Raw genomic sequence first — 56,259 nt, 5'->3', positions numbered from 1 at the left:
TCCAACCCGTGCTTCGAGCTGTGGCTGCTGCTCCACTTCGCCTCGCAGACGGCACACATGCCGACGTACAAGAAGTTACTTCCGCTCCTGCAGAAACACGTGCCGGGATACGACAAGACGCGCCTCGACTTCGCCGTCTACCGCGACGGCCGCACCGCTGCCGTGGAACGGGCTCGGAAGCTGGACCCGACAGGTGAGGACCACGCACACAATCCGTCGACCGGCGTATGGCGGCTCATCGAGCGGATGGAAGAGCGATGAGACGACCGGATCGAGTCAGCCGAGGGCTGACAGACCCGGCTGGGGTTGCCACCCCCCTCCCCGCATGGGGGAGGATGGCGGGATCCGTACGAAGGGAAATTCACGGTGACCATCGACCCGTCCTCGATTCCGAACTTCGGGGGCCAGCCCGAGCCGCAGCCCCAAGGACCGGCGGGCCCCGTCGTCCCGGATCAGGACCTCGTGAAGCAGCTCCTCGACCAGATGGAGCTCAAGTACGTCGTCGACGACGAGGGTGACCTCGCGGCGCCGTGGGAGCAGTTCCGTACGTATTTCATGTTCCGTGGCGAGGGTGACCAGCAGGTCTTCTCGGTGCGGACGTTCTACGACCGCCCCCACAAGATCGACGAGAAGCCGCTGCTGCTGGAGTCCATCGACGACTGGAACCGGCGGACCCTGTGGCCCAAGGTCTACAGCCACACCCACGACGACGGCACGGTCCGCCTGATCGGCGAGGCGCAGATGCTGATCGGCACCGGCGTGAGCCTTGAGCACTTCGTCTCCTCGACGGTCAGCTGGGTGCGTGCCGCGATCGAGTTCGACAAGTGGCTCGTCGAGCAGCTCGGCCTCGAGCAGGAGATCAACGACGCGGAGAAGCCCGAGGACGAGGAGTAGGCCTTCTCTTAAAGCTCTTGAAGAGGCGCGTCCGGGATCACGACCAGGCACGCGCCGTAGGTGAACCAGAGCCCGGCCAGGGCACCGGCCAGCACGGCCGCGTGTCTGGGCCGGGCTCTGGCTGTTCGGGCCGGGCGGGCGGCCGGTGGGGGCGCGGTGCTTGTCCACAGCCTGTGGAAACCTTTCCGCGCCTGGGGATGACCTCGTACGCCGCCGCTGCGGGCACGGCCGCAGCGACCGCGAACCCGTTGGGCCGGGCCCGCCGCCGCAGCCGGGGCGCGCGCCGTACGAAGACTCAACGTCGTGCAGGGCGGTCACCAGACCTTCGTGACCTGCGAGAACAGCAGGTCATGGGCGGGCCCCGGCAGCCAGGGTCGCACTCGGCGCCGTCCCACCGCGTGCGATATCTCCCGTCACCCCCGCCCACCGGGTGCGACTGCCCATGGGGCCGCAGGCGGACCGGGCGGTCAGCTGTGGGTGGGGGCGGTCCGGAGGTGTCAGTCGATGTAGACGCTGTTGCCGAACTCGGAGACCGTCGACTCGCCGGGATGGACAGCCTCGGTGACCGCGCCGCCACAGCCCGGCTCCGAGAAGACGTACGCGATGGCGTCCGTGTGGTTGGAGACGCTCAAGGGCCAGCGGTCCGAGTCGTAGCAGCCGCTGGGTTGTTCGTACGCCGTTTCGTTGATGACGAGCACTCCCTCGGCCGCGACGGCGGAGCCCGAGACCGCGAAGGCCAGCATTCCCGCCGCCACTAGGGAGCCGACCGTGAGCGCGATACGACGCATGGGCATTCCTCCTGCCTGCCGGGGCCGCCGTCCGCGACCCTCGTGAGCACTGAACGTACGGGATCACGCACCGAGCGTCACCGGGCGTATGGGGCTCAAGATCCGCCGCTCACTACGCCGTTCACGCCGCCGCCGCTGCCTCGGTCGCCGCGTGGCGGCCGCCCCTCGGTCCGCGTTGCTCTTGCCCCGGCGGCTGAGCTGTGGATGACTGGCTGCGCGGCGCCGAGGGGGAGTGAGCATGGGCAACTGGGCCGTGATCGCGCAGTACCAGAATCAAGCATTCAGAGGCCAGATCAGCCGCTCAGCCACAGCCCTAATGGCGCTGGACTCCAGTGGCTTCCCAATGGGGGAGTCAAGCTGTGTCGACGGGCAGCATCCAGCTCCGTGATCAGTTGAACCAGACCTGTCGCCCGCCCCACGCTGAGGTGCGCCACGACGTACGGGACTATCGCCGGCGTCTTGCCCCAGGTCCCGGTGACCTTGCCGTTCGGGCAGGGGACGCTGCGGTGGGTTTCAGGATTCAGGTGTGTTTCAGGATTCAGGGGACTCGGACGGTAGCCCGGGGACGAGGTTGCGGAGGGACTGCCAGCGGGGCGAGCGGGACGGCCGTCGAGCGGAGGTAGTCGAGTTCGGTGTCCCGCATGATGAAGTGCAGGCGGCCCCTGGTGTCCTTCCAGCCGTGCAGGGAGAGGTGGAGGAGGAGCAGGTCGTCGCGGCCGGCCTTGGTGAAGAAGGACTCCAGGGCTCGCATCGCGGGGCGTTGGGGTACGTCGACGAGCGTCTCGACCTCGAAGCCGCCGATGTCGGGCGCGCCCAGCACCTCTGCGAGGGCGGCCGCGTCCGCGGTGGCCGCCGGGAGCGTGGCGAAGTGGTCGTCGTCGTACGTGCTGTTGGCGATGATCAGGGCGCGGCTCGCCACGGCGGGTCACTCCCCGTGGCGGCGGAGGAACTCCTCCAGGGCGCGCTGCTGCACCTCGTCGCTCACCCCGGTCAGCTCGATCTCGTCCTCGCCGATCTTGAGGCGGACGTTGCCCGAGCGGCGCCGGTTCAGCCAGTCCTGGACCAGGGCGGCGAGCACCGGGAGCAGGGCGCCGCTGCCGCCGAGGCCGAGGAGGAGCGCGCCCAGTTGTACGGCTTCGGTGGAGCGGCTGCCCGGTGGTGGCGGGCCCTGAGTCACCCGGTCGATGCTGTCGAGGTCCAGCTCGCTCAACTCGGCGATCAGATGTTGGAGTTGTTCCTCGGCGAACTCTTCGTCGTCGTCTCCGGTGTCGAGTACGAGCACGACCGGAATCGTCCTGGTCCCCATGACGCCACCCCCGTTCACTCGCGTCGAGGGAACTGTAGCGACGCGGGGCCTAGTGGGGGAACGGTCCGGGAAGATCCGGTGGTCAGAGTTTGCGGAGGGGCGGGCTCTGCACCTTGCGAAGCCAATAGCCGAACAGCAGGCCGCGCTCGCCGGGCGGGGTGCCGGTGCGGTCGTGTCGGCGCGTCTCCATCTCGCCGTGGTAGAAGTCGGCCGCTACCTCCACCGTGTACTCAAGAGAGCGGTGCAGCGTGGCGAGCGTGGTGCGGGGTGAGTGGTCGTTACGCGACGCCCTCCGGTTCGGTCTGCTCCCGGCACTCGCGGCACAGGGCGGCGACCGAGCCCTCGACCTCGGCCTCGAGTCGATTACCTGCCAGGTCATCGCCCCCGGCGCAGCCGGATGCCACGATCATCCGCGTACGGAGCCCGACCGACCGGAAGGACGCCATGCCCGCCTACGTCATAGCTCACCTGCAAGAGGCCGCCCCGCACCCGGAGATCGCCGAGTACATCGAGCGTATCCCCGCCACCTTCGAGCCGTACGGCGGCCGCTTCCTCGTGCACGCCACGCAGCACGAGGTGAAGGAGGGCGACTGGCCCGGGCACGTCGTGATGATCGGCTTTCCCGGGGTCGCCGAGGCGCGGGCCTGGTGGGACTCGCCCGCCTACCAGGAGATAGCGCCGCTGCGCTCGCGGCACATCGAGGGCGACATCATCCTGGTCGAAGGCGTCCCCGAGGACTACGACCCGACTGCCACCGCGAAGGCGATACGGGAGGCCCTGCCTGCCGGCGCGACGTCGACCTCGGCTCGGTCGAGGTGCACGAGTGAGCCCGAAGAAAGGCGATCGGTCAGTGTCCCCCCACGTTGAGCGGCTGGAATGTCCTGGCCCCAGCCCGCCCGGATCCGCTGAAGGGCGGGGTCCAGGACCGGCTTCTCTGGACTCACTGAGCGCTCGCGGTCTCGTCCGGGTGGAGGGCGTCGAGGATGAGGGTGAGGCCGAAGGCGAACTCGTCGGCGTAGTCGTAGCCGGGCTTGAGGACGTGCTCGGTGGCCAGCTCGGTGAGGTGGGGGTAGGCGTCGGTGGGCATCTCGCGCAGGATGGCGCCCGCGACCTCGTCCAGCTCCGCCGCGCCTCTGAACGGCAGACTCAGCTCCTGGAGCACGAAGCCGTACAGGTAGCTGTCGATCAGTGAGACGGCGTGCGCTGCCATCGGGACGGAGAACCCTCCGGCGCGCAAAGCTCCGATGACGGCGTCATGGTGGCGCAGGGTCGCAGGGCCGGGCTGGGAGCGGGAGTCCATCAGGCCGATGGCCCACGGGTGGCGCCGTAGGACGGCACGGGCGGAGACCGCTCGGTGGCGCACGGCACTTTTCCAGTCCGTGTCGCGCGGCGGCAGGTCGATCTCGCCGAACACCGCGTCCACCATGCCGTCGAGGATGTCCTCCCTGCCCGCCACGTGGTGATAGAGCGACATCGCCTCGACCCCCAGCGGTTCGGCGATGGCCCGCATGGTGAGCGCGGCCGACCCCTTCTCGTCCGCCACCGTCACCGCCGTACGAATCACGCGCTCGCGACTGAGCGGGGTGCGCGCCGACGCCCCGCGCCGGCCCTTGCCTCCCTCGGGCATCCGCCTCTCCTTCTTCGCTCTCCTTGACCGCCTTACAGCATAAGGCTACCTTGCCTTACAACATAAGGTCAGCAGGTCGGCGAAGGGGGCTGCGTCATGGGCACGGATCGTGTGAAGAAGGTCTGCATCGTCGGAGCTTCGGGGAAGCTCGGGCAGTACATGGTCGGGCACGCATTGGAGCGCGGCTATGAGGTGGTCGGCGTGTGCCGGGAGGGCAGCGTGCCGAAGCTGGCCGCGTTCGAAGGCCGGATGACCGTCGTCCCTGGACCCACGAACGACCCGGAGGTGATCCGGCGGGCGGTTGCCGGGTGCGACGGAGTGTTGACGGTGCTGGCGCCCTGGGGTGTGCGGCAGTACGCGTCGGGCACGGCCCAGGCGGTGCTCGACCACGCACGGCCGGGCGCGCGCCTGGTCTTCTCCTGCGGCTGGCACATCACGCGCGACGGCAAGGACAAGTACTCGCGGATGTTCAAAATGGGCGTCCGGATCGCCACCGTGCTGGCCAAGCTCGTCCGCGCCGTCGAGCTCGACGACCAGGTGGAGGCGTGCCGGCGGGTGTTCGCCAGCGACACCCGGTGGACCGTGGTGCGCGGCAGCAACCTGGAGGAGGGCGAAAGCCAGGGCCTGCCCGTGTGGAGCAGGCACGTGGGCGACCCGGTACTGGCCGGCAATCTGACGCGCCGGGTGGATTTCGCGCTGTTCATGGTGGAAGCGCTCACCAACGACACGCTCGTCCAGGAGGCCCCGGCGATCGTCGGCTGCCGAACCCCCAGCGCCCTCGCCCACACCGGCGGCCCCCACGACCACGCCTAGCTGGGCCGTGCGGACGTCACGACTGCCCTGTCGCGTCGGCACGTGCGGCTCACGGGGCGGGCCGTCCGGCTCGGTCTCTCAGGACGTGAGCCGCTTGAGGCGGGCCACCGCCTCGTCCAAGACGTTCAGCTGCTTGCAGAACGCGAACCGTACGAAGGGGGCGCCCGCCTCCCGATGGTCGTAGAAGACGGCGTTGGGAATGGCGACCACCCCGGCCCGTTCCGGCAGGGCGCGGCAGAAGGCGAAGCCGTCCGTCTCGCCGAGGGGGCGGATGTCGGTGGTGATGAAGTACGTGCCCGCCGGGCGGAAGACCTTGAAACCCGCCTCCTCCAGCCCCGCCGTCAGCAGGTCCCGCTGGGCCAGCATGTCCTCGCGGAAGGAGGCGAAGTAGCTGTCGGGGAGCGCGAGCGCTTCGGCTACGGCGTACTGGAACGGGCCCGACGACACGTACGTCAGGTACTGCTTCGCCGAGCGCACGGCCGCGATCAGCCCGGGAGCCGCCGTCGCCCAGCCCACCTTCCAGCCGGTGAACGAGAACGTCTTGCCGGCCGAGCCGATCGAGACCGTCCGGTCGCGCATTCCCGGGAAGGTCGCCAGGGGGAGGTGTTCGGCCTCGTCGAAGACCAGGTGCTCGTACACCTCGTCCGTGACCACGAGCAGATCGCGTTCGACGGCCAGCTCGGCGATCGTCGTGAGTTCCTCGCGGGTGAGGACGGTGCCGGTCGGGTTGTGCGGGGTGTTGATCAGTAGCAGCCGGGTGCGGTCGGTGACGGCGGCGCGCAGTTCGTCCAGGTCGAGGCGGAAGCTGCCCTCGTGCGGGCGCAGGGTGACCGGCACCCGGGTGCCGCCCGCCATCGCGATGCAGGCCGCGTACGAGTCGTAGTACGGCTCGAAGGCGACGACCTCGTCACCGGGCTCCACGAGCGCGAGCAGCGCCGCGGCGATGGCCTCCGTGGCGCCGGCCGTGACCAGCACCTCGGTGTCGGGGTCGTACGACAGCCCGTACCGCCGCTGCTGGTGTGCGGCGATCGCTGTGCGCACCTCGGGGATGCCGGGACCCGGCGGGTACTGGTTGCCGCGGCCGTCGCGCAGCGCCCGTACGGCCGCCTCCCTGATCTCCTCGGGCCCGTCCGTGTCGGGGAAGCCCTGGCCCAGGTTGATCGATCCGGTCCGCAGGGCCAGGGCGGACATCTCGGCGAAGATCGTCGTCCCGAACTCGGCGAGCCGGCGGTTGAGGAGGGGGCGTGCGCTGGAGGTCATGCCGGTCATCCTGCGCCCAAGCTCTGGAGTTCCTCAACTCTGCTTTGGCCCATGAGCCGGAGGGGCATCTCCACCGCACGCACCAAGCGAGGCGCCCACGGGGGGCCGCTTCGGGGGAACTGGAAGGAGGGTGAAGCCATGGTCATCGGCATCATCCTGGCGGTTGTCGTCTTCATCTTTGTCGGAGCGGCCCTGGCCGCCCGCCGAAGCCGTCGGCGGAACGTGGTGACGGGGGCCCGCCGCGGCGGCGGGACGCGCCGCGCGGCTGGCAGCGGCAGCTCCAGCAGCCACAACAGCAGTGGCAGCGACAGCAGTTGGTGGGTCGCCGGAGGGCTGGCGGGCGCGGGTGACAGCGGTTCGGGATCGTCCGGATCGTCCGACGGCGGGTCCTCCTCGTCGTCCTGCGGCAGCAGCGGCTCGTCCGGCGGTGGCCACTCCTGCGGCGGTGGCTCGTCCTGTGGGGGCGGCGGAGGCGGATGCGGCGGCGGAGGCAGCTGACACGGGGCAGCTGAGCTCCAGCGCCGCATCGGTACGGCGGGGACCGTGGGGCCCATACGGGGGGTGGGCCGCACGGTTCCCGCACTTGCGCCGCGGCGGCCCAGCTGTATTGATCCGCACCGCGGCGGCCCCAGCTGTAATTCCCCGCACCGCGGCGGCCCCCGCTGTATTGCCCCGCACCGCGGCGGCCCCGCACCCGCAACGCGCGTCCGCCGGGTACCGCTTCCGGCGGGCGCAACCGCGCCCCGGCGCACGCTCCGGCCGCCCCGGCGCACAACGGGGGTTGAACAGTTGAGCTGTGGAGCCCTCTCAAGTATGGAAACCCCACGAAGTTGGGTAAAAACCCTGTGGCGGCGCCACAGTTCATGATTCCCTCTAAATCACCAACGCGGCCCCCCGGACGCCCCGCGGACACCCTCCTTGACCCTCCGACTGGGCCGACCGGGCCGAATCCCCTGGTGCCGACCAGGGTGCGCCGGACCACACCTCCCTTTCTTTGCGTGCTAGCGGAGCCGACCCATGCTCACGACCCTGAACACCGCCTACACCGACACGCGCGCGGCCGACCTCGCCTGGGCCCTGGGGCGCGAGCCGCTCCCCGCACTGGCCACGCTCGACCTCGAACTGAACGGAGCGAAGCTCCAGTTGAGACTCCTCGGCGCGTCCCACCAGGTGCTGCTCGAGGAGGAGCAGGGCAAGTGTTCGGAGACGGTGGCGTGCATCGCCGGCAGCAGCACGCCCCTGCCGCTGGGCGTCGCCAAGCGCGTCGGCGACTGGGAGTACGAGTTCGCGGCCCGGGTCGAGGTCCTCTCGCCCGGCTCCTTCGCGGGCCGCGCCCAGGAGTTGCTCGCGCTGGTGTCCGACCACCCGAACGGCTTGGCGGGCGTCTTCCCCGGCAGCCCGCACGCCTTCACGGCGATGCTGGCCCAGCGTCATGAAGGGCAGGTGCACTGGCGGACCTGGCACGCCTACCCGCAGGACGGGCAGTTGGTGGCGACACGGACACGCGTGGGGGCGAGAGCGCGGACCAAGCAGCAGGCCGAAAAGCAGGCCGAAAAGCAGGCCGAACGGCAGGCCGAACGGCAGGCCGAACGGCAGGTCGAACGGCAGGCCGAATGGCAGGCCGCACAGCAGACCGAACGGCAGGCCGCACAGCAGACCAAACACAGGGTGCTCAACTGACCGTCAGTTCCACACGTGTGGGTGACGAAGCGTGCCCCAGCAGTGACGTAACGTCTCAGCGTGATCGAACCGCACGCGCCCGCCCCGCCCGGCACCCCGCCGCCCTGGGCGGGCCCCGCGCGGCTGCCCGTCCGCCCCGGCACGGGCCGGTTCTTCGTCCTCGCCTGCGTCTTCGTCTGCGCCGCCTGCGGACTGGTGTACGAACTCGAACTCGTCGCCCTCGCCACGTACTTGATCGGCGATTCGGTCACCCAGGCCTCCGTCGTCCTGTCGGTCATGGTCTTCGCGATGGGCATCGGCTCGCTCGTCGCCAAACGGCTGTGCTGGCGCGCGGCGGCCGCCTTCGGCGCGGTGGAGGCGGCGCTCGCCCTGGTCGGTGGATGCAGCGCGATGGCGCTGTACGCCGTCTTCGCCTGGACCGGCGACTGGGGCGGCCTGTGGGCCAGCGGCCCCCGCTGCCTCCTGGTCGCCGCGTCCCTGGCCATCGGCCTGCTGATCGGCGCCGAAGTCCCCCTGTTGATGGAGCTGATCCAGCGCATCCGCAGACAGGACGCGGGCGGTGCGGTGGCCGACCTGTTCGCGGCGGACTACGTCGGCGCACTGGTCGGCGGCCTCGCCTTCCCCTTCCTGCTCCTGCCCTTCCTGGGCCAGCTGACCGGCGCGCTGCTCACCGGCGCGGTCAACCTGATCGCCGGCGGGGCGCTCATCCTCGGTCTGTTCGGCCGCGACCTGACCCGCCGCGCCCGCTGGCTCCTGCTGCTGGCCAACGTGACCGTCCTGGCCGTCCTCGCCACGGCCGCCGTACTCGTCGAAGACTTCGAACGGGCCGCCCGGCACGTGGTGTACGGCCAGGACGTACGGGTGGCGCTGCGGACCGACATCCAGGAGATCGTCCTCACCGGCGGCACGCACGGCCGTCCCCTCGCCCTCTTCCTCGACGGCCGGCTGCGGGTCAGCGGCCGCGACGAGTACCGCTACCACGAGGCACTGGTCCACCCCGCGATGACCGGCCCCCACGCCCGCGTGCTCGTCCTCGGCGGCGGCGACGGACTGGCCGCCCGCGAGGTACTGCGGCACACCGGCGTGCACCGGGTCGACGTCGTCGAACTCGACGAGGCGGTGCTACGACTGGCCCGCCAGGACCCGGCACTCGCCCGGCTGAACGGCCACGTCTACGGCGACCCGCGCGTCCACGTGACCACGGCGGACGCCTTCCACTGGCTGCGGGGGGCGCCCCCGGCGGCGTACGACGTGGTGATCGCGGACCTGCCCGACCCCGGCATCACGGCGAGCACGAAGCTGTACTCGCAGGAGTTCTACGGCCTCGCACGACGGGCGCTCGCCGACCACGGCCGCCTGGTGGTGCACGCCGGCCCGGTCTCCTCGCGCCCCCGCGTCTTCTGGACGGTGGACACGACACTGCACGCGGCCGGTCTGCGCACGGCCCCGTACCGCGTGGGAGGCCGCCACTCCGGTTTCGCGGCCGGCCCCGACCGCTCGGTCGGCAGGTCGCGGGGACCGCACGACTGGGGGTTCGTCCTCGCCTCCCCGGACCCGCGACCACCCCTGCGCCTCGACCCGCACGGCCCGCGCCCGCGGACGCTGACCCAGACGTCTCTGACGGCGGACGCGCGGGCGGCGGCGGGGACGCGGATGGAGGGGTTGCCGGTGTCGACGTTGGTGCATCCGCGGTACTGACGGGTGTCGCGGGAGGCGAGCTCTTCTCGGTAGTTCGACGCCCAAGTTTGTTCGACGCCCAGGTTTGTTCGACGCCCAAGGTTTGAAGGACGCGGGCGCCCAGGTTCTCCCCAGGCCGAACGATCAGGCATTGGCGTCATGACATCGGGGCGGCCATCATCGCTCCATGGCCGAGCTGATCCGACGAAGCCGGACCAGCGGTAGGAAAGGAGTCGCGAGCCATGTCACTCGCCCGCGTCCACAACTTCTCCATCTCGCTCGACGGCTTCGGCACCGGTGAGGGACTGAGCCATGACGCGCCGTTCGGCCACGCCGGCGAAAGGCTGCACGAGTGGATGTTCGCCACCCGGTGGTGGCACGAGAGGATCGGCCGGACCGGCGGGACCGGCGGTCTCGACGACGCCTTCGTGCGGCAGTTCACGCCCGGGATCGGCGCCGAGATCATGGGCGCCGGGAAGTTCGGCCCGCCCGGGTGGCACGAGGACCCGGAGTGGAAGGGGTGGTGGGGGCCCAACCCGCCGTTCCACACACCGACCTTCATCCTCACCCATCATCCGCGCCCGTCGATCGAGATGGAGGGCGGCACGACGTTCCACTTCCTCGACGCGTCGCCCGCCGAGGCGCTCGAGACGGCCCGCGAGGCCGCGGGCGGCCAGGACGTACGCATCGGCGGGGGGCCCACCGTGATCCGCGACTTCTTTGCCGCCGGGCTCATCGACCACATGCACATCGTGGTGGTCCCGCTCCTGCTCGGCCGAGGCGTACGCCTCTGGGACGGACTGGAGGGCCTCGAGAAGGACTACGAGGTCGAGGCCGCCTCCTCGCCCAGCGGAGTCACGCATGTGACCTTCACCCGTGTGGGTCTCTGAACCGCCTCGGTCGAGGATCCGGAGCGCGGGTAGGGCTCGAGGCCATGTCCTTTTGGGCAGGACCCGGCTGTGCCGAGGTGATCAACTCGCGGTGTTCCCCGGCCTCGAAGACCGTTCGCGAGGCCACCGGACCATGAGTCCGGACAATATGGTGAGCCGATCAGCACTGTGGCCGAACTAGCCAGGAACGGTAGGCTCGCGAACCATGGAGCATGAGGTGTTCGTTCCGGTTCCGGCCGAGCGGCTCAGGGAGGCGCTCACCGATCCAGCGCGGGTCGCCCGGGCGGTTCCCGGACTCCAGCAGGACGCCGCCGGCGCCGAGCCCGTCACCGGGCGGTTGAAGGTGCGCGTCGGCAGTCACTCCATCACCTACCGCGGCTCCGTACGCCTCTCCGGGCAGGACGACGGTTCGTACGCCGTCGAGGGCGACGCCACCGAGGCCCGCGGCACCGGCTCGGTCAAGCTGGCGCTCACGCTCCGCGTCCGGGACACGGACGGCGGCTCCACTCTCACCTTCGAGGGAACGGTCTCCGCGGACGGCCGCATCACCGAGCTGCCGCAGGACGCGGTCGCCTCGGCCGCGACCCGCCTGCTGAACCGATTCGCGGAGAACCTGGGCGTCGCGGCGGGCGAGGAGGAGCAGGAGGCACCGGACGAGCCAGAGACATGGGACGAGTCAGAGGCACGGGACGAGTCAGAGGCACGGGACGAGTCAGAGGCACGGGACGAGCCAGAGACACGGGACGAATCAGAGGCAGGGGACGAGTCAGAGGCACGGGACGAGTCAGAGACACCGGAAGAGCCAGAGACTCCTTCAGCGCCCGAGGCCCCCGCGCCGGCCTCCGTCTTCGACACCGAGGTTCCCCCGCCGTCCCTGGCCGAGGACGTCTCCGAGGATGTCCCCAAGGATTTCGCGGAGCCCCCCGAACCCCCCGCCGAGGCCGCCCACGCGCGGCGGACGATGATCGGGCGCAGTGCGGAGGAGGTCGACCACGCCCCGCCGCGCGGTCGCTACGCCCCCGTTCCGGCCCCGCAGACGGTCGTGCCCAACCAGACGCTCCGCTGGGCGGCACCGGCGGCGGCGCTGGTGCTGGCGTCGGCGATCGTCGTGGGCCGGGCGCTGCGCAGACGCCGCTGAGGCCGTTTCCGGCCGCCGCTGTCAACGGCCGCCCCCGACCGTCCTCTTGATCGGCGATCGGGCCAGTAGGGTCGTCCCGTGAGTAACGAAGACATCACGCTGACCGCGGGTGACGCGGAGGTGACCGTGCAGCCGGGCAACGGCGGCCGGATCGGAGGGCTCCGCCTCGGCGGCAGCGAGCTCCTCCGCCAGGGCGACCGCTTCGGCTGCTTCCCGATGGTTCCCTGGTGCGGCCGGATCAGGGGCGGCCGGTTCCTGGACGGCGCGACCGACCACCAGATGCCGCTCAACTCCCCGCCGCACGCCATCCACGGCACCGCCCGCGACGGCGCCTGGAGCACCGCCCGCGTCACCGCGAACGAGGCGGTGATCACGTACGACCTCGTCGACCCCTGGCCCTACCCCGGCCGCGTCACGCAGATCGTCGCCCTGACCGAGGGCGCCCTGACGCTGACCATGTCCGTGGAGACGTACGAGACCTCCTTCCCGGCGCAGATCGGCTGGCATCCGTGGTTCAACCGGAACGTCGAGGGGGCGGACGTACGGCTGGACTTCACGCCTGCCTGGCAGGAGGAGCGCGGCGACGACCACCTGCCCACCGGCAACCGCCTCGACCCCAAGCCCGGCCCCTGGGACGACTGCTTCGGGATGCCCGACGGCGTCGACGTCACGCTCACCTGGCCGGGGCAGCTGGAGCTGAAGGTGACCAGCCCGGAGCAGTGGGTCGTCGTGTACGACGAGCAGGAGGCGGCCGTGTGCGTGGAGCCGCAGACCGGGCCGCCCAACGGGCTGAACACCCTGCCGCGCCTGGTCACGCCGCTGGAGCCACTCGAAGCCACCACCACGTGGACCTGGCGGCGCCTCTAAGCTGGCTGGCATGACGGACGTCAACGGAGTAATGCCGCCAGGCACACGCGGCGCGCTGCTGCGGCAGATCAAGGACAAGGCCGTGGTGCACGGCAAGGTGACCCTGTCGTCGGGTCTCGAGGCCGACTACTACGTCGACCTGCGGCGCATCACCCTCGACGGTGAGGCCGCTCCGCTGGTGGGTCAGGTGCTGCTGGACCTGACCGCCGACCTCGACTTCGACGCGGTCGGAGGGCTGACCATGGGCGCCGACCCCGTGGCCGCCGCCATGCTGCACGCGGCCGCCGCGCGCGGGAAGCGGCTGGACGCCTTCGTCGTACGGAAGGCGGCCAAGGCGCACGGGCTGCAGCGTCGGGTGGAGGGGCCGGACATCGCGGGGCGCCGGGTGCTGGTCGTCGAGGACACCTCCACCACCGGCGGCTCGCCGCTCACCGCCGTCGAGGCCGTGCGTGAGGCGGGGGCCGAGGTCGTGGCGGTCGCGACGATCGTGGACCGGGCGACCGGGGCCGCCGAGAAGATCCAGGAGGGTGCGGGGGTGCCGTACCTGTTCGCGTACTCGAAGGACGAGCTGGGCCTCGACTGACCGCCGCATGGACCATTCGGCCAAGTCTGGAAAGATGGGGCCGACGATGACGTCGCACCCAAGGTCTAGGTCAGGGCCGTAGAACAATTCAGTACGCCAACCCGCACACCCAAGGAGCGGACGAATGCCCATCGCAACCCCCGAGGTCTACAACGAGATGCTCGACCGGGCGAAGGCAGGCAAGTTCGCCTACCCGGCCATCAACGTGACCTCGACCCAGACCCTGCACGCTGCGCTGCGCGGCTTCGCGGAGGCCGAGAGCGACGGCATCATCCAGATCTCGACGGGTGGCGCCGAGTTCCTGGGTGGCCAGCACAACAAGGACATGGTCACCGGTGCGGTCGCCCTGGCCGAGTTCGCGCACATCGTCGGCAAGAAGTACGACATCACGGTCGCCCTGCACACCGACCACTGCCCGAAGGACAAGCTGGACGGGTACGTACGGCCGCTGCTGGCCGTGTCCGAGGAGCGCGTCGCCCGCGGCGAGAACCCGCTGTTCCAGTCCCACATGTGGGACGGCTCCGCGGAGACCCTGGCCGACAACCTCTCCATCGCCCAGGAGCTGCTCGCCCGCGCCGCCGCCGCGAAGATCATCCTCGAGGTGGAGATCACCCCGACCGGCGGCGAGGAGGACGGCGTCTCCCACGAGATCAACGACTCCCTGTACACGACGGTCGACGACGCGATCCGTACGGCGGAGGCGCTCGGCCTCGGCGACAAAGGCCGCTACCTGCTGGCCGCGTCCTTCGGCAACGTCCACGGTGTCTACAAGCCGGGCAACGTCGTCCTTCGCCCCGATCTGCTGAAGCAGCTGAACGAGGGCGTGGCCGCCAAGTACGGCAAGCCGGCCGGCTCCCAGCCGTTCGACTTCGTCTTCCACGGCGGCTCCGGCTCGACGGCCGAGGAGATCGCGACCGCGCTGGAGAACGGCGTGGTCAAGATGAACATCGACACCGACACGCAGTACGCCTTCACGCGTCCGGTCGCCGACCACATGTTCAAGAACTACGACGGCGTCCTGAAGGTCGACGGCGAGGTCGGCTCCAAGAAGACCTACGACCCGCGCACCTGGGGCAAGCTGGCCGAGGCGAGCATGGCCAAGCGGGTCGTCGAGGCCTGCGCGAACCTGCGGTCGAGCGGCACGAAGATCAAGTAACCGGCACTCCGGGTAGAGGTTTTGGGCGAGCTCGGTGCTACGGTGCCGGGCTCGCTCCACAACCGGTGTATACCTGGGCCATGCCCGATGTCCGGCTGGCCTCGCCGCAAGGCAAGTGGATCCTGCTGACCACCGTCCTCGGCTCCAGCATGGCGCTACTGGACTCGACCGTCGTCAATGTCGCCCTGCCGCGCATCGGCCGCGACCTCGACGCGGACCTCGCCGCCCTGCAGTGGACGGTCAACGCGTACATGCTGACGCTGGCCGGGCTGATCCTGCTGGGCGGTTCCCTGGGTGACCGCTACGGCCGCCGCAAGGTCTTCGTCATCGGTGTGCTGTGGTTCGCCGCCGCATCACTGCTGTGCGGGCTCGCCCCGAATGCCGGTGTCCTGGTCGCCGCCCGGGCCCTCCAAGGCATCGGAGGCGCTCTCCTCACCCCCGGCTCCCTCGCCCTCATCCAGGCCTCCTTCCATCCCGACGACCGAGGTCGGGCGGTCGGCCTGTGGTCCGGGTTCGGCGGGGTCGGCGCGGCGGTCGGCCCGTTCGTCGGCGGCTGGCTGGTGGACGGCCCGGGCTGGCGCTGGGTCTTCCTGCTCAACGTGCCGCTGGCACTGCTGTGCGTGCCCGTCGCCCTGCGGCATGTCCCCGAGTCGCGCGACGGACGCGCGCACGGGCGCTTCGACGTACTGGGTGCCGGACTGGGGGCGCTGGCCCTGGCCCTGGTGACGTATGCGCTGATCGAGGCACGCACGGCGTCCCTCGCCGTCGTCCTGTCGGCGGTGGCGGGCCTGGCCGCCGCGGTGGCCTTCGTGTACGTCGAGAAGCGCCGCCCCGATCCGATGATGCCGCTGGACATCTTCGGGTCGCGCCAGTTCACGGCGGTCAACCTGGTCACGCTGTGCGTGTACGCCGCCTTCGGCGGCTTCTTCTTCCTGGCCGCGCTCCAGCTCCAGGTCGTCGTCGGCTACTCGGCCCTCGCGGCCGGTACGGCCCTGCTGCCGACCACCGTCCTGATGCTGCTGCTCTCCGCCCGCTCCGGCGAACTGGGCGAGCGCATCGGCCCGCGCATCCCCCTCACGGTCGGTCCTCTGCTCTGCGCCGCCGGGATGCTGCTGATGCTGCGGGTCGGCCCGGGTGCGTCGTACGCCGCCGATGTCCTGCCCGCGCTGCTGGTCCTGGGCCTGGGCATGGTCACACTGGTCGCACCGCTGACGGCGACCGTGCTGGGTTCCGTGGACACGGCTCGGGCGGGCCTGGCCAGCGGCATCAACAACGCGGCGGCGCGCGCGGCGGGCCTGATCGCGGTGGCGGCGTTGCCGCTGGTCGCGGGGATGGGGGAGGAGGCGTACCGGTCGCCGGGGGCCTTCGACGACGCGTTCGGGCGGGCGATGGGCGTGTGTGCGGGGGTGTTGGTGGTGGGAGCGTTGGTCGCGTTCGCGACGGTTCGGCGGCCGGGGCCGGATTGCCGGAAGCCGGAGTGCCGGACGCATGGGGCGGTTGCTGTGCCGCCGTGGGAGGGGCAGCGGGGGAGGACGGGGCTTTCGACGCGGGACGGCGATGCCGGGGCGTCCGGCGGTTGAGGGCGGGGGCGGCCAGTCGGCGCGGATGCACGGCGGCGGCTGCGGGCGGCGGTAGGACGTCCACGCCCCGGCGGGGTCGGGGCGGACGAAAAAAGCCGTACCGCACCCCCGCCCAGGAAGGCCCGCCCCGCCCGCCCCGCCCACCCCCCTCCATGGGCCAGACTGGGACCCATGTCCACTCACGAAAACCTCCTCGGGGGCCCGCCCCCGACCCACCTCCCCGACGACCCGGAGCCGCGCGAGCTGCTGGCGGGCGGCACCGCCCCCGCCGATGTCGCCGCGCAGTACCCGACCTCCTCGCTGGCCTGGGCCCAGCTCGCCGACGACGCGTTCGAGCGGGGCAGCGTCGTGGAGTCGTACGCCTACGCCCGTACGGGCTACCACCGCGGCCTGGACTCCCTGCGCCGCAACGGCTGGAAGGGCCACGGCCCCGTCCCCTGGGAGCACGAGCCGAACCGCGGCTTCCTGCGCGCCCTGCACGCCCTCGCCCGCGCCGCCGGCGCGATCGGCGAGCAGGAGGAGTACGAGCGCTGCACCCAGTTCCTCAAGGATTCCTCCCCGACGGCGGCCCAGACGCTGGGATAGAGCGCCGTCGTCCCTCCGGGCCCGCCTGCCTCACGCAGGTCAGGCGGGCCTTGCGCTTTTCGGTGAGGATTGCGGAGTATGCGGGTGGGGACCGGGGCCCCGTGTCGGTAACGGCAGGGCGGACCGCTACCCGGAGTACACATCAGGAGACAGCGATGTCCCAGGCCCACGAGGCTCACGAGCCCGAGAGCCCGCATCTCGACTTCGCAGGCACGACGCCGTACGAGGACTACGTCAAGGCGGACGTGCTCACCCACCTCCAGCACACCCTCTCCGACGACCCCGGAGAGATGGTCTTCCTGGTCACGACCCAGGTGATGGAGCTGTGGTTCACGGTCATCGTCCACGAGTGGGAGACGGCCACGCGGGCCCTGCGCGGCGACGACGTACCCACCGCGACCGCCGCGCTCAAGCGTTCCGTACGGGAGCTGGAGGCGCTGAACGCCTCCTGGAAGCCGCTCGGGCAGCTCACGCCGGCCCAGTTCAACGCGTACCGCAGTGCCCTCGGCGAGGGCTCCGGCTTCCAGTCGGCGATGTACCGCCGGATGGAGTTCCTGCTCGGCGAGAAGTCCGCGTCCATGCTGGTCCCGCACCGCGGCGCGCCGCGCGTCCACGCGGAGCTGGAGAAGGCGCTGCACGAGCCGAGCCTGTACGACGAGGTGCTACGGCTGCTCGCCCGCCGCGGCCACGCCATTCCGCCGTCCGTCCTGGACCGTGACGTGTCGCGGCGCTACGAGCCGTCGGACGAGGTGGAGGAGGCCTGGGCGGCCCTCTACTCCGGTGACGAGAACGACGAACTCGCCCGGCTGGGCGAGGCGTTGACCGACGTGGCGGAACTGGTGTGGCGCTGGCGCAACGACCACCTGGTCGCCACCCGGCGCGCGATGGGCGCCAAGGCCGGCACGGGCGGCTCCGCCGGCGTGGCCTGGCTGGAGAAGCGCGCACAGAAGAACGTTTTCCCCGAGCTGTGGACGGCGCGATCCCATGTCTGAGTCCGAATTCGGTGTGAAGGCGGAGAAGCTGGATGCCGCCGATGAACTTGCGGGCGTGCGGGCGCAGTTCGTCCTCGACGCTGTGTCCGATCATGCGGCTGACGCCGCGGGCGTCTACCTCGACGGCAACTCGCTCGGTGCGCTGCCCGCGGCCGTTCCCGGGCGCGTCGACGACGTCGTACGGCGGCAGTGGGGCGAGCTGCGTATCCGCTCGTGGGACGAGAGCGGCTGGTGGACGGCGCCCGAGCGGATCGGCGACCGGATCGCTCCGCTGGTCGGGGCGGCGCCCGGGCAGATCGTGGTCGGCGACTCGACGAGTGTCAACGTCTTCAAGGCGGTTGTGGGTGCGGTACGGCTGGCGCGGCTCGACGGGGCCGACGGCCGGGACGAGATCGTCGTCGACGCGACGACCTTCCCCACCGACGGGTACATCGCCGAGTCGGCGGCCCGGATGACCGGCTGCACCCTGCGCCCGGTGACGCCGGCCGAGGTGCCGGGGGTCCTGGGCGACCGTACGGCCGCGGTGCTGCTCAACCACGTCGACTACCGCACGGGTCGGCTGCACGACCTGCCGTCGCTGACGGCCGCGGTGCACGCGGCGGGGGCGTACGTCGTCTGGGACCTGTGCCACAGCGCGGGCGCCCTGCCGGTCGGGCTCGACGCACACGGCGTCGACCTCGCCGTCGGCTGCACGTACAAGTACCTGAACGGCGGCCCGGGCGCACCGGCGTACCTGTACGTGCGCCGGGACCTCCAGGACCGTTTCGACTCCCCGCTGCCCGGCTGGACCTCCCACGCCGATCCCTTCGGCATGCGGCCCGACTACGAACCGGCCGCCGGGGCCTTGCGCGGCCGCGTCGGCACGCCCGACATCCTCTCCATGCTCGCCCTGGAGGCCGCCCTGGAAGTGTGGGACGGCGTCCCCATCGAGAGCGTCCGGGCCAAGTCCCTCGCCCTGACGGACTTCTTCCTGGAGTGCGTCGCGGCCTACGTCCCGCCGGGCCGGGTGGAGTCCCTGACGCCGGTCGCCCACGAGGAGCGGGGCAGCCAGGTGGCGCTGCGCTGCGAGGACGCGGGCGACGTCATGCGGCGGCTGATCGAACGCGGGGTGGTCGGGGACTTCCGGCACCCGGACGTGCTGCGGTTCGGATTCACGCCGCTGTACGTCGGTTTCGCGGACGTGGAGCGGGCGGCTCGGGTGCTGGCGGAGACGTTGCGGGGGAGTGGGGGAGGCGGCTGACGGACTGGGTGGGCTCGCTGGTCCATGCCGACTGGACCAGCGGGCATGGACCAGCGGGCATGGACCAGCGGGCATGGACCAGCGGGGCGTTCGCCCCGTTACGGAACAGCAGGACCGTTTGGCCCTCACCGAGCGTGACATCCCCGTGTCCGCGCACGTCATGGGCCTGATAGCGTCCCCGCCAACGGCCGAATTCTCTCCTGGTCCGCCCTGTCCGTTCCGTCCAAATCCGTTTCGTCGCTGAGAGGTTGGAGCATGCCGGACGACGCCGCAGCACGCGATGCCGCAGCACCGCAGAACGCAGCTGCCCGGGCCGCCATGGAAGAGGAGTCGGCCTTCTCGCACCCGGCCGTCGACCCCGACACCACGGCCGCGTACGGCGACCACCCCGACCAGCTGATCGACTTCTACGCCCCGCGCGGCGAGCGCGTACCGGGCGGTCCGGCTCCGCTGGTGGTCGTGCTGCACGGGGGTGCCTGGCGGGCGCCGTACGATCGCCGGCACATCTCACCGTTCGCGGACTTCCTGGCGCGGCGGGGGTTCGCGGTGGCGAGCGTGGAGTACCGGCGGGGGCGGGCGGGTGTGGGTTCGGGTTCGGGTGTGGATTCGGGTGCGGAGGGGTCCGGGCCCGTCGCGGGCCGCTGGCCGGACACCTTCGACGACGTCGCCGCCGCGCTGGACGCCCTCCCTGGGCTCGTCCGCGAGGCCCTTCCGCAGGCCGACTCGCGCCGGACGGTCGTCACCGGCCACTCGGCGGGCGGCCACCTCGCCCTGTGGGCGGCCGCCCGGCACCTACTGCCCGCCGACGCCCCCTGGCGCATCGACCGGCCCGCCCCGCTGCGCGGCGTGGTCGCCCTCGCCCCGATCGCCGACTTCACGGTCGCCGACAAGCTGGACGTGTGCGGGGGTGCCGTACGGCAACTCCTCGGCGGCGACGAGGAGTTCGCCGAGCGCCGGCCGTACGCGGACCCGGCGCTCCTGCTCCCCACCGGCATCGCCACCACGCTCGTCCAGGGGCGCGCGGACCTGGACGTCCCGCAGGCGGTCGCCGAGTCGTACGCGGACGCGGCGGCGAAGTCCGGCGAGGTGGTGGGCCTGACGCTCCTGGAGGACGTCGGCCACTTCCCGCTGATCGACCCGGCGGCGGACGCGTGTGCTGTGGTGGCGGAGGAGATCGCGCAACTGGCGTGGTGAGCAACTGACGTGGTGAGCAACTGGCATGGTGAGGGCTGCCGTTGGCCCGGGCGGGGACCCTCTGAGAGCAGGCAGGGATACCCGTAATACCTGAGAGCTACGGCGCAGGTGAGCTCCCTGGCGTGACGCGGACGACGAGCACGGATTCGTAACTTCCCAACCAGACAGGCCCGATGGACGGGCGGACTGGGCGGCTGGGAGGAAGACGACCGTGGGACTCGAAACGGGGGAGACCGCAGAGGCGGCCAAGGCGCCAGCGACGACCGATGGGGGCATCGAGGGCACCGGGACCACCGGGGACGCAGAGGGACGGCGAACCGGCAAGCGCCGCCGCCCCCAGAATTGGCTTCGCGGCCTCCTCGCCGCCCTCGTCACCGCCGCCGTCGTGGCGCCCCTCTCCGCCGCAGCGCAACCGCAGACCCCCGCCCCGGCTCCGGCCGCCCTCGCCCTGGTGACGGCGGCCACGTTGGACGAGGCGTACGCGGCGAACCGGGCCAACGCCGCGGAGGCGTCCCGCATGGCCGCCGCGCACGGCGACCGGGAGCGCGCCGCGACCGACCGCGCCATGGCCGACCCGTCCCGTCACTTCCTCGCCTTCGACGGCCGCGGTTCGGGCCGGGCCACGGAGGTCTTCGGCGACCTGGCCCACGCCGACCGCGTCGCGGTCCTCGTCCCCGGCTCCGACACCTCGCTCGAGACGTACGCCCGCTTCCGCGCGACCGCGACGCACTTGCAGGACGAGCTGACACAGCAGGCTCGCGCGAACTCCGCCACCGCCACCGACACCGGAACCGGCACCCGCACCACCGGCACCCGCACAGCCGTCGTGGCCTGGCTCGGCTACGAAACGCCGGACACGGTCAGCGCGACCGTCACCACGACGGGCCGCGCCGAGCAGGCGGCCCCGCACCTGCGGGAGTTCATACGGCACCTGCGCGGCATCGTCGGCGAGCAGGCCCGGGTCTCCCTGCTCTGCCACTCCTACGGCTCGGTCGTCTGCGGCCGCGCCGCCTCCGGCCTGGACGCGGACGACATCGCCCTGGTGGGCAGCCCCGGCACCGGCGCCGACATGGCCGCGGCCCTGCACACCCGGGCCCGGGTCTGGGCGGCCCGGGGCAGCGACGACTGGGTGGGAGAAGTGCCGCACGTCAAGGCCGACCTGTTCGGCACCACCGTCGGCTTCGGCACCGACCCCGTATCCCCGGCCTTCGGGGCCCGCGTCTTCGTCGCCGGGGACGGCGGCCACAGCGACTACTTCGCACCGGGCTCGCTCTCCCTGACCAACCTGGCCCGGATCGTCCTCGGCGAGACCTCGGAGCTGACCCATGCGTGAGGCGACCTGCAAGACGACCAGCAAGACGATCAGCAATACGGCCCGTAAGGCGGCCCGTGAGACGACCCTGCACCGCGTGTGGGAGGGCATACGACACGGCGCCGACCGGGTCGACGCCGCCACCCCCGCGGACCGGGACCGCGCGGTCGACGCCCTGCGCGCCTTCGCGATCCTCGGTGTCGTCCTCGGCCACTGGCTGGTGACGGCGCTGGTCGCGGACGGCGGCGGACTGCGCACCGCGAGCCCGTTGCAGCACATGCCCTGGCTGGCCCCGATCTCCTGGGTCTTCCAGACACTGGCCGTGTTCTTCCTGGTGGGCGGCCATGTCGCGACACGCGGCTACGCCTCGGCCCGCGCCCGCGGGACGACGTACGGCCAATGGCTGGCCACCCGTATGTCCAGACTCTTCAAACCTGTCGCGGCCGTCCTGGTGCTGTGGACGGTGATGGCGTTCGCCCTCCTCCTCACGGGCGCCGAGTTCGCGACGGTGCACACGCTGGTCAAGCTGGCCCTGTCCCCCCTGTGGTTCCTCCTCGTTTTCGCGGCCCTGACGGCGGCGACTCCCTTGTTGACGCGACTCAACCCGCTCTGGCCGTTGGCGATCGTTCTCCACGTGGACCTGCTCCGCTTCGGCCTCGGCGGCCCGTCCTGGCTCGGCTGGGTGAACGTGGCGGCGGGCTGGCTGGTGCCGTACACCCTGGGCGCCGCCTGGACCCGCGGCGAGCTGGAGCGCCGCCGCGCGGGCCGGCTGCTGCTGACGGGCGGTGCGCTGACCACGGCGGGACTGGTCGCCTGGGCGGGCTACCCGGCGTCGATGGTCGGCGTCCCCGGCGCCTCGGTCTCCAACCTGAACCCGCCGACGCTGGCCGCCGTCACCTTCGGCCTGGCCCAGTGCGGCCTGGCCCTGCTCCTGCGCGACCGGCTGCGCCGGGCGATGAACCGCCCCCTGGCCTGGGCGGCGGTGGCATTGGTCAACCTCTCCGCGATGACGATCTTCCTCTGGCACCAGACGGCGCTGATGGCCACGACGGCCACGGGCCTCCTCGCGGGCCGCCTCCCCGGCCTGCACACACTCCCCGACGGCCTTGACTGGGTGGCGGCCCGCCTGGTCTGGCTCCCGGTCTTCACCCTCGCCCTGACGGTGTGCTGGGCGGCCTTCCGCTTCTATGAACAGGGCCCGCGCCGCCGCGCCGGCCGCCCGTCCCGAGTGATCCGCGTCCACCGCCGCCCGCATTCCAGGGGAACGAAGGCGGCCCGCGATGCCTAGGGTTGACGACGTGACGGAGACGGGGATCCAGCACGGGATCGGGAGCCGCGTCCTGCGCGGGCTGCGGGCGCTGCGCGACGACCTGTGGACACTCAGGCCTGACCCCCTGCCCGCTGTCGGACGGCTGCGCCGGTTGCCGCACGTCGTGCTGTTCCTGCCCGCGCTCGGCATCACGATCGGCGGCACGGCCCAGCTCACGGACAACGGGAAACTGGGCTTCGGCCTCGCCTTCCTGATCGCCCTCGCGCAGGGCGGCGCGGTGCTGCTCGCGCTGTGGCGGCCCATCCCGGCATGGTGGCTGTCGATAGCGGCCACGGTCGTGGGCGCCGTCGCGGTACGCGGCCTGCTGCTCTCCGGCGCGACGGACGACTTCACCTGGCCATGGGCCGCGTCCGGCATCATCGCGCACCTGCTCGTCCTGCTGCTGCTCGCCCTGCGGGTGCGCACGCGCGTCTCCGTCGAGGCGCTGGCCCTGACCGTGCTGGCCACCTACCTCCTCCAAGGACCGCTGGGCGCACCGGACTTCCAGGACACCGGCGTACTCGCGATCGCCCTGTCCGCGGTCGTCGTGGTCCTCGGCATCGCGCTGCGCGGTCGCCGCGAGGCGCGCGCGGAACTCGGCCGGCAGGCCACGCTCACCGCCGAGGAGCGGGCGCGGCGCACACTGCTGGAGGAGCGCAATCGCATCGCGCGGGAGCTGCACGACGTGGTGGCCCACCACATGTCGGTCATCTCGATCCAGGCACAGGTCGCTCCGCACCTCGTCGACGACCCGCCCGAGGAGCTCAAGGACAATCTCGCGGGAATCCGGCAGAACGCGCTGGAGGCGCTGACGGAGCTGCGCCACGTCCTGGGTGTGCTGCGTCAGGAGAATCCCGACGGCCCGGAGCCGTCCCATGGATCCGGCACCGGCACCGGCACCGCCCCGCACGCCCCGCAGCCCACCCTGGACCGGCTCGACGCGCTCGTGGCGAACACCCGGGCCGCGGGCCTGGCCGTCACCGTCGAGGTCGTGGGGAAACGGCGTTCGCTGCCGCCCGGCGTGGAGCTGTCGGCGTACCGGATCGTGCAGGAGGCACTGAGCAACGTCCTGCGCCACGCGCCCGGCGCGCGTGTCCGCGTCGAACTCGCCTACCTGTCGGGTGCGTTGAACGTGAAGGTCGTCAATTCGCGGCCGACGCAGCCCGCCCCGCAGTCGCCGGGCGCCGGACACGGGCTGCTCGGCATGCGGGAGCGGGCCACGATGCTCGGCGGTGCCCTGCACGCGGGGCCCGCACCGGGCGGCGGATATCAGGTGTCGGCCTACCTCCCGGCGGCCGAGCTCTCCGACGGCCTGGACTACACCGCCTCGGGTGGCATCGCCGTCACCGGGCCGGTCACGGACCCCGTCTCCACCACCGATACGGTCACTCATCCGGCCCTCGATCAGGCCACGGACCCGAAGGACGACACCGCATGACGAGCGGCACCATCCGCGTACTCATCGCCGATGACCAGCAGATGGTCCGGCAGGGCTTCACCGTGCTGCTCAACACCCAGCCCGACATCGACGTGATCGGCCAGGCGGTGGACGGCCTGGACGCCGTCGCCAAGGTCGCGGAACTCGCCCCGGACGTCGTGCTCATGGACATCCGCATGCCCGAGCTCGGCGGCATCGAGGCCACACGCCGTATCACCGGCGAGCAGCCGGACATCAAGGTGCTGGTGCTCACCACCTTCGACCTCGACGAGTATGTGTACGAGGCGCTCAGAGCCGGTGCGTCCGGCTTCCTCCTGAAAGACGCCTCGGCGGACAAGCTGGCCGAAGCGGTGCGGGTGGTGGCGGCCGGCGACGCGCTGCTCGCGCCGGGCATCACGCGGCGGCTGATCGCCGAGTTCTCCCGGCTGGACGACCGGCCCCGGGCCCCGCTGAAGGAACGCGTCGGCGGTCTGACCGAGCGGGAGACGGAGGTGCTCGCCCTGATCGCGCAGGGCCTGTCGAACGCGGAGATCGCCGAGCGTCTCGTCGTCGCCGAACAGACGGTGAAGACGCACGTCGGCCGCATTCTGGTGAAGCTGGGCCTCAGAGACCGGACGCAGGCGGCGGTGTTCGCGTACGAGTCGGGACTGGTGCGGCCATCGGGGTACTGACCTGCGGCGGGCCGGTCCGGTTCGACCAGGCCCGGGACCGGGTGTACCCGTAGTACCTGAGAGGGACGCCGAAGGACCCTTCTCACTGGTGACGACCGCGACCCCCGTCCCCGCCTACCGTTCTGTACGTGACCGAGACGACCCAGATCCACACCACGCCGCCGGGCGACGGAGCCAAGTCGCGTAGCCCGGAGTTCCGGCTGGCCGCGGACGCCCTGCGCGGGCTGCGGCAGGACCTGTTCCACGACGCCTTCGCCTACCGCCTGCTCCCGCGGATGCGCGGCGACGGCCCGCTGACCAGGCGGCTGCCCGCGCGCCTGCGGGAGTACGCGGTCTGGACGCCGCACGCCGTGATCACCGCGGCCGCCCTGCTCACCCTGCTCATCGCCACCGTCGACCAGGGCGCCGGTCTGCTGCTCGGCCCGCTCGCCGTGATCCCGATCCTGCTGACCATGGCCCGGCCGGTGGGAGCGTTCTGGCTGTCGATGGCGGCAACCCCGCTCGCTCTTCCGTTCGGTGACCAGTGGGGTGAGTGGCCGTGGCTGCCGGGCAGCTTCGCCTGCCATCTGACGGTGCTGACGGTCGTGGCGGTACGCACCAGGCCGCGCACGGCCGGGTGGATGTGGGCGCTGACCGCGGCGTACGGCATCGTCGCGGAGACGCTGTCCTCGGGCCACTACTCCACCAACACCGGCCCCATGCTGGTCGTCTCCGCACTGGTCCTGCTCTGCGTCGCCGTCTGGCACATCCGGCGGGAGGCCGAGCAGGAGGTGACCGCCCAGCAGACGGTGACCGCGCACGAGCGCTCCCGCCGCACGCTCCTGGAGGAGCGCACGACGATCGCCCGCGAGCTGCACGACGTGGTCGCGCACCACATGTCGGTCGTCGCCATTCAGGCGGAGGCCGCCCCCTACCGGGTGGAGAACCCGCCGCCGGAGCTGGAGCGCGCCTTCGCGACGATCCGGGAGAACGCGGTCGCGGCCCTCACCGAACTGCGCCGCGTCCTGGGCGTCGTCCGCGCCGAGGACTACGAGGCCCCGGACGCCCCGCAGCCCACCCTCGCCGACCTGGACGGCCTGCTCGCCAATGTGCGGGACGCGGGTCTGAGCGCCGAGAAGGTGGTGACCGGAGCGGTGCGGGAACTCCCGCAGGGCGTCGAGCTGTCCGCGTACCGCATAGTCCAGGAGGCGCTGAGCAATACCCTGCGGCACGCGCCCGGCGCGAGCGCCCGCGTCGAGATCGGTTACGTCCTCGGCGGGCTGGGCCTGCGCATAGTCAACGGCCCGCCGCCCGCGCCGGCCCTGGTGAAGCCCTCGCCGGGAGCGGGGCACGGCATCACCGGCATGCGGGAGCGCGTCTCCATGCTGAACGGTGAGATGACGGCGGGCTCGACGGACGAGGGAGGCTATGAGGTGGCGGTGTTCCTGCCGGTGACCGGCGTGAGCGAGGGTGACGCATGACCATCCGCGTGCTGATCGCGGACGATCAGATGATGGTGCGCGAGGGCTTCTCGGTCCTGTTGAACGCGATGCCGGACATCGAGGTCGTGGGCGAGGCCGTCAACGGCCGCGAGGCGGTCGACCGCGTCCGCGAGCTCACCCCCGACGTGGTCCTGATGGACATCCGCATGCCCGAGCTGAACGGCATCGAGGCGACCCGGGAGATCGTCGCCGCGGACGGCGCGGCCAAGGTGCTGGTGCTCACCACCTTCGACCTCGACGAGTACGTGTACCAGGCGCTCAGGGCAGGAGCCTCCGGCTTCCTCCTCAAGGACGCCTCGGCCCGCCAACTCGCCGACGGCGTAAGGGTGGTGGCCTCCGGCGAGGCGCTGCTCGCACCCTCGGTGACCCGACGACTGATCACCGAGTTCTCCAAGATGTCCACCACACCACGCATCCCGCCCACCGCGCAGGCGGCGTACGGAGATCTGACCGAGCGGGAGACGGAGGTCCTGGTCCTGATCGCGCAGGGCCTGTCCAACGCGGAGATAGCCGAGCGGCTGGTGGTGGCCGAGTCGACGATCAAGACACACGTCAGCAGGGTCCTGGTGAAGCTGGGCCTCAGGGACCGCACGCAGGCGGCGGTGTTCGCATACGAGGCCCGCTTGGTCACGCCGGGCTGAGCGGTCGGCGCGGTCCGCGTCCGCGCGGTCCGTGTGGCCAGGGCAGGGTGGAGAAGTACGGTGAGGGCATGGAACAGCGCATCACGTTGATCACGCTGGGTGTTTCCGATCTCGCGCGCTCCAAGGCTTTCTACGAGGCCCTGGGCTGGCGGGGCCAGGAAGTTGAGGAAACCGTCTTCTTCCAGGCGGGCGGCCTGGGACTCGTCCTGTGGGGCCGCGACAAACTCGCGAGGGACTGCGGTCTGGAGCCCGGCCCGACGGGCGGCTTCGACGGCATCGTCCTGGCTCACAACGTCCGTTCCGACGCGGAGGTCGACGCGCTGCTCGCAGCGGCGGAACGGGCCGGCGGCACCATCACCAAGCCCGCGGCCGTCAACGTCATCGGCTTTTACTCCAGCGCCTTCACCGACCCGGACGGCCACGCCTGGGAGATCGCCCACAACCCTGGATTCCCCCTCGCCGAGGACGGCACGATCACTCTGCCGGATTTCGGTGGCGCATAGGGACACCCCTGGTCAGCGTGGACGTCGGCAGGCTAGCGTCCCCGCATGGCAGCTGCTTCCGACCTCGCGTTCGATCCCTGGGACCCGGCATTCGTCGCCGACCCGTACCCCGCCTATGCCGAGCTGCGGGCCCGGGGGCGTGTGCACTACTTCGAGCCCACCGACCAGTGGCTGGTCCCGCACCACGCGGACGTTTCGGCGTTGCTGCGGGACCGCCGCCTCGGCCGGACCTACCAGCACCGGTTCACGCACGAGGACTTCGGGCGGACGGCGCCGCCGGCGGAGCACGAGCCGTTTCACACGCTCAACGATCACGGGATGCTCGATCTGGAGCCACCGGATCACACCCGGATCCGGCGTCTGGTGTCGAAGGCGTTCACTCCGCGCACGGTGGAGCAGCTGAAGCCGTACGTCCACGGGCTCGCGAACGACCTGGTGGCCGCCTTGGCGGAGGCGGGTGGCGGGGATCTGCTGGCGGACGTGGCGGAGCCGCTGCCGGTGGCGGTGATCGCCGAGATGCTGGGGATCCCGGAGGCCGATCGGGCGCCGTTGCGGCCCTGGTCGGCGGACATCTGCGGGATGTACGAGCTGAACCCGTCGGAGGAGGTGGCGGCGAGGGCGGTGCGGGCCTCGGTCGAGTTCTCGGAGTATCTGAAGGAGCTGATCGCCGAGCGCCGCAAGGAGCCGGGTGAGGATCTGATCTCGGGGCTGATCGCCGCGTACGACGAGGGCGAACGGCTGACCGAGCAGGAGATGATCTCGACCTGCGTACTGCTGCTGAACGCGGGGCACGAGGCCACGGTGAACGCGACGGTCAACGGTTGGTGGGCCCTGTTCCGCAATCCGGAGCAGCTGGCTGCCCTCCGTGCGGACCACTCGCTCGTGCCGTCCGCCGTCGAGGAGCTGATGCGTTACGACACCCCGCTCCAGCTCTTCGAGCGCTGGGTGCTGGACGAGATCGAGATCGACGGGACGACGATCCCGAGAGGCGCGGAGATCGCCATGCTCTTCGGCTCCGCCAACCACGACACGGAAGTCTTCCGGGACCCCGAGCGCCTCGACCTCACCCGCGAGGACAACCCGCACATCTCCTTCAGCGCGGGCATCCACTACTGCATCGGCGCACCCCTGGCCCGTATCGAGCTGGCCGCGTCGATGACGGCGTTGCTGGAGAAGGCCCCGACGCTGAGCCTGGCGGCGGAGCCGCGGCGGAAGCCGAACTTCGTGATCCGGGGGCTGGAGGGGCTCAGCGTCGAGCTCTGAGACGCTGGAGCAGCGCCCAGCACCCGAGGGAGGCGGCGATACCGCCCAGGATCATCAGCGGCAACTCGGCGTAGAGCACGCTCCAGTCGGGTGCCTGTTCGAAGCGCCAGATGCGCTCCCGTACGTCGACGGACCACACCGCGAGTCCCGCGCCGGCGCCGACGGCCGCGGTCAGGCATCCGCCGGCGGCCTGCATACGTTGTCCCATGCCTGGCATGGACGAGCGCAGGTCGCCATGAGGTTCCCCCTGCCGGTCACGTCGCCATGTCCCGCCGCCGCAGCGCCGCCAGTCCCACCCCGGTCAGCGCGACCGTCAGGAGAAGAAGGGTCAGCACCGGCCCCCACTCCATCCCCCCGCCCGGCAGCTTCGGCAGATGGCCGAACGGCGACATGTCCAGGACCGCCTGCGGAGCGTCCAGCGCGGGCCCGACCCAGCCGATCAGCAGCACCGCCCCGGCCACGCCCCAGGCCGCCACCGCCGCCCGAGGGACCAGGCCGTGCAGGAGTACCGTCAGCCCGCCGATGGCCCACACCGCCGGGACCTGCACGAGGCACGCCCCGAGGATCGGCCCGGCCTCCTTGCCGTAGCCCACGGCGAAGCCGAGACCGGCGAGCAGCATGATCAGTACGGTCCCGCCGAAGGCCACCGCCAGATGGCCGGCGGCCCACCGCAGTCGGCCCACCGCGTTGGCCAGCACCGGTTCCGCGCGCCCGGAGGTCTCCTCGCCGTGCAGCCGTAGGACGGAGGCGACGATGTAGAGCGCGGCGACCAGGCCGAGCATGCCGATCATCGCGGACAGGAACGCGTCCGTGATTCCCGCCCGGCCGCCCATCCGCTCGATGATCTGGCGGTAATTGTCGTTGTCACCGACGAGGTCGGCCGCGCCCTCGGTCAGGCCGCCGTAGACGACCCCGGCGAGGAAGAAGCCGATGCTCCAGCCGAGCACGCTGCCCCGCTGCAGCCGCCAGGCCAGCGCACCCGCCGACGCCATGCGGCCGAACGCCGGTCCCGGCCGGGTCGGCAGGAAGCTCATGCCGATGTCGCGGCGCCCGGCCAGCGCGTAGGCCGCGGCGCCCTGGGTGGCCACCGCCGCCACGAACAGCAGCAGCACCCACCAGCGCTCGTCCGCGAACGCCCGCAGGTTCTCCAGCCAGCCGAGCGGTGACAGCCAGGTCAGTACCGACGAGCCGTCGTCGGTGGCCGAGTCGCCCGCCGCGCGCAGCACGAACGCGGCACCGAGGACCGCCGCCGTCAGCCCGCGTGCCAGGCGCGCGCTCTCGGTGAGCTGGGCGACGACCGCCGCCATCGTGGCGAACACCATGCCCAGGCCCGCGATCCCGATCCCGAGCGCCAGGGCGCCCGAGGCACCCTGGCCGGCCAGTCCGGCGGTCAGCAGCAGCGCCAGTACGGCGTTGGCGACGGCCGCCGTGAGCAGGGCCGCCGTCAGGGAGGCCCGGCGGCCCACCATCCCCGACGCCACCAGCTCCTGACGGCCGCTCTCCTCCTCGTCCCGGGTGTGCCGTACGACGATGAGCAGGCTCATCACGGCCGCCAGCGCGCCCGCGTAGATGCCGACGCGCCAGGCGGTGAGCGCGCCGAGCGAGTCGCCGAAGACCGGGCCGACCATGGCGCGCAGCGAGGCGTTGGTCTCCATCTGCCGCAGCAGGTCGGCGCGTTCGGCGGCCGTGCCGTACAGGCCCTTCAGGGTGTTCGGCATGGAGAGGACCATGAGCGCGTTCACCGCGACCCAAAGCGGGATCATCGCGCGGTCGCGGCGCAGGGCGAAGCGCAACAGGGTGCCGGTACCGGCCAGTTGGCGCGAGCTGGCGGGCCGTACGTCGAAGGCCGTGGCGGTCATCGTGCGGCCACCTCCTCGCGTACGTCCTCCTGGTAGTGCCGCAGGAACAGCTCCTCCAGCGTCGGCGGCGTCGACGTCAGCGACCGCACGCCGGACTCGCTGAGCGAGCGCAGTACGGCGTCCAGCTTGTCGGTGTCGACCTGGAGCCGGACCCGGTGGCCCTGGATGTCGAGGTCGTGGACGCCGGGGAGGCGGGACAAGCCGTTGGGGGCGCCGGCGAGTTCGGCCGTGACGCTTGTGCGCGTCAGGTGGCGCAGGTCGGCGAGGGAGCCGGTCTCGACGGTGCGGCCCTTGCGGATGATGCTGACGCGGTCGCAGAGTTCCTCGACCTCGCTGAGGATGTGCGAGGACAGCAGGATGGTCCGGCCCCTGTCCCGCTCCTCCTCCACACACCGCTGGAAGACCTCCTCCATCAGCGGGTCCAGGCCCGAGGTCGGCTCGTCCAGGATCAGCAGGTCGACGTCGGAGGCGAAGGCCGCGACCAGGGCGACCTTCTGCCGGTTGCCCTTGGAGTAGGTGCGGCCCTTCTTCGTCGGGTCCAGCTCGAACCGCTCGATCAGCTCGGCCCGGCGCTTCTTGTCGAGTCCGCCGTCGCGCAGACGGCCGTAGAGGTCGATGACCTCGCCGCCGGAGAGGTTGCGCCACAGCGTCACGTCCCCGGGGACGTACGCGATCCGGCGGTGCACCTCCACGGCGTCCGTCCACGGATCGCGGCCGAGTACCCGCGCGGCGCCCGAGTCGGCGCGCAGCAGGCCGAGCAGAACACGGATGGTGGTGGACTTGCCGGCGCCGTTCGGGCCGAGGAAGCCGTGGACCTCGCCGGTCTCGACGTCCAGGTCGAGGCCGGCGAGGGCGTGCGTCCTGCCGAACGACTTGTGCAGCCCGGATACCTCAATGGCGGGGTTTGCCTTGGTCATACTTCAGAACGTACGCTTCCTTCAGAAATTTGTGAAGTTAAGGAAGCGTCAAAATGGCGGATAGACTGGTGGGCGGTGTCTGAGCAGGGGAGATGATCGAGGCATGACGGAAGCAGCCGGGGCGGGACGGGACGCGGAGGCGGTCTCGCGGTTCGTGGAGCACTTCGCGGCTCAGCTCGTCGAGGCGGGCCTGCCGCGGATGCCCGCCCGGGTCTTCGCCGCGCTGCTCGCCTCCGACACCGGCACGCTGACCTCCGCCGAACTGGGCGAACAGCTGCGGATCAGCCCCGCGGCCGTCTCCGGGGCGGTGCGCTACCTGGCACAGGTGCACATGGTCTCGCGCGAGCGGGAGCCCGGCTCACGCCGGGAGCGCTACCGGGTGCACAGCGACCAGTGGTACGAGGCGCTCACCAACCGCAACGCGATCATCAAGCGCTGGGAGGACGCCCTGCGCGAGGGCGTCACCAGCCTGGGCGCGGACTCCCCGGCGGGCCGCCGGCTAGAGGAGACCCTCGCCTTCTTCGAGTTCGTCGAAGGCGAGGTCGAGGCCATGATGGAGCGCTGGCGGGTGCACCGGGACGAGATGTTCGGCCGGGGCTGAGCCGCAAACCACACACGTCCTTCGGCCGGAGTCTGCCTTGTGGTGCTCACCCGGTGATTGGCAGATCTGTTCCACCGGCACGGCCACCTGCCCTGGGGTTTTCCGTCGCGGGGGTGGAACAGATCTGCCAATCACTACTCACTCGAACCTCACCTGCCAGTAGTCCCGGCGCCGTACACCTACCGCTCCTTCGTCTCCTCCAGCACCGTCCGCCCCAGCAGCGCGTACCGGGACGGATCGCGCCGCTTGAGGTACTGCGCGTACCCGACGCCCACCGCCGCGACCAGCGCGACCAGCCACGGTGTCGCCTTCAGGACCAGCGAGCCGGACTCCGGGCCGGCCGCCACGCCCATGTTGGACACCAGCAGGACGACTACCGCGAGCATGGCCACCCCGCCCACCAGCGGAGCGACGAGCGTCCTGAACCAGTGCCGGCTCTCGGGGTGGTGCGAGCGGAAGTACGCCAGGACCGCGAAGGAGCACACCGCCTGGACGACCAGGATCGCCATGGTGCCGAGGATGGCGAGCAGGACGTACGTCCCGGTGTACGGGTCCTTGCCCGCGATCCAGAACGCGGCGAGCAGCACCCCGCTGACGATCGTCTGGACGAGACCCGCGATGTGCGGGGAGCCGTGCTGGGCGTGCGTGCGGCCGATGGTGTTCTTCAGGGACGGCAGGACGCCCTCGCGGCCGAGCGCGTACATGTAGCGGGCGGCGCAGTTGTGGAAGGCCATGCCGCAGGCCAGCGAGCCGGTGATCATCAGCCACTGCATGACGACGACCGCCCAGTGGCCGACGTACTGCTCGGTGGGGTTGAAGAACATGGCGAGGGGGTTCGCGGAGGAGGCGGCCGCTACGGCCTCCTTCTCGCCGTTGCCCGTGATGGCCATCCAGGAGACGAGGACGTAGAAGACGCCGACGCCCAGGACCGAGATCATCGTCGCCTTGGGGATGATCTTCTTCGGGTCGCGGGACTCCTCGCCGTACATCGCGGTCGACTCGAAGCCGACCCACGACCAGAAGGCGAAGAACAGGCCGAGGCCGGCGGAGGTGCCCTGGAAGGCGTTGACCGGGTTGACCGGGCCGAAGGTGAAGCCGTCCGGGCCGCCGCCGTGCAGGGCCACGGACCCGGCCATCAGGCCGAGGATGAGGACCTCGGTGGCCAGCAGCACCACGAGCACCTTCTCGGCGACCGAGACACCGAACCAGGTGCCCATCGCGTTGATCCCGAGCATCAGGGCCGCGAACAGCCACCACGGCACGCTCAGCCCGGTCTGGTCCTGAAGGGTCGTCGTCGCGAAGACCGAGAAGATGCCGATCAGCGCCGGCTCGAAGACGACGTACGCGAAGGTGGCGAGCATCCCGGAGGCGAGTCCCACGGTGCGGCCGAGGCCGTAGGAGATGAAGCCGTAGAAGGCGCCGGTGGAGGTGATGTGCTTCGCCATCGACGTGAAGCCGACGGAAAAGATTGCCAGTACGACCATTGCGACGAGGTAGCTCGCCGGGGCGCCGATGCCGTTGCCGGACGACACCATGAAGGGCACGTTGCCGGTCATCGCGGTGATCGGCGCGGCGGTCGCGACGGCCATGAAGACCACCCCGAGCAGGCCCACGGCGTTGGGCTTGAGCCGGTGGACGGTGCCGTCGCCGCCTGTCTTCTCCTCGGGGGCGACGCCCTCCTGTACTGCCATCGGGTGGCCCCTTCCTGGTTGCCGTGATCGCGCCGCGCATTGCCGCTGGACCGGAACTCTGTCGCCCGAATGAGTCGGTCAAGGGCGGCGAGGCGTTAAATGTTTGTCAACCAGACCTTTAGAAAACGCGTGCGGCGAACGCTCTTGTTAACTCTCCGGCGGTCCGTGGACCAGGGCGCTGCGCGCCTCGTAGCGTCGCCGCCATGAGCGCCTACACCTCCACCCTCGGCGGCGAGCGCCACCGCTTCGACTCCCTCGCCCGTCTGCTCGCCGCCGCGAGCCCCGAGCGTTCCGGCGACCGGCTCGCCGGGCTCGCCGCCCGGTCGGCGCAGGAGCGGGTCGCGGCGCGGTGGGCGCTGGCGGAGGTGCCGCTCGCGGCCTTCCTGGCCGAGCCGGTGATCCCGTACGAGACCGACGACGTGACGCGGCTGATCCTCGACACCCATGACGCGGCGGCGTTCGGGCCGGTGGCGGGTCTCAGCGTCGGCGAGTTCCGGGAGTGGCTGCTGTCGGAGGCCGCCGACGCCGAGGCCCTGGCCGCGCTCGCCCCCGGGCTGACGCCGGAGATGGTGGCGGCGGTGTCCAAGCTGATGGGCAACGCGGATCTGGTCGCGGTGGCCCGCAAGGTGCGCGTGGTGACCGCGTTCCGCTCGACGATCGGCCTGCCGGGACGGCTGGCGACGCGATTGCAGCCGAACCATCCGACGGACGACCCGGCGGGGGTGGCGGCCGCGCTGCTGGACGGCCTGCTGCTCGGCTCCGGCGACGCGGTGATCGGCATCAACCCCGCCACGGACAGCCCGAAGGCGGTACGGGACCTGCTGGAGCTGCTGGACGGAGTGATCGCGCGCTACTCCATCCCCACCCAGTCCTGCGTGCTGTGCCACGTCACGACGAGCGTGGATCTGATGGAGCGGGGAGCGCCCGTCGACCTCGTCTTCCAGTCCATCGCGGGGACGCAGGCGGCGAACGCGTCCTTCGGAGTGACGCTGGGCGTGCTGGACGAGGCCTACGAGGCGGTACGGGGCCTGGACCGGGGCACGGTCGGCCGGAACGCGATGTACTTCGAGACCGGGCAGGGCAGCGCCCTCTCCGCCGACGCCCACCACGGCGTGGACCAGCAGACGGTGGAGGCGAGGGCGTACGCGGTGGCACGCCGCTACGACCCGCTGCTGGTGAACACGGTCGTCGGCTTCATCGGCCCCGAGTACCTCTACGACGGTCGGCAGATCCTCCGCGCCGCCCTGGAGGACCACTTCTGCGGCAAGCTGCTCGGCCTGCCGATGGGCCTGGACATCTGCTACACGAACCACGCCGACGCCGATGACGACGACGTGGCGACGATGCTGACCATGCTGGGCGTGGCCGGCGCGTCCTTCGTGATCTGCACGCCGGGCGGCGACGACATCATGCTCAACTACCAGTCGGCCTCGTACCACGACGCGCTGTACCTGCGGGAGGTGCTGGGACTGCGCCCGGCGCCGGAGTTCGAGGCGTGGCTCGCGTCGATCGGGCTGCTGGACGAGCGTGGAGGAATCCGCGAGGTCACATCGCATCCGCTGACGGCGATCGGGCGGGAGCTGAAAGAAGGTAGGGCGGCATGAGTCACCTTCCGGTCCACACGGACGACTCGACCCTGTGGTCGGCCCTGCGCCGCCACACCCAGGCCCGCATCGGCCTCGGCCGCGCGGGATCCGCGCTCCCGACCCGGCACCGCCTGGAACTCCAGGCCGCGCACGCGGCGGCACGGGACGCGGTGCACACGCCGTTCGACCCGGAAGCGGTCGCGGCGGGGCTCGCCGGGATGCCGACCATACGGGTCCGCAGCGCGGCCCCCGACCGGCTCACGTACCTCCAGCGACCGGACCTGGGGCGACGGCTGGACGCCACGGACCGCGCGCATCTGCCGGTGGGGGAGTGGGACGCGGTGTTCGTGATCGCGGACGGTCTGTCGAGCCGGGCGGTGCACGAGCACGCGGCGGCGGTGCTACGGGAGACGGTGGCGCGGCTGGCGTCCTGGAGCATCGCCCCGGTGGTCCTCGCCGAACAGGCCCGGGTGGCCCTCGGCGACGACATCGCGGCGGCGATGGGCGCGGCGATGGTGGTGGTCCTGGTCGGCGAACGCCCCGGCATGTCGGCGGCGGACTCGCTGGGGGCGTACCTGACGTACGGCCCCCACCCGGGCACGACGACGGACGCCGACCGCAACTGCCTGTCCAACATCCGGCCGCCGCTGGGGCTGACGTATGGGACGGCGGCGGGGAAGTTGGCGGGGTTGATGGGGAGGGCGCGGGAGTTGGGGGTTACGGGGGTGGGGCTGAAGGACGAGATCGACGGCGGTGGTGTACGCGAGTCGCTACTCTGAGTGGCGGCTGGTCCGTATCAAGGGGAGGGCGCATCATGACACTCATGGCAGAGCGACCGGTGATAAGCGGCACCAAGCCCCGCAGCGACTTCGAGGAGCTTTTGGACCTGCTCGACGAGCTGCACGTGCCCGACGGCTACAAGGCCGAGATCATCAGGGGGAGCATCGTCGTGTCGCCGTGGTCCAAGGGGTACTACACCCGCGTCATGAAGCTGGTGTGCAACCGACTTGAGCCACACCTCCCCGAAGGTCACATCATCGAGCGGACTCCCCAGCTGTTTGTCTTCCCCGAGGTCGAGCGTGCGTACGGACCGGACATCCATGCCGCGCACGAGCAGACGTATGAGACGGACAGCGAGCACTTGGACGGAGAAGGCCTTTCCCTCGTTGCGGAACTGACCTCGAAGTCCACCCGGGACAAAGACCTCACCGACAAGGTCGAGACGTATGGGAAGGCCGGCGTCCCCATCTATCTGGTCCTCGACATGCAGGACAAGCAGGCCATCGTCTACGGGTCGCCGTCCGCGAACGGGTATGAAGTCCGCTTCACCAAACCCTTCGGCGAGAAGCTCTACATCCCGGACCCGTTCGGCTGCACGCTCGACACCGACGGCTTCCAGCCACCGGAAAAGAAGCCCGCGGAGCAGGCCGAAGCCTGAATCTCACCCCGCGGTCGGCAACGTCAACCCCCACGCCCCCTCCCAAACCGTCCAAGTCCGCCTCCGCACCGGCCCCACCACCCCCGCATCCGACCGGTACCGGAAATCCGCCCCCACCACGGTCACCGTCCTCCCGGACGCCCGCAGGGGCGACGCCTCCGCGCCCACCGAAGCCGGCCGTACCTCGACCTCCGCCAGCCCGGAGGACCCCGGCGTCACCGACACCGCCGCCACAGGCTGGCCCAGGTCCACCAGCGTCACCCCGTCGACCTCCACCCGCAGCCGGGACGGCCCGGGGCCGGTGACGGGGGTCTCCCGTGAGGGGCGCACCGGGACCAGTGTGCGTACGAGGGACTGGCACGTCCGTAGCCAGGGATGTGCGGAAGGGCTGTCCGGCGGGGCCTCCGGGGACACCGGTGGAATCCGTAGCGCGCCCAGTACGACCCCGTCACTGTCGTCCACGAGCAGGTCCAGGCGCCGTTCGACCCCGTCCAGGACCGCCCGCGCCGCCGCCACCGCCCCGGTCGGCACCCCCAGCGACCGCGCCAGCGACAGCGCGGCCCCGACCGGTACGACCGACAGCGCGCACTCCGTCAGCTCCCGCCGCCGGTGCAGCAGCGACACCGTCCGGACCAGTGCCCGGTCGTCGCCGACGACCACCGGCCGCCGTGAGCCCCGTCGCGCCAGTGCCCGGGCGAATTCCTCCGGGTCGTCCGGCAGACACACCTTCGTATGCGCCGCACCCGCGCTGAGCACGTCTTTCGCGATCCGTACGGACTCACCGTCGGTCCTCCGGGCGACCGGATCGATGACCACCAGCAACTGGTCGGACGTCGCGAAAGTCGCCACCTCGGTCCTGCCTCGCTTCCTCGGGTAGCATCTTTGTGCAAGAGCCCCTTGCGCTATTGCGCCAGGGGCTTCGTCTATTCCGGGGCATCCGGTCCGACGGGTTGCGGCCAACGAAGGTCGCCGGTGTACGAAACACGCTGTGCGAGGCACAGGCAAGTGTTCGCGTACGCCCCTGACCTTGGACATGCCCCGCCCGGAAGGGGTGTACGCGCGTGCCCGCACTTGTGCTGCTCGGTGCTCAGTGGGGTGACGAAGGCAAGGGAAAGGCGACCGACCTGCTCGGTGGCTCGGTGGACTATGTGGTGCGCTACCAGGGCGGCAACAACGCCGGCCACACGGTAGTCGTGGGCGATCAGAAGTATGCCCTCCACCTCCTCCCTTCCGGAATCCTCTCCCCGGGGTGCACCCCGGTCATCGGTAACGGTGTCGTTGTCGACCCGTCGGTCCTGCTCTCCGAGCTGAGCGGATTGAACGAGCGTGGCGTCGACACGTCCAAGCTCCTGATCAGTGGAAACGCTCACATCATCACGCCTTACAACGTGACCGTCGACAAGGTGACGGAACGCTTCCTCGGAAAGCGGAAGATCGGGACCACCGGCCGGGGCATCGGCCCGACCTACGCCGACAAGATCAACCGCGTGGGGATCCGGGTCCAGGACCTCTACGACGAGTCCATCCTGACCCAGAAGGTCGAAGCCGCCCTCGACGTCAAGAACCAGATCCTCACCAAGCTGTACAACCGGCGCGCGATCGCCGTCGACCAGGTGGTCGAGGAGCTGCTGGGCTACGCCGCGCAGATCGAGCCGTACGTCGCCGACACGGTGCTCGTGCTCAACCAGGCGCTGGAGCAGGACAAGGTGGTCCTCTTCGAGGGCGGCCAGGGCACGCTCCTCGACATCGACCACGGCACGTACCCCTTCGTGACGTCCAGCAACCCCACCGCGGGCGGTGCGTGCACCGGCGCGGGCGTCGGCCCGACGAAGATCAGCCGGGTCATCGGCATCCTGAAGGCGTACACGACCCGCGTCGGAGCCGGTCCCTTCCCGACCGAGCTCTTCGACGCGGACGGCGAGGCGCTGCGGAGGATCGGTGGCGAGCGGGGTGTCACCACCGGCCGTGACCGTCGCTGCGGCTGGTTCGACGCGGTGATCGCCCGGTACGCGACGAGGGTCAACGGCCTGACGGACTTCTTCCTGACCAAGCTGGACGTCCTCACCGGCTGGGAGGAGATCCCGGTCTGCGTGGCGTACGAGATCGACGGCAAGCGCGTCGAGGAGCTCCCGTACTCCCAGTCCGACTTCCACCACGCGAAGCCGGTCTACGAGACCCTCCCGGGCTGGTCCGAGGACATCACCAAGGCGAAGTCCTTCTCCGACCTGCCGAAGAACGCCCAGGACTACGTCAAGGCGCTGGAGGAGATGTCCGGGGCCCCGATCTCCGCGATCGGGGTGGGGCCGGGGCGGGACGAGACGATCGAGATCAACTCGTTCATCTAGTTCATCTAGGAGGCACCGTACGGCGGGCCGACCCTGTAGGTGATCGGTCCGCCGTCCGTGACGCACCCGGCCACGTCGGCCGCATGGTGTGACTAATCCGAACTGTTAGAGAGGCGCCTCATGCCTGCACGGAAGCCGTCCACCGAGCGACAGCGCCGGCTCGGTGCCGAGTTGCGCAAGATGCGCGAGCACATTGGCATGACGATCAACGAGGCAGCCACCCTGCACCGGACCGACCGTACGACGGTGAGTAACACGGAGTCCGCCCGCTCCGGGGTCAGTAGTGACCGGGTGAGGGTTTTTGGGCGGCCAACTACCGCTGTCCTGACGCGCAGTACGTCGACGCCCTGGCCGAGATGACCAGAGAGCGCGGGCCCTACTGGTGGGACGAGTACAGGGATTCGCTTCCCACTGGTCTTCTGGATATTGCCGAGATGGAGCACTACGCGGCTGCGCTGCGGTCGGCTCAGATCATGCACATGCCTGGCATCCTCCAGACTCCCGACTACATGCGCGGCATCTTCGCTGAGGCGGTGCCGTCCATGGACCCGGCCGACCTGGAGCGGCACGTCGAGTTCCGGGTCAGGCGAGCAGCGTTGCTCGACCGCTCTGAGCCGCCTTCGTGCGAGTCCCTGATCCACGAGACCGTACTGCGGATGAGGTACGGCGACCGGAAGGTTCTGCGCAGGCAGCTCGACCACCTGTTGGAGCAGGCCGAGCGGCCCAGCATCACCGCCCGTGTCGTACCGTTCAGCGCCGGGGCCTTGCGAACGCCGGCAGTTCGACGCTTTACGCCTGCGGGCCGGTGCCGCAGTTGGACACGGTGCAGATCGACGTACCGACCGGTGTCACCTTCCTTCATGCCGAGACCTACCTTGTGAACTACCGTGCGGTTCTTGACCGTATGCGTGAGCGGGCGCTCGAGCCGGAAGCATCGTTCGACTTCGTTCGGCGGGCAGCCAAAGAGACTTGAGGGTTGGGGACCGGTGGAACTTCGGTGGCGAAAGTCTTCCTTCTCGGCGGATACCGGGGCTTGCATCGAGGTCGCGGAGAAGGGCGACTTCGTCTTACTCCGCGAGAGCGACGAGCCTGACGTGATCGTCCGTACCATGCGCCGGAAGCTGCGGGCCTTCCTTGAAGGGGCCAAGGCGGGAGAGTTCGACGACTTAGCGTAGGCGTCCGCGCTCGAACACCCGGCATATGCCAATTGCGTCAGCCTCGGTGATCACGCCCGTGTCCAAGCTGCCCGAGTGCCGTAAGCCCGCTGTGGGCAGCCGGGGAGTCCACCGGCGGTAGGAACGGATTTTCCCATGTGGGCGGCACGAACACGAACGTGTCGCCCACACGGGCCGTAGTCGACTCGTACCCTTCCTTTGGCGGTGCCTGCGAGTACCGTCGAGAACACAGCGAACGTCCACCGGCCGGGAGCACACCGTGACCGCCCTGCCCGCGGATCCGCAGGCCGATGAGCCGCTCATCCCGATGTCCGCGCTCACCCCTGGCGCCCTGCGTACCGCCGTCGAAAGCCTGACGCCGAGCCGGATGCCGACGTTTGTAAGCGATCTTGTCGATGCGACCACCAGGGCCCAGCAGCTCCAGTCGTTCGCACCGCTGCGTACGTTCGTCCATACCTGGGTGTGTTCGTAGCGATCCAGAGGCATCCCTCACGTGCTGCCCGCTTGCGCCAACTCGAAGATGGGGTCTACGAACGGCGCTCGGCACTCGGGCTGAGCAGCGCGGAGCTCGCTGATCGGGCAGGTTTGTCCGTGGAGGAGATCGAGCGCATCGAAGAGAGCGGCGTCGACCCGACCCTTGAACTGATCGAGAGCCTGGCTGTGGCAATGCACTCCGGCGCACTGATCGATCCTCGTGTCACACCGGAGTTCCGCTTCGAGGGCCGCGCCGCGTAATCGCAACTGAGGGCTTCGGGGTGACGTCATGGCGGGCCCAGGGTGAGGCCGGTCTCGGCGATGGCGAACTCCGGATGGTCGGCACGAGGCCGACGACCGGGATCAAGGGGTGATTGGCAGATCTGTTCCACCCCCGCGAAGGAAAACCCCAGGTGAGGTGGCCGTGCCGGTGGAACAGATCTGCCAATCACTGGGTGAGCGTCCGGGCCCCCGCGCAGATCGCGTCGTGACCCGGGGCGGTGGCCTCGTGCAGCCCGCCTGGAGTCCGGCAGTCCGGATGGCTACACCACGCGGCGGGACGCCACCCTGGCCGTCACTCCGGCCGCCTGGGTGGACTTCGTGACGCACGCGTCCGAGGGCTGACTCTGCGCGCGGCCCGCGGTACAAGCGTCGATGTCGGGGCCACCACTTGGCCTCTGCCTTGTGTGTATCTCCTCAGAGCATGTCGGTGAGGTCTGGGCCCCGGCCGTCGATCAGATCGGGCGTCTCGACGCCGTATCCCTCCGCTCGCCCGAAGTAGGTCGGATCACCTGGCTGGGCGGCTGTACCGAGAAGCGACTCGAGTGCCTGCAGTGCCGCTGCCAGCCGAGGAGCATTCCGCTTCTGAACCTCCGGGTGAGGAGTTCCACTGAAGTCGCAGTATCCCCAAATATCATGAAAAACGGCGACTTCTGCGGCGAGATGACGTTCATCGGGATCCACGGTCAGCGAGACAAGATCGGGCTCGACGCGCTCCTTGCCCTCAGCGTCGAACCACTTTCCGCGACCGACCACGGTCAATACACCGGGCTCGGCATTCGGGAATCCTGCGGGACGGCATTCCTGGATTTTCTGCGCAAGTTCGACTGCTTCAGGGGTGCCCCTCAGGGCGAGTTTCGTAGTCACACCGATACTGCCGCGACCGAAGACGAGCCACTTCCATTCGATCCCGCTCGGCTCGAGCAGCCTGTGCTCCCTCAACAAGCCCGACATTCGTGTCGCGACCATCAGTGCCGAGTCAATTCCCGGCGGCGCGAAGCTGTCCAGCTCCCATTCCCAGGACGCACATTCCTGAGGTGCGCGCATCAAGATGGACATGTGGATTCCTTATGGATAGATCTGGCCGTTGGGAGGGATGGTGATCGAGCCGTCTCGGAAGCGCAGCTGGTAGGTCGAGCCAGTCTTTTTGGCGTAGTGCTCCACGTCCTTGACCGTCGACTCAGTGAGAGCAGCCCGCGTGTCGTGAACATCGAGTATGGCGACCTTGGGGCCGTCTATATCGCCCATAAGTTGCTTGTCTGCGATCTTGCGTGCCGCGGAACTAATGCTGTGCTCCTGGCCCACGTCCTTGAGTTGACACCCGTACTTGATCTCATCGCCAGACATGACCAACACGTCGAGGTCCAGACCCAGATCTGGTCTTTTGTACTCGAAAGCCAGATCCTCCACCCCACGCAACTTGAGTTCCATGGCGTACTCCAGGGCTTGGTGAACGGCAGGGATCATGCCCTTCTGCTTGCTCGCGTTGAGCAACTCCCTGTACTCAGGCAATCCGTGAAAATCTCCTCGGGCGATGTACTCGGCCACACCCGCACCGTAGCTTTCCTTGCTCAACCGAGTGAGCAGCCGCTGCTGATCCTGTGCGGGCATCTTCGCCCGGTCAAGCGCGGCCTTGACTCCGGCCTCCTGGTCGGGGCTCATCGGTCCTGTGGGGGGACTGGCAACATGGTCGCCCTCGCTGAACCTGTCCGGATCCCGGAAGGGCGCCTGGCCTCCGCTCGGGCCGTCCCCAGAACCGCCCCCGCTTCTCGATGCATGGTGATCCGCACCAGTCGGGCCCTCGTGGTGACCGCCGCCAGCATCATTGTGGCTGGATCCGCCCGGGCTGTCGTGGTCGCTTGGGGCCTGGCCTTCATGGCCTGTGCCGCCCGAGCCAGCATCGTGACGGGACAGAGACTCGTGGCTGGCGGACGGACCCTGCGCAACATCGTCGGCTCTGCCTGCAGGCCGGCTGTCACCTGCGTGACCGCCCGGTAGATGATCGCCCGCTCGGCCAGCGGGGATGTTGTCGCCCACCCCCCTGTCAGGCAGGTCGCCGCCGGCGCGGACGGTGGGTACGTCGCCGGCTGCGTGGACTGCTGGGGTGGTGGGTACGTCGTCACCGACCCGGCCCACGTCGCCGAGGTCGGTGCCTGCGCTGTCGCCGAGGCGGATGTGCTGGCCGGCCTGGTCGGCGGTGTGGGTGCCCGCGCCTATCAGGGCCGGTTCGCGGACCGGGGAGTCGACTCGGGGGACGTCCGCGCGCGACGCCGGGTTGCCGGATGTGCCCTTGTCGATCACGTCCGTGGGCGCGTTGTCGACGGTGTCGATGACGTTGCCGTGCTCGTCGAGAAGGTTGCCGTCGGCGTCCATGTACTGGGCCGGGGAGCCGTCCACACTCGGCAGCTTCGTCGTGCCCGCCGGCAGGACTGGAGTGTTGTCCGGGAACTGGAAGTTGCCGTCCGGTAGCCGGGTCGCGCCCTCCGGGATCGCCGCGCCCTCGGGCAGGTTCACCGTGCCGTCCGGGAGCCGGGTCGCGCCTTCGGGCAGGGTGATCGCGTTGTCCGGCAGGGCCGGGATGTCGATGCTGCCGACGCCCTTCAGGCTCTTGGCGATGTCGCCGATCTTCGACAGGCCCGCGCCGGCACCCTTGGCGATGTAGGTCATGGGGTCGATGAAGTGGCCCGCCTTGCCCGCGGCGGCCAGGACCTTGGCGGCCGCACCGGCCTTGCCCGCGCCCGACACACCGGCACCCGCGCCACCGGTGAACACAGTCGTCACCACGTTGAAGGTGACCGCACCGGCCGCGCGGGCGGGGTTCCTGCCCCACTCGTCCCACGCCACCAGCGCCTTGCCCGTCTCCTTCATCGCCGTACGCGAATCACGGATCCAGGCCGGCAGCTTGTCGTCCGGCAGGGCCCAGAACGCCACCTGCGCACCCGGCATCATGCTCAGGGTCAGACCGGTGGCGAGCTGGGCGAGACCCTTCCAGGCCTGTCCCATCGCCTCCCAGCCACCGAAGCCCACCAGGGTGCCGAGTCCCTTGATCGTCCCCCAGATGCCGTCCACGATCAGGCCGTCCCACACGAAGGACTTCACCCAGTGGCCGACCTCGTACCACTTGTGCTTCTCCTCGACCGGGTCGCCCCAGGGCACCTTGGCGTTTTTCATGTCCCCGGCGGAAAAGCCGTACTGGTCCTTCCGGTCGGAGCCATCCCCCGCCACCATCTGCGTCCCGCCCCACAAGGCGGTGATCTTGTTGTGGCAGGTGCGCTCGGCCGCCCAGAACGCGGCCACGGTCGCGGTGATGTCGTCCCGGATCTGGTTGTGCTCGTCGACCTTGTCGCCGTCGTACTCCCACTCGTCGTCGTCCTTGACCGATGCGACGAAGGTCTCAGCCCTGGCCTTGAGCTCCTCCAGCTTGGCTTTCAGCGGACGGACCTCGGTGGCATACGAGGACAGGGCCGAGGCCACTGTCTCCAGATCGTCCGCGAACGCATCCGCCCGGTCCTTGACCGGCTTTGTCGTCGCGAAGAGCTGCTCCGCCTCGGGTGCGGTGTAGTACGCCGACAGGCCCTGGAACTGGGAGTGCACGTCCTCGCCGGTCTTGCGGACGTTATCCGCGTCCTTCTTCAGGTCCGCGTAGTCGATCTCCAGCTGATCCAAGTCGCCCGTGTACTGCGGTATCTCCCCCGGCTTGAGCACGCTGCCCCTCGCCCCCACTGCTCCCGCACGCCACTGACTCGATCATCTGTATCAATAGACGCGTTGCGCCTGCAATGTGGTTCTGGCCAAAGATCGCCGGCTGCTGTCGGCTGTGCGGTGACACTGCGGAGGAGCCTTGCACGCCCTGTGTCCCTGGCCGCCGACATCGGCCAGGGACACAGGTGTCTCTACGGGGCGAACGTTGCCTGTCGGGGCGCTAGCGTGACGTAAGCCTCCACAGGTGGTCCGCCGTGCCGTTGTCGCTCCACTGGAGGACCTGGGCGCCGGGGGATGTGCTCATCTGGTCCACGCCCAACAGTAGCCCGCTGTTGTAGTTGGCGATCTTGTAGTAGCCGTCGCGGGCCGGGATGAGCTGCCAGAGGTGGTCGGGGGTGCCGTTGTCGCCCCAGATCAGTGCGGTGCCGCCGTCGGAGGTGCTCATGGTGTTGATGCCGAGCACCAGCCCGCTCTTCTGGTTGACGATCTTGTACAGGCCCGAGCCGGCGGCCACCAGGGTCCAGTTCTGGTCGGTGGCGGTGGTGGGCGTCCCCTGGAGGACCGCGGTGCCCTGAGCGGTGGCTCCGCCCTGGGTGCCGAGGGCGAGTCCGCTGTTCCTGTTGGTGATCTGGTAGCGCCCGGCCAGCGAGGTGTTGGTGCCGCTGGGGGTGACCACCACGCGGTATCCGTCGGACGCGTTCATCGTGACCGGCACGGTGATGGAGCCGCCGGAGACCGTGTAGTCGGCGTCGGAGATGGTGATCGGGCCGGGGGACGCGGTGGTGCGGCCGGTGTGGGGGGAGTACTCCACCCTGACGTGGACGGTGCTCCCGAAGGCCGACAGCGCGGACAGACCGTTGACCTGCACCGCGCAGGAGCCCGTGCAGCCGCCGGCGACGACGCTGATCTGGTTGCCGGCGCTGTTGCGGGAGGCGAAGCCGTCGATGCCCGTCTGGGCGGGAGGCGTGGTCACGACCATGTTGCCGGACATGTCGCCGTACCACTTGTACGTCCAGTACGAGCCGTTGGGCGAGCCGCCGGTGCCGGTCAGGGTGTCGCCGAGGGTGCCGTACTGGTTCCAGAAGGCGAGTTCGGCGTCCTGCACGCCCGTCCGCTCGAACTTGGCGACGTAGGGAATGAGGGCGCCGGAGTTGCCCATCTCGGCGGGTGTGCCGTACTCCTCGATGGAGATCGGACGCGGGCTGATGCCGAGGCTGCGCTCCAGCGCGCGGTACGCGGAGACGTGGGCGGCGATGTCCCTGCTGCCGCTGAGTTCGTGCCAGGCGATGATGTCGGGGACGGTGCCGCTGGCCTTGGCGTCGGTGAGGAACTGGCTCATCCGGGACTGGTTCCAGGACGCGTCACTCGGGCCCTGGATCGGGGTCCTGGTGTCCTTCGTCCGGATCTGCTTGTACGTGCGTGCCCAACCCGCGTTGAAGGAGCCCGCGGCCGCGGTGTCCCAGGTCCAGTCGGGCTCGTTCCAGATCTCGTACGCGCTGATGTTGGTGGCGCCCGAGGACTGCACGGCGGCGACCTGCTTGTCGACCGCCGACAGCCAGTCACTCCAACTCACCCATTTGTAGGGGAAGTTCGGGTACCAGTCCGGCATGCGGACGACCACCTTGGAGCCCGAGCGGGCCGCCTTCGGCGCTACGACGAGTGCGTCGCCGCCGGGCTTGGACGCGCCGTTGGGCAGCTGGCTGCCGCCCGGGGCCATCTGCACGTAGGTGTGCGCCTTGAGGGCGTTGACCAGGCTGTCGGAGGGGGTGGACGCGTCGGCGAGGCCGTAGAGGCTGCCGCTGGCGACATGGGTGACCGGGCGCAGGGTCTGGTCGGCGTTGACGACCAGGGTGGTGGCGGCGGTGGGAACCGCGTGGGCGGCCGGCGCGGCGGTGGCGAGGGCCGTGACGGCGAGGGTGGCCGCGCCGAGGGCGGCGGTGAGGCGCCCCGAGGTGGGGGGTCTTGAGCGGCTCATGACAGTTTGTCTCCTCAGTGGAGGATCAGTGGAGGCTCAGTGGAAGGAACAGGGAACGTCAGTCCTTCACCGCGCCCGCGGTCACACCCGCGGCCACGTAGCGCTGGGCGAGGACCAGCAGCACCGCTGCGGGGACGGAGGCGACGACGGCGGTGGCCATGATCGCGTTCCACTCCTGGTTGTTGTTGCCGATGTAGCGGTAGATGCCGAGGGTGATCGGCCGCCAGTCGCCGCCGCCGTCGAGGGTGTTGGCGAAGACGAAGTCGGACCAGGCCCACAGGAAGCTGAAGAGCGAGACGGTGACGACCGCGTTGCGGCTCACCGGCAGGACCACCGACCAGAAGGTGCGGAAGGTCCCGGCGCCGTCGATGCGGGACGCGGCGATGAGCTCGCCGGGGATGCCCGACATGAACGCCGTGAAGATCATGACGCCGAACGGCACGGCGATCGTGGAGTCCGCGATGATCAGGCCCCACCAGGAGTTGAGCAGGCCGAGGTCGAGGAAGATGCCGTAGAAGCCCATCGCCATGACGATCCCGGGGATCATCTGGGCGACGAGGAGGACCAGTCCGAGGGCGCCGCCGCCGAGCGGGCGGAGTTTCGCCAGCGAGTAGCCGGCCGGGGCGGCGAGTATGAGGGTGAGGGCGACCGTGCCGAGGCCGATGAGCAGGCTGGTGCCGAGGTAGGGCAGCTGGTCGTCGAGGACCGCCTTGTAGCCCTCGAAGGTGGGGTGGAGCGGGAGCAGGTCGGGCGGGGTCTTGCGCATGTCCTGCTGCGGGGTGAGGGACACGTTGAGCATCCAGTACACCGGGAACAGCATCAGCGCGGTGAGGACGAGCCCGATGACGGTGTGACGGCGGGAAGACGTACGGCGTTTCACGTTTCCTGCCTCCTCTGGACGCGGATGTACAGCAGGCCGAAGACGAGGGCGATGAGGATGAGGATGTTGCCGACCGCCGCCCCCGGGCCGAACTTGGGCAGCAAGGTGCCGAAGCCGAGCTGGTACGACCAGGTGGCGAGGGTGGACGAGGCGTCGCCCGGGCCGCCCTTGGTCATGATCCAGATCAGGTCGAAGACCTTGAGGGTGTAGACGAGGCCGAGGAGCAGGGTGATCGCCGACACCGGGCGCAGGAGGGGGAAGGTGATCCGGCGGAACTGCTGCCAGGCGCCCGCCCCGTCCAGGGCGGCGGCCTCGTACAGCTCCGACGGGATGTTCTGCAGGCCGCTGTAGAGGATGACCAGGTTGAACGGGATGCCGATCCAGATGTTGGCGATGATCACGGACGTCAGCGCCCAGTCGGGTGAGGTGAGCCAGCCGACCGCGTCCACGCCGAAGAAGTGCAGGAAGTAGTTCACCACCCCCGACTCGCTGTTGAACATCCACGACCACGTCGACGCGGAGACGATGAGGGGGAGCAGCCAGGGGATCAGGAACAGGGCGCGGAGGGTGGGCGCCAGTCGGAAGTGCCGGTTGAAGAAGACCGCGAGGGCGAGGCCGATGACGTACTGGAAGGCGATCGACACGAGGGTGAAGACCATGGTGTGGCGCATCGCCGGGCCGAACGTCGGGTCGTCCAGCACCTTCTGGAAGTTGTCCCAGCCGGAGAAGGGCGCGTCCCCCGACACGAACGACCGGACGGTGTAGTCGCGCAGGCTCAGGTCGAGGTTGCGGTAGAGGGGGTAGACGTAGAAGGCGGCGAGGTAGGCGATCAGTGGGGCGAGGAAGGCGAGGGCGGTGAGCCTGCTCCTGCGCCTCAGCCGGCGCCGTAGCGGCAGGGAGTCGGTGTCACCCGTACCGCTCGCCTTCGACACGGCCGGCGCCCGCCCCGGGCGGTCGACTCGGGCGATGGTCATGTCGGCGTCAGCCCTTCTCCGCGCTCGACTGTGCCGTCTCCAGCGCCTCCTGCGGGCTCTTGCCGCCGGACAGGGCCGACTGGACGGCCGTCCACATCGGCTCGGAGATGGTGGGGTACTTCGAGCCCAGGCCGCCGCTGGTGCGACCGCGCGCCGCGGCGACGGCGTTCACCCACGGCTCGAGCTTCGGGTTCGCCTTCACCTGCTCGGCCTGCACGGCGGCGGTCGGGGCGATGTACGTCAGGGTCGTGTCCGTGGCGAGGAGGTTCGCGTCGTTGGTCAGACACTCGACGATCTTCTTGCTGGTGTCGTAGCGCGCGGTGTCGTCCTGCACGGGTACGGTGACGAACTCGCCGCCCGTCGGCACCGGCGCCGAACCGCCGTTCTTCGCGGGGATGTTGAGGATGCCGTAGTCGAAGCCGGCCTTGTCGGCGTTGCCGAGCTGCCAGGTGCCGTTCTCGCCGAACGCGTAGTCGCCGGTGGCGAACTCCTGCCAGCTGGTGGTCTGCGTGTTCTGCAGGACGCTCTTGGGGGCGTAGCCCTCGTCGACCCACTGCTTCCAGAGGGAGAGTGCGGCAACGCCCTCGTCCGAGTTGAGCTTGGTCAGATCCCCGCCCGCGCCCCAGAACCACGGCAGGAACTGGAAGCTGCCCTCCTCCGTGTTGATCGCGGAGAAGGTGATGCCCTTCTTCCCGGCCGCCTTGACCTTCTGCAGGGCGGCGGTGAGGGAGTTCCAGTCCTTGATGGAGGCCGGGTCGACGCCGGCCTGAGACAGGACCTTCTTGTTGTAGTAGAGGGCGAGGGTGTTGGCGCCGATCGGGACGCCGTAGGAGGCGTCGTCGATCGTGCCCGCGCCGATGATGTTCTTCTGGATCGACTTCGTGTCGAGGCCGACGTCGCTCGTCTTGTTGAGGATCCCCGCCTCGACGAGCGTGGAGACGACCGGGTTGTCGACCAGCATCACGTCGGGCGCGTTGCCCTGCTGGGCCGCCAGCAGCGCCTTGTTGCCCAGGTCGGTCGTGTCGTACGCGGTGCGCTTGAGCGTCACCCCGGCCTTCGTCCCGCACTCGGTGACGAGCTTGCCCCACGGCGAGGAGGCGTCGAACTGCGGATACGGGTCCCAGAAGGTGTACGTCCCTCCGGACGCGTCGGAGGAACCGGACCCGTCGGAGCCGCCTCCGCAGGCGGTGAGGGAGGCGAGGGTGCCGACGGCTGCCAGCGCGGCGATCAGGGTGCGGCGGGTGGGAGCCAGAGGGGCGCGGCGGGTGGATATCACGGGGTGACCTCGTTGTCGTAGGGCGTCGTAGTGCCGTCGTAGTGCGGAGGATCTTCAGGAGGTGGGCAGCCAGACGCGCATGCTGCCGTCCTCGCGGTTGGCCCAGACGTAGTAGGGCACGGCGGTCAGTTCGACGGGTTCGCCGTCCTGTTGGCGGAGGTCGTCGGCGGGGCCGTACGGCCACCAGCCCGCGTCCGGGACGATCCGCCGCCTGCCCGCCGCCACGACCGTGGTGACTCCGCCCAGCAGGTCCGGGCGGTGCTTCACGGCGAGCGGGCGGGTGGTGTCGATCACGATGTCGTCCAGGCCGCCGCCGGGGTGGTCGACCCCTTCCAGGCAGTGGACGAGGGGCCCGCGTTCGATGGCCACGCAGCCGCGTACGGCGTCCACCCGGGGGTCGGCGGTGGTGAGGCGGGGTTCGAGGGCGAGTTCCAGGACGATCCGGTCGCCGGGGGCCCAGGTGCGGTGCAGGCGCAGCCAGCCGTCGGTCACGGGAGCGTCGTACGTCTCCTCCCCGCACCGCACCCGGAAGTCCCGGCACCACTGCGGGATGCGGAGCGAGAGCGTCCAGGGGCGGTCGGCCGGGGTGTCCTCGACGGTGAGGGCGATGGTGCCGTGCCAGGGGTAGTCGGTCTCGGCGCTGATGACGGCGAGGTCGCTTTCGTACCGGCCGGTGACGTACTGGTGGATCTGGAGGCCGTCGTCGTCGCCGCTCGCCAGGTAGTGCTCGAGGGAGGCCAGCAGGCGCATGACGTTCGGCGGGCAGCAGGCGCAGCGGAACCAGCGGGTGCGGCGGGCCGACTGGTCGCCGCCGGGGTCAGTGTGGCCGTCGCGGACCTGGAGCGGGTTGACGTACAGCCAGCTCTCGCCGTCCAGCGACACCCCCGCCAGGAAGCCGTTGTAGAGGGTGCGTTCGATCAGGTCGGAGTAGCGGGCCTCGCCGGTGAGCAGGGCCATGCGCCAGCTCCACTGGATCGAGGCGATGGCGGCGCAGGTCTCGCAGTAGGCGCGTTCGTTGGGCAGTTCGTACGGGTCGCCGAAGTCCTCCTCGTCGTGGTGGGCGCCGAGGCCGCCGGTGAGGTGGGTCTTGGTGGTGGTCATGGCGTGCCACAACCGTTCGGCGGCGGTGCGGAGTTCGGTGTCGGCGGTCTCGGTGGCGAGATCGGTGGCGGCGGCCAGCAGGTAGAGCTGTCGTACGGCGTGACCCTCGACGTTCGTGGCCTCGCGGACGGGGACGCGGTCCTGGCAGTAGGCCTCGCCGCCGAGCAGGCCGTGACCGTGCCGGTCGACGAAGTAGGCGGCGAGGTCGAGGTAGCGGCGTTCGCCGGTCTCCCGGTACAGCTCGACCAGGGCGGTCTCGACCTCGGGGTGGCCGTCGATGCCGTCGATGGGCTTGCCGCTGCCGGGCGGGCCGAAGACGGAGTCGACGTGGTCGGCGAACTTCCGGGCCACGGTGAGGAGTTCCGTCCGTCCGGTGGCCCGGTGATGTGCCACGGCGGCCTGGATCAGATGCCCCGCGCAGTACAACTCGTGCCCCCACCGCAGGTCCTGGTAGCGCTCGCCGCCCTTGACCAGCTGGAACCAGGTGTTGAGGTAGCCGTCGGGCTGCTGGGCCTCGGTGACGAGGGTGATGATCCGGTCGACATCGGCGCGCAGGTCCTCGGTGGCGGGTTCCTGGGCGAGCTGCCAGGAGGCGGCCTCCAGCCACTTGTAGACGTCGGTGTCCACGAAGGGGTACGCGCCCTGGAACTCGCCCTCGGCCGTGCCGGCCGCGAGCCGCAGGTTGTGCAGGTTGCCCGCGGATTCCAGCAGTTCGGGGCCCTGCGGGAGGGAGGTGCGGGTGTTGACCTCGCGGCGGGTGTGCCAGAAGCCCGCGGTGATGCCGGCGGTGGCCGGCCGCAGCGCGGCGCGGGCGTCCGGGCCGAGTCGGACCGGGCCCGTGGGGGGCAGGGCGGAGCGTGTGCGGGGCATGGTTCTCCGAGGGCTGGGATGGCTTTTGGGCAACCGTTTTCCTGACGGGAAAGTAGAGGGGAACGGCCAAGTCGGGTCAAGGTCTGCGACAGTATATTTTTCTGGTTTCTCACCGACTGGCGCTGGACCTCGGCGGATGCCACGATGTTGGGCACCCCTGCCGCGAAGGAAAAGGTTTGCTCGTGACGTCAGCCGCAAGTGCTCCAGGCTCCCCAGGGTCGTCCCCCGCCGGCCGGGCCCGGCTCGCCGACGTCGCCGCGCTCGCGGGCGTCAGCGTGGGCACGGCCTCGAAGGCGCTCAACGGCGGCGGAAGGATGCGCCCGGAAACCCGCCAGCGGGTCCTGGACGCCGTGGCGACGCTCGGCTTCCGCCCCAACCAGCACGCCCAGAGCCTGCACACCGGCCGCAGCTGGACGGTCGGCCTGATGACGACGGACGGCATAGGCCGCTTCAGCACGCCGGTGCTGCTGGGCGCCGAGGACGCGCTCGGCGCCGGCAAGATCTCGGTCCTGCTGTGCGACACACGCGGCGACGCGATCCGGGAGCAGCACCACCTGCGCAACCTCATCGACCGCCGGGTGGACGGCATCATCGTCACCGGCCGCCGCACGGACCCGCGCCCGCCGCTGACCGGCATCAGCGGCCTGGAGACCATCCCGGTGGTCTACGCGCTCTCCCCCTCCACCGACCCCGCCGACACGTCCGTCGTCTCCGACGACCGGGGCGGCGCCCAACTGGCCGTCGAACACCTCCTGTCCACCGGCCACACCCGCATCGCCCACGTCACCGGCCCCGAACACCACGCCGCCGCCCGCGACCGGGCCCGCCACGGGGTGGAGCACCTGGAGGGCGCCGGGTTCGGACTGTCCACCGGCCGGGTCCACTTCGGCGAGTGGAGCGAGGCGTGGGGCCGCCGCGCGGCCGACGCGGTCCTGCGTACGGCCCCGGAGACGGACGCCTTCTTCTGCGGCAACGACCAGATAGCGCGGGGCGTCGCGGACACCCTGCGCGAGCGCGGTGTGAACGTCCCCGGCGACATCGCGGTCGTCGGCTACGACAACTGGGACACCATGGCCCTGGCCTCCCGCCCGCCCCTCACCACGATCGACACGAGCCTCGCGGAGATCGGGCGTATCGCGGCACTACGGCTCCTGGAGGCGATCGACGCGGAGGGGGCGGCGCCGGGGTTGCACACGGTGCCCTGCCGGTTGGTGGTGCGGGAGTCGACCTGACGCCCTCGCCGACTCTTGTACGGCGCTGAGGGCGCCCCCTGTGACAGAGGGCGCCCTCAGCGGGTGCGGTTCTCGGACAACTCGGCTTCGGTGGTCGGCCGTGCCTGCCGACTGTCGGCTATGCCCGTCCCCGGAAGACCTCGATGAGGCCGGCATAGCTGCTGCCGACGTGGCCGGCGTTGATGGCGCGTTCGGCCAGGGCCTGGATGCGGGCGGGCCAGTCGGTGTCGATTCCGGCAGCCACGCTCTCCCGCACCAGGTACTTCATGGTGGCCAGATGCGTCTCCAGGGTGGCGTCTTCGGCCGGGTAGGCGCCGCGGTCGATCTGGTCGGCGTAGGCGCTGACGAACCCGGTCACGCTGCCGACCCACTGGTTGGCGAACGGCGCGAAGGTGGTCGCGTCCACCTTGGCGGCACCCAACAGCGCGGCCCCGTGCAGGAACGCGTTGAGCGTGCCCCACATGACGCCCAGCAGGGCCACGTCGTACAGGGACGCGAGGCCGGGGTCCTCGCCGAAGAACGTCGCGTTGCCGAGCCGGCCGAGGCTGTCACGGTGCCGCTCGAACGCCTTCGGCGCTCCGCTGAACAGCAGGAATGCCTCCGGTCGGCCGATCACCTCGGGGATCGCCATGATGGCGCCGTCCACGTAGTCGCCGCTCGTCCACGTCGACAGCTCGCGGGCCTCGTCGGAGGTCCCGGAGGTCAGGTTGACGAGGGTCCGGCCGGCCAGCTCGGCCCGGTGCGCGCCGAGCGCGTCGCGTACCGCGGCCGCGTCGCTGAGGCAGACGACGATCAGGGGACTCGCCCGAAGGGCGTCGGCCGCGGACGGCGCGAGCACGGCCCCTCGGGCGAGCAGTTCATCCGCCCTGCCCGGCGTGCGGTTCCACACGGTTGTCGGGTGGCCCGCCTCGAGGAAGGCCGCGGCGAGGGCTCTGCCCATCAGGCCCAGGCCGATGACGGTGACGGGTTCGTTGCCAAGGTCGGTGTTCGGTGCGGCGTTCGGTGTGCTGGTCATGGCACGACTGTGCGTGAGAGGGATTCCGGTCTGTCTCCGGAAAGGTTGCGGTGAGGTTGTGGGTAACGTGGCCGGGTGCGTTTCGGAGTGCTGGGTCCCCTGGAGGTGTGGACGTCGGACGGGCGGCCCGTCCGGGTTCGCGAGGCCAGGGCCCGCACCCTCCTGACCGCGCTGCTGGTGCACCGGGGCCGGGTCGTCTCGGTGGACCGCCTCGTCGACGCGCTGTGGGGCGACGCGCCCCCGGCGAACGGCGTCCGCACACTGCGGTCCAAGGTCTCGCTGCTGCGCCGCACCCTGGAGGACGCCGAGACGGGCGGCCGCGCCCTGATCGAGTCCCGGCCGCCGGGATACCTGCTGCGGGCGGACGACGACGCGGTCGACGCCGGACGCTTCGAGGCGCTGCTGCGCCGCGCCCAGGCGGTCACCGGCGACCCGCATACCAGGGCCCGGCTGCTCGGCGAGGCCGCAAGGCTGTGGCGGAGCACGACGGCGTTCGCCGACCACGCCGACGAGGGGTTCGTACGCGCCGAAGCCCGGCGGTTGGAGGAGCAGCGACTGGCCGCGCTCGAAGGGCTCGCCGAGGCGCGGCTCGAACTCGGCGAACACGCTCTGCTGGCGGGCGAACTGGGCGAACTCGTCGCCGCGCATCCGCTGCGCGAGCGACTGCGCTCCGCGCATGTCCGCGCCCTGTACCTCGCGGGCCGACAGGACGAGGCGCTGGCGAGTCTCGGTGAGTTGCGCGACCGGCTGCGGGACGACCTCGGCCTCGATCCCGGCCGCGCACTGACCGAGCTGCACGAGGCGATTCTGCGCCAGGACGCCCGCCTCGCCCCCGCAGCCGCGTCCGAGACGGCCTCGCCGCGCGGCAACCTCCCCACTCCGCTGGCGGACCTGATCGGCCGCGCCGAGGAGATACGGCGGATCGATGCGTTGCTGGCGTCCGAGCGGCTGGTGACGCTGACCGGGGCCGGCGGTGTCGGCAAGACCCGGCTCGCGCTGGAAGCGGCCGCGGGCCGTGCCGGAGAACTCCCGGACGGCGCCTGGCTGGTGGAGCTCGCCACGGCACGCACCGCAGCCGAGGTGCACGAGGCCGTCGCGGCCGTGCTCGGTCTGCGCGACGACCTTCCGGACTCCGTACGCTCCCTGCCCGGGCGGATCGCCGACGCCCTCGCGGGCCGGGACGTGCTGCTCGTGCTGGACAACTGCGAGCAGGTCGTCGAGCCGGTCGCCGAGCTGACCGCACGGTTGCTGCGTGCCGCGCCCGCACTGCGGGTCCTGGCCACAAGCCAGGAGCCGCTCGCGGTCGCCGGCGAACGCCTGTGGCCCGTCGCGCCGCTGGACCTGCCCGGGCCGGACGCGGACCGGCCGGAACAGTCGAGCGCGGTGCGGCTCTTCGTCGCCCGTGCCACCGCCGCCGACCCCGAGTTCCGCCTCCGACCGGGCGACGCGGAAGCCGTCGCCACGATCTGCCGTCGCCTGGACGGCATCCCGCTCGCGCTGGAGATGGCCGCCGCCCGGGTGCGCGCCCTGCCCGTCGCCGACCTCGCCGCCCGGCTCGACGACCGCTTCCGGCTGCTCACCGCGACCCTGCGCGCGGCCCCGACCCGACAGCGCACGCTGCGCGCGACCATCGACTGGAGCTGGGGCCTGCTCGGCGAGCCGGAACGGATCGTGCTGCGCCGCCTGGCCGCGTGCGCCGACGGCTGCACCCTGCAGACCGCCGAGGCGGTGTGCGCCGACGAGCGGGTAGGCCGCGACGACGTCCTCCACCTGCTCGGACGGCTGATCGACCGGTCCCTGGTCGTACGGCGGGAGGGCCGGTACCGGCTGCTGGAGTCCGTCGCGGCCTATGCCACGGAGCGGCTGGCCGAGGCCGACGGCGAGGACGACCGGCGTACGCGCGACCGCCACCTCGCCCACCACGTCGACCTGGCCGAGCACGCCGCCGCCCGGCTCCGGGGCCACGAGCAGCGACCGTGGC

54 protein-coding genes and 3 pseudogenes (2 of these 57 running past the window's edge) are annotated in these 56,259 nt (G+C 70.5%); 37 read left to right on the top strand and 20 right to left on the bottom strand.

The annotated features are described in order from the left end of the window. A protein-coding gene (locus tag CLM62_RS20915; RefSeq protein WP_095751423.1) for an RloB family protein crosses the window boundary here: on the top strand, window positions 1-261 show its 3' portion. Its footprint begins 330 nt before the window's first position; 261 of the gene's 591 nt are visible here — the last part of the coding sequence; its start codon lies off the left edge, out of view; its stop codon occupies window positions 259-261. Between the two features lie 105 nt (window positions 262-366). Next, entirely contained in the window at window positions 367-894 is a 528-nt protein-coding gene (locus CLM62_RS20910; protein WP_095751422.1) for a YbjN domain-containing protein, read from the top strand. Window positions 895-1,391: 497 nt separating this feature from the next. Here the strand turns inward: CLM62_RS20910 and CLM62_RS20900 are convergent, their stop codons facing one another. The 5 genes from CLM62_RS20900 to CLM62_RS51640 all read right to left on the bottom strand — a co-directional run bounded on the left by CLM62_RS20900 (window position 1,392) and on the right by CLM62_RS51640 (window position 3,398). Beyond that, window positions 1,392-1,682 carry a hypothetical protein gene (locus CLM62_RS20900; protein WP_095751420.1) on the bottom strand — a complete coding sequence of 97 codons (291 nt, stop codon included), beginning with the start codon at window positions 1,680-1,682 and terminating at the stop codon, window positions 1,392-1,394. Window positions 1,683-2,220: 538 nt separating this feature from the next. Beyond that, a complete protein-coding gene (locus CLM62_RS20895) occupies window positions 2,221-2,601 on the bottom strand; it encodes a caspase family protein (RefSeq protein WP_095751419.1) in 381 nt (126 codons plus the stop codon). Window positions 2,602-2,607: 6 nt separating this feature from the next. Next, a complete protein-coding gene (locus CLM62_RS20890; protein ID WP_095751418.1) occupies window positions 2,608-2,988 on the bottom strand; it encodes a hypothetical protein in 381 nt (126 codons plus the stop codon). A gap of 82 nt (window positions 2,989-3,070) precedes the next feature. Then, entirely contained in the window at window positions 3,071-3,211 is a 141-nt protein-coding gene (locus CLM62_RS50120; RefSeq protein WP_179382157.1) for a hypothetical protein, read from the bottom strand. Between the two features lie 55 nt (window positions 3,212-3,266). Next, window positions 3,267-3,398, bottom strand: a complete 132-nt coding sequence (locus tag CLM62_RS51640; protein WP_257003964.1) for a hypothetical protein — start codon at window positions 3,396-3,398, stop codon at window positions 3,267-3,269. A gap of 34 nt (window positions 3,399-3,432) precedes the next feature. Here CLM62_RS51640 and CLM62_RS20885 point away from each other — a divergent pair. Continuing rightward, window positions 3,433-3,774 (top strand): annotated as a pseudogene (locus tag CLM62_RS20885) (DUF1330 domain-containing protein); the annotation flags it as partial. Window positions 3,775-3,928: 154 nt separating this feature from the next. Here the strand turns inward: CLM62_RS20885 and CLM62_RS20880 are convergent. Further along, window positions 3,929-4,615, bottom strand: coding sequence for a TetR/AcrR family transcriptional regulator (locus tag CLM62_RS20880; protein ID WP_095751416.1), 687 nt, complete (start codon window positions 4,613-4,615; stop codon window positions 3,929-3,931). Between the two features lie 96 nt (window positions 4,616-4,711). Between CLM62_RS20880 and CLM62_RS20875 the strand changes: the two genes are divergently transcribed. Continuing rightward, window positions 4,712-5,428 carry an NAD(P)-dependent oxidoreductase gene (locus CLM62_RS20875; RefSeq protein WP_095751415.1) on the top strand — a complete coding sequence of 239 codons (717 nt, stop codon included), beginning with the start codon at window positions 4,712-4,714 and terminating at the stop codon, window positions 5,426-5,428. A 78-nt stretch (window positions 5,429-5,506) separates the two neighbouring features. Here the strand turns inward: CLM62_RS20875 and CLM62_RS20870 are convergent, their stop codons facing one another. Then, entirely contained in the window at window positions 5,507-6,697 is a 1,191-nt protein-coding gene (locus CLM62_RS20870) for a pyridoxal phosphate-dependent aminotransferase (protein ID WP_095751414.1), read from the bottom strand. A 129-nt stretch (window positions 6,698-6,826) separates the two neighbouring features. Here CLM62_RS20870 and CLM62_RS20865 point away from each other — a divergent pair, with 129 nt between their 5' ends. The 21 genes and pseudogenes from CLM62_RS20865 to CLM62_RS20765 all read left to right on the top strand — a co-directional run bounded on the left by CLM62_RS20865 (window position 6,827) and on the right by CLM62_RS20765 (window position 28,888). Next, complete coding sequence (locus tag CLM62_RS20865; protein ID WP_095751413.1) at window positions 6,827-7,186, top strand: hypothetical protein; 360 nt, start codon at window positions 6,827-6,829, stop codon at window positions 7,184-7,186. A gap of 519 nt (window positions 7,187-7,705) precedes the next feature. Continuing rightward, window positions 7,706-8,212 (top strand): annotated as a pseudogene (locus CLM62_RS20860) (DUF2617 family protein); the annotation flags it as partial. A 216-nt stretch (window positions 8,213-8,428) separates the two neighbouring features. After that, the gene (locus tag CLM62_RS20855; RefSeq protein WP_095751412.1) at window positions 8,429-10,066 is read left to right on the top strand and encodes a polyamine aminopropyltransferase; all 1,638 of its coding nucleotides are present in this window, start codon (window positions 8,429-8,431) and stop codon (window positions 10,064-10,066) included. A gap of 221 nt (window positions 10,067-10,287) precedes the next feature. Next, on the top strand, window positions 10,288-10,935 hold the full coding sequence (locus CLM62_RS20850) for a dihydrofolate reductase family protein (RefSeq protein WP_095751411.1): 648 nt from the start codon (window positions 10,288-10,290) through the stop codon (window positions 10,933-10,935). A 205-nt stretch (window positions 10,936-11,140) separates the two neighbouring features. Further along, on the top strand, window positions 11,141-12,073 hold the full coding sequence (locus CLM62_RS20845; RefSeq protein ID WP_095751410.1) for an SRPBCC domain-containing protein: 933 nt from the start codon (window positions 11,141-11,143) through the stop codon (window positions 12,071-12,073). 78 nt (window positions 12,074-12,151) lie between these two features. Continuing rightward, the gene (locus CLM62_RS20840; protein WP_095751409.1) at window positions 12,152-12,940 is read left to right on the top strand and encodes an aldose epimerase; all 789 of its coding nucleotides are present in this window, start codon (window positions 12,152-12,154) and stop codon (window positions 12,938-12,940) included. 10 nt (window positions 12,941-12,950) lie between these two features. Next, window positions 12,951-13,523, top strand: coding sequence for an orotate phosphoribosyltransferase (gene pyrE, locus CLM62_RS20835; protein ID WP_095751408.1), 573 nt, complete (start codon window positions 12,951-12,953; stop codon window positions 13,521-13,523). A 124-nt stretch (window positions 13,524-13,647) separates the two neighbouring features. Beyond that, window positions 13,648-14,679 (top strand): class II fructose-bisphosphate aldolase, encoded by a 1,032-nt coding sequence (gene fbaA, locus CLM62_RS20830; RefSeq protein WP_095751407.1) that lies wholly within the window; start codon window positions 13,648-13,650, stop codon window positions 14,677-14,679. A gap of 80 nt (window positions 14,680-14,759) precedes the next feature. Then, the gene (locus CLM62_RS20825; RefSeq protein ID WP_095751406.1) at window positions 14,760-16,259 is read left to right on the top strand and encodes an MFS transporter; all 1,500 of its coding nucleotides are present in this window, start codon (window positions 14,760-14,762) and stop codon (window positions 16,257-16,259) included. Window positions 16,260-16,430: 171 nt separating this feature from the next. Next, entirely contained in the window at window positions 16,431-16,844 is a 414-nt protein-coding gene (locus tag CLM62_RS20820; protein ID WP_095751405.1) for a DUF3151 domain-containing protein, read from the top strand. A gap of 155 nt (window positions 16,845-16,999) precedes the next feature. After that, on the top strand, window positions 17,000-17,836 hold the full coding sequence (locus CLM62_RS20815; RefSeq protein ID WP_095751404.1) for a tryptophan 2,3-dioxygenase family protein: 837 nt from the start codon (window positions 17,000-17,002) through the stop codon (window positions 17,834-17,836). Then, on the top strand, window positions 17,829-19,076 hold the full coding sequence (gene kynU / locus CLM62_RS20810; protein WP_095751403.1) for a kynureninase: 1,248 nt from the start codon (window positions 17,829-17,831) through the stop codon (window positions 19,074-19,076). The genes CLM62_RS20815 and kynU overlap by 8 nt, the downstream gene beginning before the upstream one ends. A 255-nt stretch (window positions 19,077-19,331) precedes the next feature. After that, a complete protein-coding gene (locus CLM62_RS20805; protein WP_095751402.1) occupies window positions 19,332-20,270 on the top strand; it encodes a S9 family peptidase in 939 nt (312 codons plus the stop codon). A 274-nt stretch (window positions 20,271-20,544) separates the two neighbouring features. Further along, on the top strand, window positions 20,545-21,603 hold the full coding sequence (locus CLM62_RS20800; protein WP_095751688.1) for an alpha/beta hydrolase: 1,059 nt from the start codon (window positions 20,545-20,547) through the stop codon (window positions 21,601-21,603). Next, complete coding sequence (locus CLM62_RS20795; protein ID WP_095751401.1) at window positions 21,596-22,870, top strand: acyltransferase; 1,275 nt, start codon at window positions 21,596-21,598, stop codon at window positions 22,868-22,870. Before CLM62_RS20800 ends, CLM62_RS20795 begins: the two co-directional genes overlap by 8 nt. Continuing rightward, a complete protein-coding gene (locus CLM62_RS20790) occupies window positions 22,863-24,329 on the top strand; it encodes a sensor histidine kinase (RefSeq protein ID WP_095751400.1) in 1,467 nt (488 codons plus the stop codon). The genes CLM62_RS20795 and CLM62_RS20790 overlap by 8 nt, the downstream gene beginning before the upstream one ends. Next, window positions 24,326-25,000: a response regulator transcription factor gene (locus CLM62_RS20785; protein WP_095751399.1), complete on the top strand. Its 675-nt coding sequence runs from the start codon at window positions 24,326-24,328 to the stop codon at window positions 24,998-25,000. Before CLM62_RS20790 ends, CLM62_RS20785 begins: the two co-directional genes overlap by 4 nt. A gap of 128 nt (window positions 25,001-25,128) precedes the next feature. Beyond that, window positions 25,129-26,460: a sensor histidine kinase gene (locus tag CLM62_RS20780; RefSeq protein WP_095751398.1), complete on the top strand. Its 1,332-nt coding sequence runs from the start codon at window positions 25,129-25,131 to the stop codon at window positions 26,458-26,460. Next, a complete protein-coding gene (locus CLM62_RS20775; RefSeq protein ID WP_095751397.1) occupies window positions 26,457-27,122 on the top strand; it encodes a response regulator transcription factor in 666 nt (221 codons plus the stop codon). The genes CLM62_RS20780 and CLM62_RS20775 overlap by 4 nt, the downstream gene beginning before the upstream one ends. Before the next feature lie 68 nt (window positions 27,123-27,190). Beyond that, window positions 27,191-27,625 carry a VOC family protein gene (locus CLM62_RS20770; RefSeq protein ID WP_095751687.1) on the top strand — a complete coding sequence of 145 codons (435 nt, stop codon included), beginning with the start codon at window positions 27,191-27,193 and terminating at the stop codon, window positions 27,623-27,625. Between the two features lie 45 nt (window positions 27,626-27,670). Then, complete coding sequence (locus CLM62_RS20765) at window positions 27,671-28,888, top strand: cytochrome P450 (protein ID WP_095751396.1); 1,218 nt, start codon at window positions 27,671-27,673, stop codon at window positions 28,886-28,888. Here the strand turns inward: CLM62_RS20765 and CLM62_RS20760 are convergent. From CLM62_RS20760 to CLM62_RS20750, 3 genes are read right to left on the bottom strand one after another with little or no spacing between them, the layout of a single operon-like run. Further along, on the bottom strand, window positions 28,872-29,096 hold the full coding sequence (locus tag CLM62_RS20760; RefSeq protein WP_257003961.1) for a hypothetical protein: 225 nt from the start codon (window positions 29,094-29,096) through the stop codon (window positions 28,872-28,874). The genes CLM62_RS20765 and CLM62_RS20760 overlap by 17 nt on opposite strands. Before the next feature lie 46 nt (window positions 29,097-29,142). Further along, window positions 29,143-30,747, bottom strand: coding sequence for an ABC transporter permease (locus tag CLM62_RS20755; protein WP_095751394.1), 1,605 nt, complete (start codon window positions 30,745-30,747; stop codon window positions 29,143-29,145). Then, window positions 30,744-31,664 carry an ABC transporter ATP-binding protein gene (locus CLM62_RS20750; protein ID WP_095751393.1) on the bottom strand — a complete coding sequence of 307 codons (921 nt, stop codon included), beginning with the start codon at window positions 31,662-31,664 and terminating at the stop codon, window positions 30,744-30,746. The genes CLM62_RS20755 and CLM62_RS20750 overlap by 4 nt, the downstream gene beginning before the upstream one ends. Before the next feature lie 103 nt (window positions 31,665-31,767). On the opposite strand from CLM62_RS20750, the gene CLM62_RS20745 reads away from it, so the two are divergent. Next, window positions 31,768-32,265 carry a GbsR/MarR family transcriptional regulator gene (locus CLM62_RS20745; protein WP_095751392.1) on the top strand — a complete coding sequence of 166 codons (498 nt, stop codon included), beginning with the start codon at window positions 31,768-31,770 and terminating at the stop codon, window positions 32,263-32,265. Window positions 32,266-32,444: 179 nt separating this feature from the next. On the opposite strand, the gene CLM62_RS20740 is transcribed toward CLM62_RS20745, so the two are convergent. Continuing rightward, window positions 32,445-33,956 carry an APC family permease gene (locus CLM62_RS20740; RefSeq protein WP_095751391.1) on the bottom strand — a complete coding sequence of 504 codons (1,512 nt, stop codon included), beginning with the start codon at window positions 33,954-33,956 and terminating at the stop codon, window positions 32,445-32,447. 203 nt (window positions 33,957-34,159) lie between these two features. Between CLM62_RS20740 and CLM62_RS20735 the strand changes: the two genes are divergently transcribed. The 3 genes from CLM62_RS20735 to CLM62_RS20725 are packed head-to-tail and all read left to right on the top strand — an operon-like array spanning window position 34,160 to window position 36,980. Then, a complete protein-coding gene (locus CLM62_RS20735; RefSeq protein ID WP_095751390.1) occupies window positions 34,160-35,560 on the top strand; it encodes an ethanolamine ammonia-lyase subunit EutB in 1,401 nt (466 codons plus the stop codon). Then, complete coding sequence (eutC, locus tag CLM62_RS20730) at window positions 35,557-36,321, top strand: ethanolamine ammonia-lyase subunit EutC (protein WP_095751389.1); 765 nt, start codon at window positions 35,557-35,559, stop codon at window positions 36,319-36,321. The genes CLM62_RS20735 and eutC overlap by 4 nt, the downstream gene beginning before the upstream one ends. Before the next feature lie 35 nt (window positions 36,322-36,356). Next, window positions 36,357-36,980, top strand: a complete 624-nt coding sequence (locus CLM62_RS20725) for a Uma2 family endonuclease (RefSeq protein ID WP_095751388.1) — start codon at window positions 36,357-36,359, stop codon at window positions 36,978-36,980. A 3-nt stretch (window positions 36,981-36,983) separates the two neighbouring features. Here CLM62_RS20725 and CLM62_RS20720 read toward each other — a convergent pair whose 3' ends face one another. Beyond that, entirely contained in the window at window positions 36,984-37,829 is an 846-nt protein-coding gene (locus tag CLM62_RS20720) for a diacylglycerol kinase family protein (protein ID WP_095751387.1), read from the bottom strand. A gap of 212 nt (window positions 37,830-38,041) precedes the next feature. Here CLM62_RS20720 and CLM62_RS20715 point away from each other — a divergent pair, with 212 nt between their 5' ends. The 6 genes and pseudogenes from CLM62_RS20715 (at window position 38,042) to CLM62_RS51635 (ending at window position 41,235) form a co-directional block, all read left to right on the top strand. Beyond that, a complete protein-coding gene (locus tag CLM62_RS20715; protein WP_095751386.1) occupies window positions 38,042-39,325 on the top strand; it encodes an adenylosuccinate synthase in 1,284 nt (427 codons plus the stop codon). 120 nt (window positions 39,326-39,445) lie between these two features. Continuing rightward, window positions 39,446-39,685 (top strand): helix-turn-helix domain-containing protein, encoded by a 240-nt coding sequence (locus CLM62_RS52705; RefSeq protein ID WP_306457922.1) that lies wholly within the window; start codon window positions 39,446-39,448, stop codon window positions 39,683-39,685. Next, window positions 39,682-40,298: pseudogene (locus tag CLM62_RS52700) on the top strand (DUF5753 domain-containing protein). Before CLM62_RS52705 ends, CLM62_RS52700 begins: the two are co-directional and overlap by 4 nt. Beyond that, window positions 40,213-40,500: a DUF397 domain-containing protein gene (locus CLM62_RS20705; RefSeq protein ID WP_373559167.1), complete on the top strand. Its 288-nt coding sequence runs from the start codon at window positions 40,213-40,215 to the stop codon at window positions 40,498-40,500. Before CLM62_RS52700 ends, CLM62_RS20705 begins: the two are co-directional and overlap by 86 nt. Before the next feature lie 259 nt (window positions 40,501-40,759). Further along, the gene (locus CLM62_RS20700) at window positions 40,760-40,972 is read left to right on the top strand and encodes a hypothetical protein (RefSeq protein WP_095751384.1); all 213 of its coding nucleotides are present in this window, start codon (window positions 40,760-40,762) and stop codon (window positions 40,970-40,972) included. A 119-nt stretch (window positions 40,973-41,091) separates the two neighbouring features. Next, window positions 41,092-41,235 carry a hypothetical protein gene (locus CLM62_RS51635; protein ID WP_257003960.1) on the top strand — a complete coding sequence of 48 codons (144 nt, stop codon included), beginning with the start codon at window positions 41,092-41,094 and terminating at the stop codon, window positions 41,233-41,235. A gap of 435 nt (window positions 41,236-41,670) precedes the next feature. On the opposite strand, the gene CLM62_RS20690 is transcribed toward CLM62_RS51635, so the two are convergent. The 7 genes from CLM62_RS20690 to CLM62_RS20660 all read right to left on the bottom strand — a co-directional run bounded on the left by CLM62_RS20690 (window position 41,671) and on the right by CLM62_RS20660 (window position 52,031). Beyond that, a complete protein-coding gene (locus CLM62_RS20690; RefSeq protein ID WP_257003959.1) occupies window positions 41,671-42,312 on the bottom strand; it encodes a hypothetical protein in 642 nt (213 codons plus the stop codon). 9 nt (window positions 42,313-42,321) lie between these two features. After that, complete coding sequence (locus tag CLM62_RS20685) at window positions 42,322-44,958, bottom strand: hypothetical protein (RefSeq protein WP_095751382.1); 2,637 nt, start codon at window positions 44,956-44,958, stop codon at window positions 42,322-42,324. 217 nt (window positions 44,959-45,175) lie between these two features. Then, window positions 45,176-46,930 carry an RICIN domain-containing protein gene (locus CLM62_RS20680; RefSeq protein ID WP_095751381.1) on the bottom strand — a complete coding sequence of 585 codons (1,755 nt, stop codon included), beginning with the start codon at window positions 46,928-46,930 and terminating at the stop codon, window positions 45,176-45,178. A gap of 58 nt (window positions 46,931-46,988) precedes the next feature. Further along, window positions 46,989-47,750 carry a carbohydrate ABC transporter permease gene (locus CLM62_RS20675; protein ID WP_095751685.1) on the bottom strand — a complete coding sequence of 254 codons (762 nt, stop codon included), beginning with the start codon at window positions 47,748-47,750 and terminating at the stop codon, window positions 46,989-46,991. A 56-nt stretch (window positions 47,751-47,806) separates the two neighbouring features. Next, a complete protein-coding gene (locus tag CLM62_RS20670) occupies window positions 47,807-48,784 on the bottom strand; it encodes a carbohydrate ABC transporter permease (protein ID WP_095751380.1) in 978 nt (325 codons plus the stop codon). Window positions 48,785-48,791: 7 nt separating this feature from the next. Further along, a complete protein-coding gene (locus CLM62_RS20665) occupies window positions 48,792-50,036 on the bottom strand; it encodes an extracellular solute-binding protein (protein ID WP_095751684.1) in 1,245 nt (414 codons plus the stop codon). A 78-nt stretch (window positions 50,037-50,114) separates the two neighbouring features. Next, a complete protein-coding gene (locus CLM62_RS20660) occupies window positions 50,115-52,031 on the bottom strand; it encodes a glycoside hydrolase family 127 protein (RefSeq protein ID WP_095751379.1) in 1,917 nt (638 codons plus the stop codon). 182 nt (window positions 52,032-52,213) lie between these two features. On the opposite strand from CLM62_RS20660, the gene CLM62_RS20655 reads away from it, so the two are divergent. After that, on the top strand, window positions 52,214-53,263 hold the full coding sequence (locus CLM62_RS20655) for a LacI family DNA-binding transcriptional regulator (RefSeq protein ID WP_095751683.1): 1,050 nt from the start codon (window positions 52,214-52,216) through the stop codon (window positions 53,261-53,263). 118 nt (window positions 53,264-53,381) lie between these two features. On the opposite strand, the gene CLM62_RS20650 is transcribed toward CLM62_RS20655, so the two are convergent. Then, on the bottom strand, window positions 53,382-54,278 hold the full coding sequence (locus CLM62_RS20650; protein WP_095751378.1) for an NAD(P)-dependent oxidoreductase: 897 nt from the start codon (window positions 54,276-54,278) through the stop codon (window positions 53,382-53,384). Between the two features lie 75 nt (window positions 54,279-54,353). Between CLM62_RS20650 and CLM62_RS20645 the strand changes: the two genes are divergently transcribed. Next, window positions 54,354-56,259, top strand: partial view of a BTAD domain-containing putative transcriptional regulator gene (locus CLM62_RS20645; RefSeq protein ID WP_095751377.1) — the 5' portion only. It continues 1,262 nt past the right edge of the window; the window shows 1,906 of its 3,168 coding nt (coding positions 1-1,906); it begins with the start codon at window positions 54,354-54,356; the stop codon falls past the right edge of the window.

It is taken from the genome of Streptomyces sp. SA15 (assembly GCF_002291145.1).
GTDB lineage: Bacteria > Actinomycetota > Actinomycetes > Streptomycetales > Streptomycetaceae > Streptomyces.
Note: the sequence above shows the minus strand (reverse complement) of the source record. Positions and strands in the feature narration are given on the sequence as shown.

Excerpts from the sequence above, each read along its gene's own strand:
- CLM62_RS20660 (WP_095751379.1), bottom strand. The coding sequence starts at position 52,031 with ATGCCCCGCACACGCTCCGCCCTGCCCCCCACGGGCCCGGTCCGACTC.
- fbaA (WP_095751407.1), top strand. The coding sequence starts at position 13,648 with ATGCCCATCGCAACCCCCGAGGTCTACAACGAGATGCTCGACCGGGCG.
- CLM62_RS51640 (WP_257003964.1), bottom strand. The coding sequence starts at position 3,398 with ATGATCGTGGCATCCGGCTGCGCCGGGGGCGATGACCTGGCAGGTAAT.
- CLM62_RS20750 (WP_095751393.1), bottom strand. The coding sequence starts at position 31,664 with ATGACCAAGGCAAACCCCGCCATTGAGGTATCCGGGCTGCACAAGTCG.
- CLM62_RS20820 (WP_095751405.1), top strand. The coding sequence starts at position 16,431 with ATGTCCACTCACGAAAACCTCCTCGGGGGCCCGCCCCCGACCCACCTC.
- CLM62_RS20680 (WP_095751381.1), bottom strand. The coding sequence starts at position 46,930 with ATGAGCCGCTCAAGACCCCCCACCTCGGGGCGCCTCACCGCCGCCCTC.
- CLM62_RS20755 (WP_095751394.1), bottom strand. The coding sequence starts at position 30,747 with ATGACCGCCACGGCCTTCGACGTACGGCCCGCCAGCTCGCGCCAACTG.
- CLM62_RS20765 (WP_095751396.1), top strand. The coding sequence starts at position 27,671 with ATGGCAGCTGCTTCCGACCTCGCGTTCGATCCCTGGGACCCGGCATTC.
- CLM62_RS20890 (WP_095751418.1), bottom strand. The coding sequence starts at position 2,988 with ATGGGGACCAGGACGATTCCGGTCGTGCTCGTACTCGACACCGGAGAC.
- CLM62_RS20850 (WP_095751411.1), top strand. The coding sequence starts at position 10,288 with ATGTCACTCGCCCGCGTCCACAACTTCTCCATCTCGCTCGACGGCTTC.
- pyrE (WP_095751408.1), top strand. The coding sequence starts at position 12,951 with ATGACGGACGTCAACGGAGTAATGCCGCCAGGCACACGCGGCGCGCTG.
- CLM62_RS20745 (WP_095751392.1), top strand. The coding sequence starts at position 31,768 with ATGACGGAAGCAGCCGGGGCGGGACGGGACGCGGAGGCGGTCTCGCGG.
- kynU (WP_095751403.1), top strand. The coding sequence starts at position 17,829 with ATGTCTGAGTCCGAATTCGGTGTGAAGGCGGAGAAGCTGGATGCCGCC.
- CLM62_RS20690 (WP_257003959.1), bottom strand. The coding sequence starts at position 42,312 with ATGTCCATCTTGATGCGCGCACCTCAGGAATGTGCGTCCTGGGAATGG.
- CLM62_RS20900 (WP_095751420.1), bottom strand. The coding sequence starts at position 1,682 with ATGCGTCGTATCGCGCTCACGGTCGGCTCCCTAGTGGCGGCGGGAATG.
- CLM62_RS20725 (WP_095751388.1), top strand. The coding sequence starts at position 36,357 with ATGACACTCATGGCAGAGCGACCGGTGATAAGCGGCACCAAGCCCCGC.
- CLM62_RS20775 (WP_095751397.1), top strand. The coding sequence starts at position 26,457 with ATGACCATCCGCGTGCTGATCGCGGACGATCAGATGATGGTGCGCGAG.
- CLM62_RS52705 (WP_306457922.1), top strand. The coding sequence starts at position 39,446 with ATGCCTGCACGGAAGCCGTCCACCGAGCGACAGCGCCGGCTCGGTGCC.
- CLM62_RS20875 (WP_095751415.1), top strand. The coding sequence starts at position 4,712 with ATGGGCACGGATCGTGTGAAGAAGGTCTGCATCGTCGGAGCTTCGGGG.
- CLM62_RS20880 (WP_095751416.1), bottom strand. The coding sequence starts at position 4,615 with ATGCCCGAGGGAGGCAAGGGCCGGCGCGGGGCGTCGGCGCGCACCCCG.
- CLM62_RS20825 (WP_095751406.1), top strand. The coding sequence starts at position 14,760 with ATGCCCGATGTCCGGCTGGCCTCGCCGCAAGGCAAGTGGATCCTGCTG.
- CLM62_RS20805 (WP_095751402.1), top strand. The coding sequence starts at position 19,332 with ATGCCGGACGACGCCGCAGCACGCGATGCCGCAGCACCGCAGAACGCA.
- CLM62_RS20815 (WP_095751404.1), top strand. The coding sequence starts at position 17,000 with ATGTCCCAGGCCCACGAGGCTCACGAGCCCGAGAGCCCGCATCTCGAC.
- CLM62_RS20675 (WP_095751685.1), bottom strand. The coding sequence starts at position 47,750 with ATGCTGTTCCCGGTGTACTGGATGCTCAACGTGTCCCTCACCCCGCAG.
- CLM62_RS20865 (WP_095751413.1), top strand. The coding sequence starts at position 6,827 with ATGGTCATCGGCATCATCCTGGCGGTTGTCGTCTTCATCTTTGTCGGA.
- CLM62_RS20670 (WP_095751380.1), bottom strand. The coding sequence starts at position 48,784 with ATGACCATCGCCCGAGTCGACCGCCCGGGGCGGGCGCCGGCCGTGTCG.
- CLM62_RS20870 (WP_095751414.1), bottom strand. The coding sequence starts at position 6,697 with ATGACCGGCATGACCTCCAGCGCACGCCCCCTCCTCAACCGCCGGCTC.
- CLM62_RS20785 (WP_095751399.1), top strand. The coding sequence starts at position 24,326 with ATGACGAGCGGCACCATCCGCGTACTCATCGCCGATGACCAGCAGATG.
- CLM62_RS20770 (WP_095751687.1), top strand. The coding sequence starts at position 27,191 with ATGGAACAGCGCATCACGTTGATCACGCTGGGTGTTTCCGATCTCGCG.
- CLM62_RS20795 (WP_095751401.1), top strand. The coding sequence starts at position 21,596 with ATGCGTGAGGCGACCTGCAAGACGACCAGCAAGACGATCAGCAATACG.
- CLM62_RS20650 (WP_095751378.1), bottom strand. The coding sequence starts at position 54,278 with ATGACCAGCACACCGAACGCCGCACCGAACACCGACCTTGGCAACGAA.
- CLM62_RS20845 (WP_095751410.1), top strand. The coding sequence starts at position 11,141 with ATGGAGCATGAGGTGTTCGTTCCGGTTCCGGCCGAGCGGCTCAGGGAG.
- CLM62_RS20790 (WP_095751400.1), top strand. The coding sequence starts at position 22,863 with ATGCCTAGGGTTGACGACGTGACGGAGACGGGGATCCAGCACGGGATC.
- CLM62_RS20760 (WP_257003961.1), bottom strand. The coding sequence starts at position 29,096 with ATGGGACAACGTATGCAGGCCGCCGGCGGATGCCTGACCGCGGCCGTC.
- eutC (WP_095751389.1), top strand. The coding sequence starts at position 35,557 with ATGAGTCACCTTCCGGTCCACACGGACGACTCGACCCTGTGGTCGGCC.
- CLM62_RS20740 (WP_095751391.1), bottom strand. The coding sequence starts at position 33,956 with ATGGCAGTACAGGAGGGCGTCGCCCCCGAGGAGAAGACAGGCGGCGAC.
- CLM62_RS20735 (WP_095751390.1), top strand. The coding sequence starts at position 34,160 with ATGAGCGCCTACACCTCCACCCTCGGCGGCGAGCGCCACCGCTTCGAC.